The following is a 57,337-nucleotide window of genomic DNA, read 5'->3' as shown; positions in this document are numbered from 1 at the left end:
CCGGCCGGCCGTGGTCGCGGCAAGCCGCGTGGGTGATCGCATCCTGCGGTGAAAAGGCCAGCCTTCGGGCTGGCTTTTTTGTGTCTGGTCGAAAACTGAGCGTCCTCAAGCCCCTGAGTGCGAAGCATTTTTCGTCACGCTGGAAAGTTTTTGAACCACGTTGTAACGAAATTTATACGAAGTCTGCCGGAATTGCCGTTCGGTTTCCTGCTTTGCAAGTTGGTGTAAACAGATCTTGCCGCATGTCCCGCCATAGAGCCTTGCGCCGGCCATTCTTACTATTGCCCAAAGCCCCGCCTCGCGCTGATATGACGGGCATTGCCATGTGCATCAGCCCACCACTGCAGTCGGGCCTACACAACAACAGATGGAGGCGCCATGTACGCCGATCACTACGCCATTGATGGCTCTTGCCACTGGACCGCTGCGTTTTTTCCCGAGGAAACGACGCAACGCGTTGACGCCTGCGCGCTCGCAGGGGTATACAATGCGCCGCGTTTTACCTGTGACCCCCTCGCGTACCACGCATTCTCGCCGACTCCCGGCTGATCCGCCTCAGGCTCCGTGCCAGGCGCGACGCCAGGGTCCGGGAACCCAAGGTAACCACCTTGCCTCATTCCGCTGTGCCACGAGCGCGGCGGGTCCGATTCCGTCACAGATAAAAACAAGCAGGTGACTTCGTTCATGAGTGGACACAATTCGCAGTCGTCAGGCGAACTCAAGCGTGGCTTGAAGAACCGCCACATCCAGCTGATCGCCCTGGGCGGCGCCATTGGTACCGGCCTGTTCCTCGGTTCGGCCGGGGTGATGAAATCCGCCGGCCCCTCGATGATCCTTGGCTACGCCATCTGTGGCTTCATCGCCTTCATGATCATGCGCCAGCTCGGCGAGATGATCGTCGAAGAGCCTGTGGCCGGCTCCTTCAGCCATTTCGCTCACAAGTACTGGGGCGGCTTCGCGGGCTTCCTGTCGGGCTGGAACTGCTGGGTGCTGTACATCCTGGTGGGTATGTCGGAGCTCTCTGCGGTCGGCAAGTACGTCCACTACTGGTGGCCGGAGATCCCGACGTGGGTCACTGCAGCGGGCTTCTTCCTGCTGATCAACGCGATCAACCTGATGAACGTCAAGGTGTTCGGCGAGGCCGAGTTCTGGTTCGCGATCATCAAGGTGGCCGCCATCGTCGGCATGATCGCCTTGGGCGCGTATCTGCTCACCAGCGGCAGCGGCGGCCCGGACGCCTCGGTGACCAACTTGTGGAGCCATGGTGGCTTCTTCCCCAATGGCGTGAGCGGGTTGGTGATGGCGCTGGCGATCATCATGTTCTCCTTCGGTGGCCTGGAAATGCTCGGCTTCACTGCCGCCGAAGCCGACAAGCCCAAGACCGTAATTCCGAAGGCGATCAACCAGGTCATCTACCGCATCCTGATCTTCTATATCGGTGCCCTGGTGGTGCTGCTGTCGCTGACCCCGTGGGACAGCCTGGTGGCCAGCATCGATGCTTCCGGCGGCAGCTACGGCAGCAGCCCGTTCGTCCAGGTGTTCTCGCTGCTGGGCAGTGACGTGGCGGCGCATCTGCTGAACTTCGTGGTACTGACCGCGGCACTGTCGGTGTACAACAGCGGCACCTACTGCAATGCGCGCATGCTCTACGGCATGGCCGAGCAGGGCGATGCGCCGGCGGGCCTGGCGAAGATCGACCGTCGTGGCGTGCCGGTTCGGGCGATCCTGGCGTCGGCAGCGTTCACCCTGATTGCCGTGCTGCTCAACTACTTCATGCCGCAGCATGCCCTGGAGTTGCTGATGTCGCTGGTGGTCGCGGCGCTGGTGATCAACTGGGCGATGATCAGTTACTCGCACCTGAAGTTCCGCCAGCACCTTGACCGTACCGGCCAGAAACCGCTGTTCAAGGCGCTGTGGTACCCGTACGGCAACTACCTGTGCCTGGCCTTCGTGGTGCTGATCCTGGGCATCATGCTGCAGATTCCAGGGATCCAGATTTCGGTCTATGCGATCCCGGTGTGGCTGGTGGTGATGTATGTGTTCTATGTGATCAAGAGCAAGCGCATGGCGCAGGCCGGTACTGCGGCGGGTAGCGTGGCGAAGTAAGCCGGTAGCTTGATTCGGGAAACCCGGTGCCAGGGGCTGGTGCCGGGTTTTTTGTTGTCTGATCGGGCCCTGTGGGAGCGGGCTTGCCCGCGAAAGCGCCCAACCAGGCAACCGCTAAATCTGCTCCAACAACCACCCGCGAAACGCCCTGAGCGAGGGCAGCGCCTCGTTGCGCGGCGGATAGATCAGGTAGTAGCTGCGCTGGCTTGCAAACGCCTCGCCCGGGCTGAACAGCTCGCCCTTGGCCAGTTCTTCGGCCACCAGAATCCTTGGCACCAGGCCGATGCCGATCCCGGCGCGTACCGCCTGGATCAGGTGCGATGTCAGCTCGAAGCTCGGCCCCAGGCGCATGGCGCGATGCGCCAGTTCATGATGGGAAAACCATTCGCCCCAGGCATGCGGATTGTTAGCAACATTGAGTAGCAACTCTTCGCTGATGCGCGCTGGCGTCCATGTCTGCGCAGCGCCCGCCGCCTGCGGCGGCAGGATCACCACCAGTTCCTCGGCATGCAACCGGTGGCAGATCAGGCCGGGCAGGTCGTGGCTGGCCACACCGATGGCGGCATCGATCTCGCTGGTGTCGAAGTTGATCGCCTCGATGCGTGAATGAATGTGCACCAGCATCCCGGGATGCGCGCTGTAGAACGCATTCAGGCGCGGCAGCAGCCATTTCGAACCGAAGGTGGGCAGTGTCGCCAGCCGCAGGGTACCGACCCCGGACTGGTAGGCGAGTGCCTGCAGCGTGGCACTGCGAATACGCCCAAGGGCTTCGCTCAACTCGCGCTGGTACAGGCGCCCGACATCGGTCAATTGCACCTGGCGCCCTTCGCGGCGGAACAAGGTCAGGCCCAGTTGCTGCTCCAGCGCCTGGACTTGGCGGCTGACTGCGCTCTGGGTCAGCGACAACTCGACGGCCGCGCGGGTGTAGCTTTCATGCCGGGCAGCGGCCTCGAAGGCCAGCAGCAAGGACATCGATGGGGTCAGGTGGCGGTAATTCATTCATGAAACTCATCGATAGCGGCAGGATTATCCGTTTGCCCTCGGCTGGAAAGTACAGGAACATTGGCCTATCCGTCATCCGGCCCGGAGTTATTCATGCCGGATGAGCAACAGAGCGTCGCCTGCCGGTGATGCCAGACCGTGAACCTGCCTATACAAGAGGCCATCCTTCGATGATCGCCCAGTTGCCCGTCCGTGCGCCTGCCGCCGGCTACCCCGAATTCCTCGAAGCCCTGGGTGCCAGCGGCTTCCGCGGCCAGATCAGCGCCGACTACGGCACCCGTACGGTGCTGGCCACCGACAACTCGATCTATCAGCGCCTGCCCCAGGCGGCCGTCTTCCCGCTCGATGCCGACGACGTGGCGCGCGTCGCCACGCTGATGGCCGAGCCGCGTTTTCGGCAGATCAAGCTGACCCCGCGCGGCGGCGGTACGGGGACCAACGGCCAGTCGCTGACCGACGGCATCGTCGTCGACCTGTCGCGGCACATGAACACCATCCTTGAAATCAACACCCAGGAGCGTTGGGTACGGGTGCAGGCTGGTGTGGTGAAGGATCAGCTCAACGCTGCACTCAAGCCGCACGGGCTGTTCTTCGCCCCTGAGCTGTCGACCTCCAACCGCGCCACGGTCGGCGGCATGATCAACACCGATGCCAGTGGCCAGGGCAGTTGCACCTACGGCAAGACCCGTGACCACGTTCTCGAGCTGCACAGCGTGCTGCTCGGGGGCGAGCGACTGCACAGCCTGCCGATCGACGACGCTGCGCTGGAGCAGGCCTGCGCCGCACCTGGCCGGGTCGGCGAGGTCTATCGCATGGCGCGTGAGATCCAGCAGACCCAAGGCGAGCTGATCGAGACCACCTTCCCCAAGCTCAACCGTTGCCTGACCGGTTACGACCTCGCGCACCTGCGCGATGAGCAGGGCCTGTTCAACCTCAATAGCGTGCTGTGCGGCGCCGAAGGCTCGCTGGGCTATGTGGTCGAGGCCAAGCTCAACGTGCTGCCGATCCCGAAATACGCGGTGCTGGTCAACGTGCGCTACACCAGCTTCATGGACGCCCTGCGCGACGCCAATGCGCTGATGGCGCACAAGCCGCTGTCGATCGAGACCGTCGATTCCAAGGTACTGATGCTGGCGATGAAGGATATCGTCTGGCACAGCGTCGCCGAATACTTCCCTGCCGACGCCGAGCGCCCGACCTTGGGTATCAACCTGGTCGAGTTCTGCGGCGACGAGCCGGACGAGGTCAATGCACGCGTCGAGGCCTTCGTCGAACACCTGCGCAGCGATACCAGCGTCGAGCGGTTGGGCCACACCCTCGCCGAGGGCGCCGAGGCAGTGACGCGCGTCTACACCATGCGCAAGCGTTCGGTGGGGCTGCTCGGCAACGTCGAGGGCGAGGTGCGGCCGCAGCCGTTCGTGGAAGATACCGCGGTACCGCCGGAGCAGTTGGCCGACTACATCGCCGAATTCCGTGCGCTGCTCGATGGCCATGGCCTGGCCTATGGCATGTTCGGTCACGTCGATGCCGGGGTGCTGCACGTGCGTCCGGCGCTGGACATGAAAGACCCGGCCCAGGCCGCGTTGGTCAAGCCGATCTCCGATGCGGTGGCGGCGCTGACCAAGCGCTATGGCGGCTTGCTCTGGGGCGAGCATGGCAAGGGGCTGCGCTCGGAATACGTGCCGGAATACTTCGGTGAACTGTATCCGGCCCTGCAGCGGCTCAAGGGCGCATTCGACCCTTACAACCAGCTCAACCCGGGCAAGATCTGCACGCCATCCGACAGCACCGAGGGCCTGACGCCGGTCGATGGTGTCACCCTGCGTGGCGACCTGGACCGCAACATCGACGAGCGCGTGTGGCAGAGCTTCGGCAGCGCCGTGCACTGCAACGGCAACGGCGCCTGCTACAACTATGACCCCAACGACGCCATGTGCCCGTCGTGGAAGGCCACCCGCGAGCGTCGCCATTCACCCAAGGGGCGCGCCTCGCTGATCCGTGAATGGCTGCGCCTGCAGGGCGAGGCCAATATCGATGTGCTGGCCTCGGCCCAGCGCAAGGCGTCGTGGATCAAGGGCCTGCCCAAGCGCCTGGGCAACCTGCGGGCCCAGCGTCAGGGGCAGGAGGACTTTTCCCACGAGGTGTACGACGCCATGGCCGGCTGCCTGGCGTGCAAGTCGTGCGCGGGGCAGTGCCCGATCAAGGTCAACGTACCGGACTTCCGTTCACGTTTCCTCGAGCTCTACCACGGTCGCTACCAGCGCCCGCTGCGTGACTATCTGATCGGCTCGCTGGAGTTCACCATTCCGTACCTGGCCCATGCGCCAGGCTTGTATAACGCGGTGATGGGGTCGAAGTGGGTCAGCCGCCTGCTGGCCGACAAGGTCGGCATGGTCGACAGCCCATTGATCAGCCGCTTCAACTTCCAGTCCACCCTGACCCGCTGCCGCGTGGGAGTGGCCAGTGTGCCGGCGCTGCGCGAGCTGACCCCGGCCCAGCGCGAGCGCAGCATCGTGCTGGTGCAGGACGCTTTCACGCGGTACTTCGAGACGCCGCTGCTGGCTTCGTTCATCGAACTGGCCCACCGGCTGGGCTACAAGGTGTTCCTGGCGCCCTACAGCGCCAACGGCAAGCCGCTGCATGTGCAGGGCTTCCTCGGTGCCTTCGCCAAGGCAGCCATTCGCAATGGCCGGCAGCTCAAGGCCCTGGCTGATTGCGGTGTGCAGTTGGTGGGTCTGGATCCGGCGATGACCCTGGTCTATCGCCAGGAATACCAGAAGGTCGACGGCCTGGAGGGTTGTCCGGCAGTGCTGTTGCCGCAGGAGTGGCTGATGGATGCGTTGCCCGAACAGGCTGCAGGGAAGGGCGGCAGCTTCCGCCTGATGGCGCATTGCACGGAGAAGACCAACGTTCCGGCCAGCACCCGGCAGTGGGAGCAGGTGTTTGCGCGGATGGGGCTCAAGCTTGCCAGCGAGGCCACCGGTTGCTGCGGGATGTCGGGCACCTACGGGCACGAGGCGCGTAATCAGCAGGCTTCGAAGACTATCTTCGAGCAGTCGTGGGCGACCAAGCTGGACAAGGAAGGCGAGGCGTTAGCGACGGGCTATTCGTGCCGTAGCCAGGTCAAGCGCATGGCCGAGAAACAGCTTCGCCATCCGTTGGAGGTGGTGTTGCAGTACCTGGTGCACTGATCTCACGGCCTCTTCGCGGGGGTGCCCGCGAAGAGGCCAGCGCAGCCTTCAGCCGTGCAGCTCTCGCCCCAGCCGTGCCTGGCGGTACAGATACAGGCTCAGCACCAGCCCGCAAACCGCCGCACCTGCGGCGAACAGAAAGATCGACCTGAAGCCGAAGCCTGAGGCCACCGCACCGACCAGCGGCCCGGTGATCCCCAGCGACAGATCGATGAACAGCGAATACCCACCGACCGCAGCCCCGCGGTTGGCTGCCGAAACCTGGTTCACGGCTTCCACTCCCAGTGCCGGGAAGACCAGCGAGAAGCCGAATCCGCTCAGCGCGGCGCCGACCAGAGCCAGCTCGGCGTTGGGTGCCAGCCATAGCATCAGCAGCCCCAGGGTTTCCACCGACAGGCAGGCGATGGCCACGCGAAAGCCGCCGATGCGGTTGATCAGATTGCCGAACAGCAGGCGTGCACAGATGAAGCTGGCGCCGAACAGGCTCAGGGTCAGCGCAGCGTTCGGCCAGTTGCGGCTGGCGTAGTAGAGGGTGATGAAGGTCGCGATGGTGCCGAAACCGATCGACCCCAGCGCCAGCCCCGAACCATGCGGGAATACCTTGCCCAGCACCTGCAGGAAGGGCAGGCGTTTGCCTGCCACCACTGGTGCTGCCTGCTTGGGCCAGGCCAGTGCCAGGCCCAGAATGCCCAGCAGGATGACGCTCACGCCCATGCTCCACAGCCCCAGGCCCTTGACCATCAGCACCCCTAGCGGCGCGCCGACGGCCAGCGCGCCATAACTGGCGATGCCGTTCCAGGAGATGACCTTGGCGGTATGTTCGGCGCCGACCCGGCCGATGCCCCAGCCGATCGAGCCCGAGCCCACGAGGCTCTCCGCGCTGCCCAGCACCAGGCGCCCGATGAGCAGACAAGTGAGGCTCAGCCAGGGCAAGTGAGTGAGGAAGCTGCAGGCCAGCATGAACACCCCGCTCAGGCCGCAGCCGAACAGGCCCCACATCACCGCCTTCTTGCTGCCGAGGTTGTCGATGATACGGCTGGCGGTTGGGCGGCTGAGCAGGGTTGCCAGGTACTGGACGCTGATCACCAGGCCCGCGAGTACGGCACTGAAACCCAGGTCGTTGTGCACATAGCCCGGCAGCACGGCGAGGGGGATGCCGATGTTCAGGTAGCCGATGAAGGTGAAGAGAACGATGGAGACGACTTGCAGGGTAACCGCAAGAGGACGCGGTGAGTCGGGCATGGGGGCCTTCAAGGTTCTGGACTGTGTGAAAACGTGATGACGGGGATAACCCGCAGGTCAGCCGTTTTCACACGGTCGGTGGGGATGCGCGGTTATTCCTGATCGGCGCTGGATTGATCGTCACTGTCCTGCGAAGCAGGTGCCGGCTCGGCGGCGTGGGCGGTGACGGTTTGCTCTTCGGGGTTCAGGCTTGGGAAGGGAAGATTCGGGATTTCATGCATCTCGTCGTTCCTCGCAAGTGTGAGTGAAAGGGCAGCGCTTGGCGCGTTGGAAGCTTTTGAAAAGCTGGGGCAGGATACAGCAGTCTGGATGACAGTTTGAGATTTTTCCCTCTCGCTTGTCGGTTTTGCGGGCGAATAGCGGACGGTGTGCGCCTCGGTTTTGCTGTGAATGCATTCGCGGCGGTCCAGCGCCCTGATAAGCTCGCACCTGCAGGTAGGTCACTATTCCTGTAGGTGCGGGCTTGTTGGAGCGTGGAGCCGCCGCGAAGAGAACGACGCGATCCAGCTGGCGTTATTTACGCCCTTCAGCCGTCTCAGCGACCTTGTCGGTGCGTGCACACATGATGAAGTCGTTGCGGTGCAGCCCTTTGATCGAGTGGCTCCACCAGGTCACGGTGACTTTGCCCCACTCGGTAAGCAGGCCGGGGTGATGCCCTTCGGCTTCGGCGATTTCGCCGACGGCGTTGGTGAAGGCCAGGGCGTGCTTGAAGTTCTTGAACAGGAACACACGCTCCAGTTCCATGTGGCCGTCGCGCACTTCCACGCTCCAGTCCGGGATCTCGCGAATCAGTTCGGCCAGCTCTTGGTCGCTGACCTTCGGCGCGTCAGCGCGGCAGGCTTCGCAGTGGGCTTGGTTCAAGGCATTCATGGAGGTTTTCCGCTTTCGAGTTGTTGTCGGCAAGACGGCTCAGGCCGCCTTGGGTGGAAATTTCGGCGCGTGCAGGCCCAACTGCATGGCGTGCTGGACCATGCCCATGATGTCCTCGTGGGCCAGATCGAACAGGCGCTTCATGTTCGGCAGGACGAAGTACACCGGCTGCAGGATATCGATACGGTAGGGCGTACGCATGGCTTCGATCGGATCGAAGGTTTGGTGTTCGGGTTCGCTGGACAGGCTGTAGACCGTCTCCTTGGGCGAGGAGAGGATGCCGCCGCCATAGATCTTGCGGCCCTGGGCGGTTTCCATGAGGCCGAACTCGATGGTCATCCAGTACAGGCGCGCCAGGTACACCCGTTGTTCCTTGGTCGCCGCCAGGCCGAGCTTGCCATAGGTATGGGTGAATTCGGCGAACCAAGGGTTGGTCAGCAGCGGGCAGTGGCCGAAGATCTCGTGGAAGATGTCCGGTTCCTGCAGGTAGTCCAGTTCTTCCGGGGTGCGGATGAAGGTGGCGACCGGGAAGCGCTTGCTGGCCAGCAGTTCGAAGAAGGTCTGGAAGGGGATCAGCGCCGGCACGCGAGCGACCTGCCAGCCTGTGGTGGCGCCCAGCACCTTGTTGACTTCGCCCAGTTGCGGAATGCGGTCATGGGGCAGCTTGAGCTGGTCGATGCCGTCCAGGTACTCCTGGCATGCGCGGCCCTCGATCACTTTCAACTGGCGGGTGATCAGGGTGTTCCACACCGCATGCTCTTGCTGCGGGTAGTCGATAAAACCCTGCGCATCGGGCTCGCGGGCCACGTATTGCGTCTGTTTCATGGAGCTCTCCTGGTGAGGGCTTTCTTGTTATGTGGGACTTGCCCTAGGAATAGCCCTACGCAGGCGGTTTTGCACGGGTCGATCTGCGGGGTGACTAGGAAGGAATGGGGTGTTTCTGTAACGATAATTTTACAAATAGAGGGTTGCCCCGAAAAATCAAGGGTATCAGGCTGGCAGTTAAGGTATTTTTGTCAGCTTATCTTTACGAATTTTCTGCGCGCCGATGAATAAAGTCGGTTGCCTCGGGGCCTTTCATGCGTATCAAAGTCCACTGCCAGAACCGCATCGGCATCCTGCGCGACATCCTCAACCTGTTGGTGGAGTACGGTATCAACGTGTTGCGTGGCGAGGTCGGCGGCGATCACGGCAACGCCATCTATTTGCATTGCCCGAACCTGATCAACCTGCAGTTCCAGGCCTTGCGTCCAAAATTCGAAGCCATCGCCGGGGTATTCGGGGTCAAGCGCGTCGGCTTGATGCCCAGCGAGCGGCGGCACATGGAGCTGAATGCGTTGCTAGGGGCGCTGGAGTTTCCGGTGCTGTCGGTCGACATGGGAGGCAGCATCGTTGCAGCCAACCGTGCCGCGGCGCAGTTGCTCGGGGTACGGGTCGACGAGGTGCCGGGGTTGCCGCTGGCGCGCTATGTCGAGGATTTCGACCTTCCGGAACTGGTGCGGGCCAACCAGTCGCGGATCAACGGGTTGCGCATCAAGGTCAAGGGTGATGTGTTCCTGGCCGATATCGCGCCCTTGCAGTCCGAACATGACGACAGCGAAGCCCTGGCCGGCGCGGTGCTGACCCTGCATCGCGCCGATCGCATCGGCGAGCGTATCTACAACGTGCGCAAGCAGGAGCTGCGTGGTTTCGACAGCATCTTCCAGAGTTCACGGGTGATGGCCTCGGTCGTGCGCGAGGCGCGGCGCATGGCGCCGCTGGATGCGCCGTTGCTGATCGAGGGCGAAACCGGCACCGGCAAGGAATTGCTGGCCCGTGCCTGTCACCTGGCCAGCCCGCGTGGCCAGGCACCGCTGATGGCGCTCAACTGCGCGGGGTTGCCGGAGTCAATGGCCGAGACCGAGCTGTTCGGCTACGGCCCGGGTGCGTTCGAGGGCGCGCGGGCCGAGGGCAAGCTCGGGCTGCTGGAGTTGACCGCGGGCGGCACGCTGTTTCTGGATGGGGTAGGGGAGATGAGCCCGCGCCTGCAGGTCAAGCTGCTGCGCTTTCTGCAGGACGGCTGCTTTCGCCGGGTCGGCAGCGACGAGGAGGTCTATCTCGATGTGCGGGTGATCTGCGCCACCCAGGTCGACCTGTCGGAGTTGTGCGCGCGGGGCGAGTTCCGCCAGGACCTCTATCACCGGCTCAACGTGCTGTCGTTGCACATTCCGCCACTGCGTGAGTGCATGGATGGGCTGGAGGGGTTGGCGCAGCACTTCCTCGACCAGGCCAGCCGGCAGATCGGTTGTGCATTGCCACGCCTGGCGCCGGCGGCGATGGACAAGTTGAGCCAATATCACTGGCCGGGCAATGTCCGGCAACTGGAAAACGTATTGTTCCAGGCCGTGTCGTTATGTGAGGGCGGTGTGGTCAAGGGCGAACATATTCGTTTGCCGGATTATGGTGCGCGACAACCCTTGGGTGAATTTTCGCTGGACGGGGAACTTGCGCAGATCGTCGGGCGCTTTGAAAAAGCGGTGTTGGAAAGTTTGATGGCGGAGTTTCCAAGTAGTCGGGCACTGGGGAAGAGGCTGGGTGTTTCCCATACCACGATTGCCAACAAGTTGCGTGAGTACGCCTTGGGCAAGTCGGTGGATTGAAGAAGTTTCAAGTAATGAAGATTTAATTGGCGGTGTTGTGTTCGCGGGCAAGCCCGCTCCCACAAAAGCCCGCTCCCACGGAGATGTCGAGAGCGGACGAAGGGAGCGGGCCGTGGCGTTAGCCGTTGGAGCAACCGTTGCCCATCACGCGGTATTCGAGAATGTGCTTCTGGCCCTTGGAGTCTTCGTAGGTCATGCGCGCCGGCACCACTTCGCAGACATTCGGGACTTCGCTCATGGACAGCACCTTGGCGATGTCCAGGTGTTGCGAATAACTGTACTGTTCAACCGGAATCTGCTCGGCGTTCGTTGCAACATCGTCGGCCATTGCCGCGCTGCAAACACTGCCAAGTACCAATACCAGTAAAGCTTTCATTTTCAATTTACCTGTCTAAGGTCGTGAGGGGGCACGCGGCACTTGTGGCGCCGCGAGTACATCCAGAGTTTTACTGTTGAATTAGAGCGGGATTAACGTGCCTTCGTGGGGGCTGTTACAAGAAGTTAATCGCCTTGCCGTTGCTGGCGAGATGAATTCTAGGAGTGTGCTTCGAATTGAAAAAGATCTGGTTTTGATAAAGTTTTTCGGGCTTTTGACAGAATCGGTAACAATCACGGGTACGAACGTACCGAATTCTTCAGTGATGGCCTGGGGCTCCGCGGGCTAGAGCGCCTCGATGAAATTTCGCCGCGGCGCATGCTGTTCGTTACTACCAACGTCGAATGGTCATGGTCGCTCTGGTACAGTTAAAACCGTCTCATACAAAAACAACTATTACACCGAGGTAACACAGATGAGTGCGGCTCCACTGTATCCCGTTCGTCCCGAGGTTGCGGCAAACACCCTGACCGACGAGGCCACCTACAAGGCCATGTACCAGCAATCGGTGATCAACCCGGACGGTTTCTGGCGCGAGCAGGCCCAGCGCCTGGACTGGATCAAGCCCTTCACCAAGGTCAAGCAGACCTCGTTCGACGACCACCATGTCGATATCAAATGGTTCGCCGACGGCACTCTCAACGTTTCCTACAACTGCCTGGATCGTCACCTCGAAGAGCGCGGCGACCAACTGGCGATCATCTGGGAAGGCGATGACCCTTCCGAACACCGCAACATCACCTATCGCGAGCTGCACGAGCAGGTCTGCAAGTTCGCCAACGCCCTGCGTGGCCAGGACGTGCACCGTGGCGATGTGGTCACCATCTACATGCCGATGATCCCGGAAGCTGTGGTGGCGATGCTGGCCTGTGCCCGCATCGGTGCCATCCACTCCGTGGTATTCGGCGGCTTCTCTCCTGAAGCGCTGGCCGGGCGCATCATCGACTGCAAGTCCAAGGTCGTCATCACCGCCGACGAAGGCCTGCGTGGCGGCCGCCGCACGCCGCTCAAGGCCAACGTCGACCTGGCGCTGACCAACCCTGAAACCAACAGTGTGCAGAAGATCATCGTGTGCAAGCGCACCGGTGGTGACATCGCCTGGCACCAGCATCGCGACATCTGGTACGAAGACCTGATGAAGGTCGCCTCCAGCCATTGCGCCCCCAAAGAAATGGGCGCTGAAGAAGCGCTGTTCATCCTCTATACCTCCGGTTCTACCGGCAAGCCCAAGGGCGTGCTGCATACCACGGGTGGCTATCTGGTCTATGCCGCGCTCACCCACGAGCGCGTGTTCGACTACCGTCAGGGCGAGGTCTACTGGTGTACCGCCGACGTGGGCTGGGTCACCGGCCACAGCTATATCGTCTACGGCCCGCTGGCCAATGGCGCGACCACCCTGCTGTTCGAGGGTGTGCCGAACTACCCGGACATCACCCGCGTGTCCAAAATCGTCGACAAGCACAAGGTCAACATTCTCTACACCGCGCCAACCGCTATCCGCGCGATGATGGCCGAAGGTCAGGCGGCGGTCGCCGGTGCCGATGGCTCGAGCCTGCGCCTGCTCGGTTCGGTGGGTGAGCCGATCAACCCCGAGGCCTGGAACTGGTACTACAAGACCGTCGGCAAGGAGCGCTGCCCGATCGTCGACACCTGGTGGCAGACCGAGACCGGCGGCATCCTGATCAGCCCGCTGCCGGGCGCCACGGGCCTCAAGCCGGGCTCGGCAACCCGTCCGTTCTTCGGCGTGGTACCGGCACTGGTGGACAACCTGGGTAACCTGATCGAGGGCGCGGCCGAGGGCAACCTGGTGATCCTCGATTCGTGGCCGGGCCAGTCGCGCTCGCTGTATGGCGATCACGACCGCTTCGTCGACACCTACTTTAAGACCTTCCGTGGCATGTATTTCACCGGAGACGGTGCGCGCCGCGACGAAGATGGCTACTACTGGATCACCGGTCGGGTGGACGATGTGCTCAACGTTTCGGGGCACCGCATGGGGACTGCCGAGATCGAAAGCGCGATGGTCGCCCACTCCAAGGTCGCCGAGGCCGCGGTGGTAGGTGTGCCGCACGACATCAAGGGGCAGGGCATCTATGTTTACGTCACTCTCAATGCCGGCGAGGAGTCCAGTGAGCAACTGCGCCAGGAGCTGAAGAACTGGGTGCGCAAGGAGATCGGCCCGATCGCCTCGCCGGATGTCATCCAGTGGGCGCCAGGCCTGCCCAAGACTCGCTCGGGCAAGATCATGCGGCGTATCCTGCGCAAGATCGCCACGGGTGAGTACGATGCGCTGGGCGATATCTCCACGCTCGCCGACCCGGGTGTGGTGCAGCACCTGATCGACACGCACAAGGCCATGAACCTGGCGACCGCGTGATGATGCTTTGGGGGTAGGCTGTCTTGCCCCGCGCCTTGCAACCAGACCCCGCCGGTAATCGGCGGGGTTTTTGCATTCTGTTACCCGACATTCATCGGTAACCCGCTGCTGTCACCGTGATTGCACTCAAACGGGGCCAAGGGAAACATTTCTGTGCCTTCAGGGTGCGATCCTGTAGACGTTTTTTGCAGCCTTGCACCCTGCACTTGCCGGATTACAAGGCTTTGCCAATAATAGGCCCGCTTATTGCTTCGTCTAAAGGTTGTTTTCCTTTTGCGCTTGCATGTTTCGCAAGAGCTGTCAATATCGCCGCCCGCAGCTTCAAGCGCTTCTGTACGTAGTTGTCGCTTTGAAGAAATATCGACTACCGGGCTGTCGTTAAAATGCCACTCACTCGCTCGTGGTCTGCGACCTTGGTCGAACCCTGCGCGGCTCGCGTTGTACTCATTCGCATATCCGGCAATCGTGTCCCTGCCTGTTATTGCCCCGTACCGATGGAGTTACCTGATGAAGAAGCTTGCACTGCTTGGCGCCCTGGCGCTGTCTGTGTTTTCCCTGGTCTCGCAGGCCGACGAGAAGCCGTTGAAGATCGGTATCGAAGCCGCCTACCCACCCTTCGCCTTCAAGCAGCCTGATGGCAGCATCGCCGGTTTCGACTACGACATCGGCAACGCCCTGTGCGAAGAGATGAAAGCCAAGTGCACCTGGGTCGAGCAGGAGTTCGATGGCCTGATCCCGGCGCTGAAGGTGCGCAAGATCGACGCCATCCTGTCGTCGATGTCGATCACCGATGATCGCAAGAAGTCCGTCGACTTCACCAAGCGCTACTACCTGACTCCAGCCCGTCTGGTGATGAAGGAAGGCGCCACCGTCAGCGACAGCCTCGACGAGCTCAAGGGCAAGAAGATCGGTGTACAGCGCGGCTCTATCCACGACCGCTTCGCCAAGGAAGTGCTGGCACCTAAGGGCGCCACCGTCGTCCCTTACGGCACCCAGAACGAAATCTACCTGGATGTCGCCGCCGGTCGCCTCGATGGCACCGTGGCCGATGCCACTCTGCTCGAGGATGGCTTCCTGAAAACCGACGCCGGCAAGGGCTTCGCCTTCGTCGGTCCGTCGTTCACCGACGTGAAGTACTTCGGTGACGGCGTCGGCATTGCCGTGCGCAAGGGCGACAAGGCCAACGCCGATCGCATCAACGCTGCCATCGACGCCATCCGCGCCAACGGCAAGTACAAAGAGATCGAGAAGAAGTACTTCAACTTCGACATCTACGGCCCAGAGTCGAACTAAATCGTCGAGTTTCACCTGTGCAATGGTGCAAACAGCAGAATCTCTGAGGTTTGCACCATTTTTCATTCCCAAGTCCTGAGGAATCCCAATCATGTTGAAAGGCTACGGGGCAGTCATCCTCGAGGGGGCGTGGCTGACGTTGCAGCTCGCCCTGTCGTCGATGGCCCTGGCCATCGTTCTGGGCCTGATCGGCGTGGCCTTGCGGCTGTCGCCGGTGCGCTGGCTGGCCTGGCTGGGCGACCTGTACTCCACGGTGATCCGTGGCATTCCGGACCTGGTGCTCATCCTGCTGATCTTCTATGGCGGTCAGGACATCATCAATCGGGTCGCGCCACTGGTCGGCTACGATGACTACATCGACCTGAACCCGATGATCGCCGGTATCGGCACGCTGGGCTTCATCTTTGGTGCCTACCTGTCGGAAACCTTCCGCGGCGCCTTCCTCGGCATTCCCAAGGGGCAGGCCGAAGCGGGCGCGGCCTATGGCATGAGCAGCCGCCAGGTATTCTTCCGCATCATGGTGCCGCAGATGATCCGCCTGGCCATTCCCGGCTTCACCAACAACTGGCTGGTGCTGACCAAGGCCACTGCGCTGATTTCCGTGGTCGGTCTGCAGGACATGATGTTCAAGGCCAAGCAGGCGGCGGATGCCACCCGCGAACCCTTCACTTTCTTCCTGGCGGTGGCGGCGCTGTACCTGGTGCTGACCAGCGTTTCGCTGCTGGCGTTGAAGTATCTCGAGAAGCGCTACTCGGTGGGCGTAAAGGCGGCTGAACTATGATCTTCGACTACAACGTCATCTGGGAGGCCATGCCGCTGTACATCGGTGGTTTGCTGACCACCCTCAAGCTGCTGGCGCTGTCGCTGTTCTTCGGCCTGCTGGCGGCCATTCCGCTGGGGTTGATGCGGGTGTCGAAGCAGCCGCTGGTGAACCTGATCGCGTGGCTCTACACCTACGTGATCCGAGGCACGCCGATGCTGGTGCAACTGTTCCTGATCTACTACGGCCTGGCCCAGTTCGAGGCGGTGCGCGAGAGCATCTTCTGGCCGTGGCTGTCGAGTGCGACCTTCTGCGCCTGCCTGGCGTTCGCCATCAACACCAGCGCCTACACCGCCGAAATCATCGCCGGCAGCCTCAAGGCCACGCCTCATGGCGAGATCGAGGCAGCCAAGGCCATGGGCATGTCGCGCTTCAAGATGTACCGCCGCATCCTGCTGCCTTCGGCCATGCGCCGGGCGCTGCCGCAGTACAGCAACGAAGTGATCATGATGCTGCAGACCACCAGCCTGGCGTCGATCGTCACCCTGATCGACATCACCGGTGCTGCGCGCACGGTCAATGCCCAGTACTACCTGCCTTTCGAGGCCTACATCACGGCGGGCGTGTTCTACCTGTGCCTGACCTTCATCCTCGTGCGCCTGTTCAAGATGGCCGAACGTCGCTGGCTCAGCTACCTGGCGCCGCGCAAGCACTGACCGCTCTGTGAGAATCGACAGCATGTACAAACTCCAAGTCCAAGACCTGCACAAGCGCTACGGCAGCCACGAGGTGCTCAAGGGCGTCTCGCTCGAAGCCAAGGCAGGCGATGTGATCAGCATCATCGGCTCGAGCGGTTCGGGCAAATCCACCTTCTTGCGCTGCATCAACCTGCTTGAGCAGCCGCATGCCGGCAAGATCCTCCTCAACAACGAGGAGCTCAAGCTGGTCGCCGGCAAGGACGGCGCGCTCAAGGCTGCCGACCCCAAGCAGCTGCAGCGCATGCGTTCGCGCCTTTCGATGGTGTTCCAGCATTTCAACCTGTGGGCGCACATGACTGCACTCGAGAACATCATCGAGGCGCCGGTGCATGTGCTGGGCATGAACAAGAAGGAGGCGCTGGAAAAGGCCGAGCACTACCTGGCCAAGGTAGGTGTGGCGCATCGCAAGGATGCTTTCCCCGGGCACATGTCTGGCGGTGAGCAGCAGCGTGTGGCGATCGCTCGCGCCCTGGCCATGGAGCCTGAGGTGATGCTGTTCGACGAGCCGACTTCGGCGCTCGATCCTGAGCTGGTGGGCGATGTGCTGAAGGTCATGCAGTCGTTGGCCCAGGAAGGCCGCACCATGGTGGTGGTCACGCATGAAATGGGCTTTGCCCGCGAGGTGTCCAACCAGCTGGTGTTCCTGCACAAGGGGTTGGTCGAGGAGCGGGGTAATCCGCGTGAGGTGCTGGTCAATCCGCAATCCGAGCGTCTCAAGCAGTTTCTCTCGGGCAGCCTGAAGTAAAAGCTGCACTCCTGCACCAGAATAGGGCATGCTGCGCAGCGAGCGCGGCATGACCCGTGCCTCACTCGACTTCAGGTTTCGGACCTAGCCTATGACCACCCAGCGAATCGGATTTCTTATCTGGCCCGGCACCAAGCCGCTGACCCTGGCCCTGGCCGAGGAAGTGCTGCAGGTGGCGCAGCGGGTGCATCCTGATGTGGTCTACGAGCTGGCGTACCTGCAGGCCGAGCCTGCCGAAGCGGGCGCCTGGCGCCTGCCGGGCGAGCCCTGGAACGGTCGGCTGGAGGGCTTCCAGAAGCTTCTGGTGCTCGCTGACGAGCCGCCGCTGGCGGTGGGTTCGGCGCTGTCGGCGGCGCTCAAGCACCTGGCCCGCAGTGGCTGCATGATTGGTGGGTTGTCGGCGGGCGTGTACCCGTTGGCCTTGCTGGGTCTGCTCGACGGTTACCGGGCGGCGGTGCACTGGCGCTGGCAGGACGACTTTGCAGAGCGTTTCCCCAAGGTTATCGCCACCAGTCATCTGTTCGACTGGGATCGCGACCGCCTGACGGCCTGTGGTGGCATGGCGGTGACCGACCTGCTGCTGGCGGTGCTGGCCCGTGATCACGGGGCAGAGTTGGCCGGCGCGGTGTCCGAGGAGCTGGTGGTCGAGCGCATTCGTGAAGGCGGGGAGCGTCAGCGTATCCCGTTGCAGAATCGTCTGGGCTCCAGCCACCCCAAGCTGACCCAGGCCGTGCTGTTGATGGAGGCCAACATCGAGGAGCCGCTGACCACCGACGAGATCGCCCAGCATGTCTGTGTCTCGCGCCGGCAGTTGGAGCGGATCTTCAAGCAGTACCTCAATCGCGTGCCCAGCCAGTACTATCTGGAGCTGCGCCTGAACAAGGCGCGGCAGATGCTGATGCAGACCAGCAAGTCGATCATCCAGATCGGCTTGTCGTGCGGGTTCTCATCCGGACCGCATTTCTCCAGCGCCTACCGCAATTTCTTCGGCGCCACGCCGCGGGAAGACCGCAACCAGCGGCGCAGCAGCAGCCCGTTCGAGTTGAGTTCGGCGCCGGCCGAGCGCGGTTGAGGTCGGGGCGAGTCCGCTTCCATAGCTGCCCCACTGATTCTGAGTTCGCCGGGGTAGCTGTGGGCGCGGGCTTGCCCCGCGATAGGGCCGCCGCGGGCGCCTCCCTCTCCTGTGAACACCCGTTCTCCCAATTTGCCCAACCCTCTCCCCGCCACCCCGTCAGCCCGTTACACTGCGCGATTGCGACAGTGTTTGTCGCATTGCCGAAAACCCAGGTAAAACAGGGGTTGGCGCTGTAACAAGTTGTCGCCTGGCAGCAAGGACAGGCGCCGATCAGTCCTTACAATCCCCCCATCGCTCGCCACTTTCAGGCCAGCGTTCCTCTTCAGGAGACTCAGATGTCCGTTGAGCAAGCCCCGGTGCAGCGTGCCGATTTCGACCAGGTCATGGTTCCCAACTACTCCCCGGCGGCCTTCATTCCTGTTCGAGGCGAGGGTTCCCGCGTCTGGGACCAGTCGGGCCGCGAACTCATCGACTTCGCCGGCGGCATTGCGGTTAACGCCCTGGGTCATTGCCATCCAGCACTGGTCAAGGCGCTGACCGAACAGGCCAACACCCTGTGGCACGTGTCCAACGTCTTCACCAACGAGCCGGCCCTGCGCCTGGCGCACAAGCTGGTGGATGCCACCTTTGCCGACCGTGCTTTCTTCTGCAACTCCGGCGCCGAAGCCAACGAGGCCGCGTTCAAGCTGGCCCGTCGTGTCGGGCATGACCGCTTCGGCCCGGAAAAGCACGAGATCATCGCCACCGTGAACAGCTTCCACGGTCGCACCCTGTTCACCGTCAGCGTCGGTGGCCAGCCCAAGTACTCCGACGGTTTCGGACCCAAGATCACCGGCATCAGCCATGTCCCGTACAACGACCTGGAAGCGCTGAAGGCACAGATCTCCGACAAGACCTGCGCCGTAGTGATCGAGCCGATCCAGGGCGAGAGCGGGGTGGTGCCGGCCGACAAGGCCTACCTGGAAGGTGCGCGCAAACTGTGTGACGAGCACAACGCCCTGCTGATCTTCGATGAAGTGCAGACGGGCGTCGGCCGTACCGGATCGCTGTACGCCTACCAGCACTACGGCGTGACCCCGGATATCCTGACCAGCGCCAAGAGCCTGGGCGGTGGCTTCCCGATCGGTGCCATGCTGACCACCACCGAGCTGGCCAAGCACCTGGCCGTTGGCACCCACGGCACCACCTATGGCGGTAACCCGCTGGGTTGCGCCGTCGCCTGTGCGGTGCTGGACGTGGTCAACACCCCCGAGACGCTGGCCGGCATCAAGACCAAGCACGCGCGTTTCAAGACCCGTCTGGAGAAGATCGGCCAGGACACTGGCCTGTTCACCCAGGTGCGTGGCGTTGGCCTGCTGATCGGCTGTGTGCTGAGCGAGGCTTGGAAAGGCAAGGCCAAGGACATCCTCAATGCCGCCGAGAAAGAAGGCGTGATGGTGCTGCAGGCCGGTCCTGACGTCGTGCGCTTCGCGCCGAGCCTGGTGGTCGAGGACGCTGACATCGACGAGGGCCTGAGCCGCTTCGAGCGCGCTGTGGCCAAGCTGACCCAGGGCTAATCGCCCTGCGGTCCCATCGCCGGGGCGGATCGTACTGCGCCGGCGATACCTGAATTCCAGTGCGGGTGCCTGCTTGTGCAAGCAAGGGTGTGCCCGCCGTTCTTCCGTGCCGACCGGGTCGGCCCGTATTCCAAAGGAGTGACACCATGCTGGTGATGCGCCCCGCGCAAATGGCGGATCTGAATGAAGTGCAGCGCATGGCTGCCGACAGCCCCATTGGTGTCACCTCGCTGCCCGATGACGCGGGCCGCCTGGGCGACAAGATCGCCGCCTCGGAAACCTCCTTCGCTGCCGAGGTGAGCTTCAACGGAGAAGAGAGCTATTTCTTCGTGCTTGAAGACAGCACCTCCGGCAAGCTCGCCGGCTGTTCGGCCATCGTCGCCTCGGCCGGCTATTCCGAGCCGTTCTACAGCTTTCGCAACGAAACCTTCGTGCACGCTTCGCGCGAGCTGAAGATCCACAACAAGATCCACGTTCTGTCGCTGTGCCACGACCTGACCGGCAACAGCCTGCTGACCAGCTTCTACGTATTGCCCGAGCTGGTGAACAGCGGCTTCGCCGAGCTCAATTCGCGCGGTCGCCTGCTGTTCATGGCCTCGCATCCCGAGCGTTTTGCCGACTCGGTGGTGACCGAGATCGTCGGCTACAGCGACGATCAGGGCGAGTCACCGTTCTGGGACGCCATCGGGCGCAACTTCTTCGACCTCAACTACGCCGACGCCGAGCGCCTGTGCGGGCTGAAGAGCCGGACCTTCCTCGCCGAACTGATGCCGCACTACCCGATCTACGTGCCGTTGCTGCACGACGAAGCCCAGGAAGCCATGGGCCAGGTGCACCCGCGCGCGCAGATCACCTTCGACATCCTGATGCGCGAGGGTTTCGAGACCGAGCACTACATCGACATCTTCGACGGTGGCCCGACCTTGCATGCACGCACCTCGGCGATCCGCTCGATTGCCCAGAGCCGCGTGGTGCCGGTCAGGATTGACGACACGCCAGTCAAGGGCGGGCGCCCGTACCTGGTGTGCAACGGCCAGTTGCAGGACTACCGCGCCGTGCTGCTGGAGCTGGACTGGGTGCCGGGCAAGCCGGTGGCACTGAGCAATGAAGCTGCCGACGCCCTGGGCGTCGGTGAAGGTGGCAACGTCCGTCTGGTTGCCGCCTGAGCCTGGGCGAAGCTGGCAAGCGCGATTCGCGGCAGGCAAAGGCCGCCGCACAAGGAGATAGCATGATCGTTCGTCCTGTACGCAGCAGCGATTTACCTGCGCTGATCGAATTGGCCCGCAGCACCGGTACCACCGGGCTCACCACGCTTCCTGCCAACGAGGAGCGACTGGCCCGCCGTGTCGGCTGGGCCGAGAAGAGCTTCAGTGGCGAAGCCGAGCGTGGCGACACCGACTACCTGTTCGTGCTGGAGAACGACGAAGGCCTGGTGGTCGGCATCAGCGCCATCGCCGGCGCCGTCGGTCTGCGCGAGCCTTGGTACAACTATCGGGTCGGCCTGACGGTCAGCGCCTCGCAGGAACTGAACATCTACCGCGAGATCCCGACCCTGTTCCTGGCCAACGACCTGACCGGCAACTCCGAGCTGTGCTCGCTGTTCCTGCGCAGTGACTACCGCAGCGGGCGCAATGGGCACCTGTTGTCGAAGTCGCGCATGCTGTTCATCGCCGAATTCCCTGACCTGTTCGGCAAGAAGATCATCGCCGAGATGCGTGGCATGTCCGACGCTGCCGGTCGTTCGCCGTTCTGGGAAAGCCTGGGCCGCCACTTCTTCAAGATGGAATTCAGCCAGGCCGACTACCTCACCGGCGTGGGCAACAAGTCGTTCATCGCCGAGCTGATGCCCAAGTTCCCGCTGTACACCTGTTTCCTGTCGGAGGCTGCGCGCAGCGTCATCGGGCGCGTGCACACCGACACCGAGCCTGCGCTGGCGATGCTCAAGCGCGAAGGTTTCAACTATCAAGGCTACGTCGACATCTTCGATGCCGGCCCGGCAATCGAATGCGAGACCGCGAAGATCCGAGCCGTGCGCGAGAGTGAAACCCTGGTGCTGGCGGTCGGTACGCCGGGTGACGACGCCACGCCTTACATCATCCACAACCGCAAGCGCGAAGACTGCCGTATCACCGCAGCGCCCGCGCGTCTGGCGGCCGGGACATTGGTCGTCGATCCGCAGACCGCCAAGCGCCTGCGCCTGGGCGTTGGCGATAACGTTCGCGCCGTGCCGCTGACTGCACCCCGGGAGACCCAATAATGACCACGCATTACATCGCCGGAAACTGGCAGGCCGGCCAGGGTGACGCCCTGCAATCGCTCGACCCGGTCACCCAGGCCGTGGTCTGGCAAGGGCAGGGCGCGGCGCCTGCTCAGGTCGAAGCTGCGGTGCAGGCGGCGCGCAATGCCTTTCCAGCCTGGGCGCAACTGAGCCTGGAGGCGCGCATCGCCGTGCTCGAAGGCTTCGCCGACCAGCTCAAGGCCAACGCCGACGAACTGGCCCGCTGCATCGGTGAGGAAACCGGCAAGCCCTTGTGGGAGTCGGCCACCGAAGTCACCAGCATGGTCAACAAGGTAGCGATCTCGGTGCAGAGCTACCGCGAGCGTACCGGCGAGAAGAGCGGCCCGCTGGCCGACGCGACTGCCGTGTTGCGCCACAAGCCGCATGGCGTGGTGGCGGTGTTCGGCCCCTATAACTTCCCTGGTCACTTGCCTAACGGCCATATCGTGCCGGCACTGCTGGCTGGCAACTGTGTCGTGTTCAAGCCCAGCGAGCTGACCCCCAAGGTCGCCGAGCTGACGGTCAAGTGCTGGATCGCCGCCGGGTTGCCGAGCGGTGTGCTCAACCTGGTGCAGGGCGCCCGTGAAACCGGTGTCGCTCTGGCAGCCAACCCGGGCATAGATGGTCTGTTCTTCACTGGTTCCAGTCGCACCGGCAACCTGCTGCACCAGCAGTTCGCCGGTCGCCCGGACAAGATCCTGGCGCTGGAAATGGGCGGCAACAATCCGCTGGTGGTCGATGAGGTCAAGGATCTGGATGCTGCGGTCTACACCATCATCCAGTCGGCGTTCATTTCGGCCGGGCAGCGTTGCACCTGTGCCCGCCGTCTTCTGGTGCCGCACGGCGCCTGGGGTGACACGCTGCTTGCGCGCCTGGTCGAGGTCAGTCGCAGCATCAGCGTCGGTGCCTTCGATCAGCAACCGGCGCCATTCATGGGCTCGGTGATTTCACTGCAGGCTGCCGGTGCCTTGCTGGCGGCGCAGTCCGAACTGTTGGCCAAGGGTGCGCAGGCGCTGCTGGAAATGACCCAGCCAAAGGCCGGCGCTGCCTTGTTGACGCCAGGCATCCTCGATGTTTCGGCAGTTGCCGACCGGCCCGACGAAGAGTTCTTCGGCCCACTGCTGCAGGTGATTCGCTACAGCGACTTCGATGCTGCCATCGATGAGGCCAACAACACCCAGTACGGCCTGGCGGCCGGGTTGCTGTCCGACTCGCGTGCTCGCTACCAGTACTTCTGGCTGCGCAGTCGCGCCGGCATCGTCAACTGGAACAAGCAACTCACCGGCGCCGCCAGCAGCGCACCGTTCGGTGGCGTGGGGGCCAGTGGCAATCACCGGGCCAGTGCCTATTACGCGGCGGACTACTGCGCCTACCCCGTGGCCTCGCTGGAGACCGCCAGCCTTGCCCTGCCGGCGACCCTGACGCCGGGCGTCACCCTATAACAACAGGTCTCGGAGCTAGCCGATGAAATCCTATGAAGTGAATTTTGATGGCCTGGTGGGGCCAACCCACAACTACGGCGGCCTCTCGTACGGCAACGTGGCCTCGCAGAGCAACAGCCAGCAGTGCTCCAACCCGCGAGAAGCGGCACGCCAGGGCCTGGCAAAAATGAAAGCCCTGATGGAAATGGGCTTCAAGCAAGGTGTGCTGGCCCCACAGGAGCGACCGGATGTGGCTGCCCTGCGCCGCCTGGGCTTCACCGGCAGCGACGCCGAGGTGATCCGCCGCGCCGCCAAGGAGGCCATGCCGCTGCTCGTCGCCAGTTGCTCGGCCTCGAGCATGTGGGTGGCCAACGCCGCCACCGTCAGCCCCAGCGCCGACACGGCGGATGGGCGGGTGCATTTCACTGCAGCCAACCTCAACTGCAAATACCACCGCAGCATCGAACACCCGACCACCAGTCGCGTGCTGGCGGCGATGTTCGCTGACGAGCAGCATTTCGCCCATCACGCGGCATTGCCGGCAGTGGCCCAGTTCGGCGACGAGGGTGCGGCCAATCACACGCGCTTCTGCCGTGCGTACGGCGAGTCGGGCGTGGAGTTCTTCGTCTATGGTCGCAGCGCCTTCGACGCGCGCTACCCGGCGCCACAGAAGTATCCGGCGCGCCAGACCCTCGAAGCCTCGCAGGCCGTAGCCCGTCTGCATGGCCTGAGCGAGGAGGGTGTGGTCTACGCTCAACAGAACCCGGCGGTGATCGACCAGGGGGTGTTCCATAACGACGTGATTTCGGTGGGTAACGGCGAGGTGCTGTTCTACCACGAGGACGCCTTCCTCGAGACCGACACGGTGCTTGGCCAACTGCAGGCTAAACTGGCTGCAAAGGGCGGCAACTTCCAGGCCATCCGCGTGCCGCGTTCGGCAGTGACGGTGGAGGACGCGGTGCGGTCCTACCTGTTCAACAGCCAGTTGCTGTCGCGCGACGACGGTTCCATGCTGCTGGTGGTACCTGAAGAGTGCCGCAACAACGAGCGCGTGTGGAGTTACCTGAGCCAGCTGACCGGCCAGCAGGGTGTGGTGAAGGAGGTCAAGGTGTTCGACCTCAAGCAGAGCATGCAGAACGGCGGAGGCCCCGCCTGCCTGCGCTTGCGCGTGGCCCTGAAGGAAACGGAACTGGCGGCGGTCAACCAAGGCGTTATCATGACCGCCCCGCTGTACGACACCCTGGTGCAGTGGGTCGACAAGCACTACCGCGACCGTCTGGGCGAAGCTGATCTTGCCGACCCGCAATTGCTGGACGAATGCCGTACGGCACTGGATGAATTGACCCAGATCCTGAAGTTGGGTTCGGTCTATCCGTTCCAACGCCAACCTTGATAGAGAGAATTTGCAATGTCCGACGCCCTGCGCCTGATCCTGGAAGATGAAGACGGCACCCAGCTGGAAACCTCCTGCACCCGCTTTGCGGTGGTCTGGCAAGGCAAGGAGGTGTGGATCCAGCAGGATGGCCGCGGTCAACTGCTGATCGGTGTCGATGTCGAGGAAGACGATACCGAGTACGCCAACCTGCTGCTGCGCCCGATGGCCACCAACCTGGTCAGCCTGCAGCTGGAGATGGAGCCTGCCGAGGTCGGTGAAGACGACGATCACGTGCACGGTCCGGATTGCGGTCACCACCACTAAGGAAATGCCCTATGCTCGCCCTCGGCAAACTGCTTGAGCTGACCCTGACCGATCACGAACCGGCCGAGAAGACCCAAGTGACCCCCAAGGGCGTGCGTTTGCGCTGGTTGGGGGAGGGCGCGCTGGAGGTGCGTCCGGCCGAGAGCGAAGATTGTGGGCTCGACCTGTTGTTGTCGGCCGGCATCCACGGCAACGAGACCGCGCCGATCGAGTTGCTGGAGCGGCTGCTGCATGGTGTGGCCAACGGCCAGATCAAGCCGCGTGCCAGGGTGTTGTTCCTGTTCGGCAACCCTGCGGCGATTCGCAAGGGCGAGCGCTTCATCGAGCAGGACATCAATCGCCTGTTCAACGGTCGTCACGAGCTTTCCAGTGGTTTCGAGGCGCTGCGCGCCGCGGAGCTCGAGCAGTTTGCCCGGGTGTTCTTCAACAAGCCCGAGCGTACTCGCCTGCATTACGACCTGCACACGGCCATTCGCGGTTCGAAGATCGAGCAGTTCGCGCTGTACCCGTTCAAGGAAGGCCGCAAGCATTCACGCCGCGAACTGGCGCGCCTGGCGGCCGCCGGCATGGAGGCGGTGCTGCTGCAGAGCAAGTCGTCAATCACCTTCAGTGCTTTCACCTACGAACAACTCGACGCCGAAGCCTTCACCCTGGAGCTGGGCAAGGCCCGTCCTTTCGGGCAGAACGAGCAGGTCAATCTCGACAAGCTCGAGGAGCGGCTTGTTCAGATCATCGAGCATACCGAGCCTGAGACCGATGCCTCGCTCGATGGCCTGAAGCTGTTCAGCGTCGCCCGGGAAATCATCAAGCACAGCGACAGTTTCCACTTGCACTTGCCGGCGGATATCGAGAATTTTTCCGAGCTGAGCAAGGGCTATCTGCTGGCCGAGGACCTGGCCGAAACACGCTGGGTCGTGGAAGAGGAAGGGGCACGTATCATTTTCCCCAACCCCAAGGTCAGGAATGGCTTGCGGGCAGGGATTCTGATCGTGCCGGATTCCGGGCAGCGCCTGGAGTAGGGGTTCAAGGGTAAGTCAGCCTGGGTGGTAGGCCCAGTTCGTGTCGCAAGGCATTTTCGTTGAACGGCGCAGGATTGGTGTCGGTATCGGGCGTGCTTGGATCGTCGTCGAAATCGAACAGGGAGCCTGGGTTTTCGAGCCCGACAGCCAAGCGCTCGGAGTTGTCGTTCACGCTTCCGGTCGCGAAGTTCCAGACGTGACAGAGCTCGTGGTAGAGCATCACCAGTGATGGTGCGTCACGCCTGTGGGCCAGCGGGTTATAGCCGATTTTGCAGTTCAGGATGCGATCGCCTCGCATGCCGTTTCGGATTGTCGGATCGCCTTGGGCGGGATCAAATCCAGCATAAGCATTGTCCAGTTCCGGGATCGACTTGATGGCGACCTTCACCTTGTGCGCCACCAACTGCTCCAGAAGCCCCGAGGCACTCGGGCTGGCCCGCAGCATCACCAACTGGCGCCTGACTTTGTCGGTGTACGCGGGATCACCCTGGATATCGAAGGTGTCGAGGTATTGCGCTGGTAGCTCCGCATCGTGTGCCTCGTAGAGCAGTGGTGCGCTGAAACCGTCCTCGACGAGAATGCTGCTGGCGTTGCCGTAGAGTCGATCGTCCAGTGGCCCTGTGGACAGGCGATTGTGGCCGGCAAAGGCCTCGATGTTCGCATTGCCCGCATTGACCCTGACGACGTCGTCGCCAGCGCCGGCATACAACGTGCTGTGGGCAGCGGCGCTGTGCAGGGCGTCGTTGCCCTTGCCGCCATCGATTTCTGCTTGCCGAACCCCTTCTACCACGACGTGGTCATCGCCGGCCCCGGCGTCAATGATCACCGAGCCGGCATTCAGGGGCTGGCCATCAGGAGGCAATTGGCCCTCGATCCGGATTCTGTCGTTGCCCTCGCCGGTCTCGATCACGATGCGGCTGTCGAGGGTGGACTCGACGAATACGTTGTCGTCGCCGGCGCCAGTACGAATATGCAGCATCTCTGTTTTTGCCAGGGCCAGCGTGTAGCGGGTAGCTTCGATGCGCAGCACGATGCCTTCGGGGCTTGGATGAACCGACAGTTCGGTGTCTGGGGCCAGTGCTTCGATCAGCAGCGTGTGATCATGGCGATTGATCGCCAGTGGGCCGCTTCTGTAGGGTAGTTGTTGTCTCAGCACAAGGCCGGAAGCGGTGTGGATCATGAGGTCTTCGGGCGCCATGGGCGTCTCCTTTCGTAGGGGAGGCTGCATTCTGGCGTTCGCTCGGTGGTTCCAGTGGTACTCCTGTACCGCCTGAATCGTCAGCATGAGGCGGATGACAGGGATTTAATTTGCCGCCTATTCCCTTTTCCTTTCCCCTGGGCGGTAATTGGCTTGTCAGTGACGAAAGCTCCGATTTAGCATCCGCTCATGTCGTTTTTGCCTGTTTGCAGCGGAAAAACTGTCCGTTTGCCGGTTTCCATCGCATAAACACACTGCACCTCGATTGCAGGACCGATATAATGCGGCCCTTTGCCGTCGTTTCGTCGATCCGACGCGTTAGCCAAAACGGCCGCCGTTTCCGTGGAAGAACCTATGAAAAGCGCAGAAATCCGTGAAGCCTTCCTTCGCTTCTTCGAAGAGCAGGGACATACCCGAGTCGCCTCCAGTTCGCTGATCCCGAACAACGACCCAACCCTGCTGTTCACCAACGCAGGCATGAACCAGTTCAAGGACTGCTTCCTGGGCGCCGAGAAGCGCGCCTACACGCGCGCTGTCAGCAGCCAGAAGTGCGTGCGCGCCGGTGGCAAGCACAACGACCTGGAAAACGTCGGCTACACCGCGCGTCACCACACTTTCTTCGAGATGCTGGGTAACTTCAGCTTCGGTGACTATTTCAAGCGCGACGCGATCACCTTCGCCTGGACCTTCCTGACCTCCGACAAGTGGCTGAACCTGCCCAAGGAGAAACTCTGGGTCACTGTCTACGCCAGCGACGACGAAGCCTACGACATCTGGACCAAGGAAGTCGGCGTGCCGGCCGAGCGCATGGTGCGCATCGGTGACAACAAAGGCGCCCCGTACGCTTCCGACAACTTCTGGACCATGGGTGATACCGGCCCTTGCGGTCCGTGCACCGAGATCTTCTACGACCACGGCGCCGACATCTGGGGTGGCCCACCCGGCTCGCCGGAAGAAGACGGCGACCGCTACATCGAGATCTGGAACAACGTCTTCATGCAGTTCAACCGCACTGCCGACGGTGTCCTGCACCCGTTGCCCGCCCCGTCGGTGGACACCGGCATGGGCCTTGAGCGCATCAGTGCGGTGATGCAGCACGTGCACTCGAACTACGAGATCGACCTGTTCCAGAGTCTGCTCGATGCCGCAGCCCAGGCCATCGGTTGCCGTAACGAAGCGCAGTCGTCGCTGAAAGTGGTCGCCGACCACATCCGTTCCTGCGGCTTCCTGATCGCCGACGGCGTGCTGCCTTCCAACGAGGGCCGTGGCTATGTGCTGCGCCGCATCATTCGTCGCGCCTGCCGCCATGGCAACAAACTTGGCGCCAAGGGCAGCTTCTTCCACAAGGTCGTGGCCGCACTGGTCAGCGAGATGGGTGAAGCCTTCCCCGAGCTCAAGAGCCAGCAGGCGCACATCGAGCGCGTGCTCAAGACCGAAGAAGAGCAGTTCGCCAAGACTCTCGAGCAGGGCCTGCGCATCCTCGAACAGGACCTGGCGCAGTTGCAGGGCACGGTCGTGCCGGGCGACGTGGTGTTCAAGCTGTACGACACCTATGGCTTCCCCATGGACCTGACCGCCGACATCGCCCGCGAGCGTGAGCTGACCATCGACGAAGCCGGCTTCGAGCGCGAGATGGACGCCCAGCGCGAGCGCGCCCGCTCGGCCAGCGCCTTCGGCATGGACTACAACAGCCTGGTCAAGGTCGATACCGCCACCGATTTCCTCGGATACAGCAGCACCGAAGGTCAGGGCAAGATCATCGCCCTGTACAAGGATGGCCAGTCGGTCGACCAGTTGGGCGAAGGCGAGGAGGGCGTGGTCGTCCTGGATCGTACGCCGTTCTACGCCGAATCCGGCGGCCAGGTCGGTGACAGTGGCTACCTGCAGGCTGGGGCTGCGCGCTTCGATGTGCGCGACACCACCAAGACCGGTGGTGCCTTCCTGCACCACGGCGTGGTGGCCAGCGGCGCGCTGCTGATTGGCGCCCCGGTCGAGGCCCGCGTGGATGCCGATGTGCAGCACGCCACCTCGCTGAACCACTCCGCGACCCACCTGCTGCACGCTGCTCTGCGTGAAGTGCTGGGCGAGCACGTCCAGCAGAAGGGCTCGCTGGTCGACAGCCAGCGCCTGCGCTTCGACTTCAGCCACTTCGAGGCGGTGACGCCTGCGCAGATCAAGGCACTCGAAGACATCGTAAACCGCGAAGTGCGCAAGAACTCCGCGGTCGAAACCATCGAGACCGATATCGAGACCGCCAAGCGCAAAGGCGCCATGGCGCTGTTCGGTGAGAAATACGGCGACACCGTGCGCGTACTGAGCATGGGCGGTGATTTCTCGGTAGAGCTGTGCGGCGGCATCCACGCCAAGCGCACCGGCGATATCAGCCTGTTCAAGATCATCAGTGAAGGTGGCGTAGCCTCCGGTGTGCGTCGTATCGAGGCGATCACCGGTGCTGCGGCGCTGGCCTACCTGAACGCTGCCGAAGAGCAGGTCAAGGAAGCGGCGCAACTGGTCAAGGGTAACCGCGACAACCTGATCGACAAGCTGTCGGCTGTGCTCGAGCGCAACCGTCAGCTGGAGAAGCAGCTCGAGCAGCTGCAGGCCAAGGCCGCCAGCGCCGCAGGGGACGATCTCTCCAGTGCGGCCGTTGAGGTCAAGGGTGCCAAGGTGCTTGCCGCTCGCCTGGATGGGCAGGATGGCAAGGCGCTGCTGGCGCTCGTCGATCAGCTGAAGAACAAGCTCGGCCATGCAGTGATCCTGCTGGGCAGCGAGCATGAGGGCAAGGTCGTGCTGGTGGCCGGCGTGACCAAAGACCTCTCCAGCCAACTCAAGGCTGGCGACCTGATGAAGCAGGCCGCTGCGGCGGTGGGCGGAAAGGGCGGTGGTCGTCCGGACATGGCCCAGGGTGGTGGCGTCGACGTCGCTGCGCTGGATCAGGCCCTGGCACTGGCCGTGCCGTTCGCCGAGCAGGGGCTTTGAGATGACGCGCCCCGCAGTCTGGTTGCGGGGCGCGTCAGGAAGGATTGTTTACTGGGTGCCCTTCGTGGGCTGAGGCACTTTGAAATGGCGTTGATCGTACAGAAATTTGGCGGCACCTCCGTTGGCTCTATCGAGCGGATCGAGCAGGTGGCCGACAAGGTCAAGAAACACCGCGAGGCAGGCGATGACCTGGTGGTTGTGCTGTCGGCCATGAGCGGGGAAACCAACCGCTTGATCGACCTGGCCAAGCAGGTGTCCGATCAGCTGGTTCCGCGTGAACTGGATGTGATCGTCTCGACCGGCGAGCAGGTGACCATTGCGCTGCTGGCCATGGCGCTGATCAAGCGTGGCGTGCCGGCGGTGTCCTACACCGGCAACCAGGTGCGTATCCTGACCGACAGCGCGCACAACAAGGCGCGCATCCTGCAGATCGATGACCAGAAGATCCGCGCCGACCTCAAGGCTGGCACCGTGGTCGTGGTCGCAGGTTTCCAGGGCGTCGACGAGCACGGCAACATCACCACCCTCGGGCGTGGTGGCTCCGACACGACCGGTGTTGCCCTGGCGGCAGCGCTGGGGGCCGACGAATGTCAGATCTACACCGATGTCGATGGCGTCTATACCACCGATCCACGTGTGGTACCGCAGGCCCGTCGCCTGGAGAAGATCACCTTTGAAGAGATGCTGGAAATGGCCAGCCTCGGTTCCAAGGTGCTGCAGATCCGTTCGGTGGAGTTCGCCGGCAAATACAACGTTCCGCTGCGCGTGCTGCACAGCTTCAAGGAGGGTCCGGGTACCCTCATTACCATCGATGAAGAGGAATCCATGGAACAGCCGATCATTTCCGGTATCGCCTTCAACCGTGATGAGGCCAAGCTGACCATTCGTGGCGTGCCGGATACCCCGGGCGTTGCTTTCAAGATCCTCGGCCCGATCAGCGCCGCGAACATCGAAGTCGACATGATCGTGCAGAACGTCTCGCACGATAACACCACCGACTTCACCTTCACCGTGCACCGCAACGAGTACGAAAAGGCTCTGAGCGTGCTGGAGAACACCGCCCGTGAAATCGGTGCCCGCGAAGTGATCGGCGATACCAAGATCGCCAAGGTGTCGATCGTTGGCGTCGGCATGCGCTCTCACGCGGGCGTGGCCAGCCGTATGTTCGAGGCCCTGGCCAAGGAGAGCATCAACATCCAGATGATCTCCACTTCCGAGATCAAGGTGTCGGTGGTGATCGAAGAGAAGTACCTGGAGCTGGCCGTACGCGCGCTGCACACCGCGTTCGAGCTCGATGCGCCTGCCCGACAGAGCGAGTGACGCATTGCCCCGGGGGGCGCGGCTTTGGCCGCGCCCTTCGCGTTTCTGGCTGTCATGCGGGTTACTGTCCTTTCCTGCCTGACAGCCGATAAGGAGGGCTGGGCCTTCGTCCCGACCAGCCCTCTGTTTCCAACAGACTGTTGTCCCTGAATGAACTGCGTGAGGAGAAAGCTATGTTGATTCTGACTCGTCGGTGCGCCGAGAGCCTGATCATTGGTGACGGTGAAATCACCGTGACGGTCCTGGGTGTCAAAGGCAACCAGGTACGAATCGGTGTGAGTGCCCCTAAGGAAGTGGCTGTTCACCGCGAGGAAATCTACCTGCGGATCAAGAAAGAGAAGGACGAAGAACCAACCCTTTAATTTTTTTGAAGTTTTTTTCAAAAAAGGGTTTGCAAACGGGGAGGGGTCTGGTTAATATACGCCCCGTGTTGCGGTGAGGTGGCCGAGTGGCCGAAGGCGCTCCCCTGCTAAGGGAGTATACCTCATAAGGGTATCGGGGGTTCGAATCCCCCCTTCACCGCCATTCTTCGTGTAGGGCGCTGTAACTGGTCAAAATGCTTAAGTCGTTGAAATTAAACGAAAAAGTACTTGGCAAAACGGTTTAGCGAACTATAATGCGCGGCAAGACACGGACTCATAGCTCAGCTGGATAGAGTACTCGGCTACGAACCGAGCGGTCGGAGGTTCGAATCCTCCTGAGTCCGCCATACAATGAGGCGGTTTTCTTTGGAAGACGCATCATTTCACCAGTGGTAATCTGGTCTAAAAGTACCATCGACGGACTCATAGCTCAGCTGGATAGAGTACTCGGCTACGAACCGAGCGGTCGGAGGTTCGAATCCTCCTGAGTCCGCCACTTTCTGAAGTGGCTTTGCTTGTCGAGAAATCTTCAAGAAGAGAAGCTTCAAAAACCAGTGGTAATCTGGTCTAAAACTACCACCACGGACTCATAGCTCAGCTGGATAGAGTACTCGGCTACGAACCGAGCGGTCGGAGGTTCGAATCCTCCTGAGTCCGCCACACCAAAAAGCCCGCTCCTGTAGCGGGCTTTTTCTTTTCTGCCGTTCACGAATCTGTCAGTGCAACGCGACTAGACTCCGTATAAACCCCTGCTGCACGTCGATGTGCTTTTTCGCTGTTGTCCGCCGTCGCACTGTTGGCTTCGAGCGTTGTCACAGCTTTATCGCGCAAACGATTGTTCCAGCCAAAAATTTAAGCGATCAGACAGCTTGAGCAGTGTATGATTGCGCCCGTCAGCCCCGCCGGGGCTTGTGGAATACCACCATGGACTTACCCAGTAGTTACCCCTTAATCCGCTTTATCAAGCCAGATCTGACCGATTGATTCTCCCGGCGTGCTCCGCTGCTGGGAGTGGAGTTCGCCTATGACCGAAGTCGAAGTAAAGAAAGTCCAAGAGAGCCTGCAGGATCGCCTCGCCCAGGTGATCGAGCTACTGCAGCGCCAGCGCGTCGTTGAGGACCTGACTCATCGTCAGGAGGGTCAGCACAACGACCTGGTGGAAAACCTCGTCCACCGCCAGAACCTGGTCGAGCTGCAACGCAAGCTCGATGATCTGCACCCCGCCGACATCGCCTATATCCTCGAAGCCTTGCCCCTGGAAGATCGTCTGACGGTCTGGCAGCTGGTGCGCTCGGATCGTGACGGCGACATCCTTCTCGAAGTTTCCGACGCCGTACGTCAGACGTTGATCGCCGACATGGACGATCACGAGCTGCTGGCTGCGGCCAAGGAAATGGACGCAGACGAACTGGCTGACCTGGCGCCTGAGCTGCCGCGTGACGTTGTCCATGAGCTGATGGAAAGCCTCGATGCCCAGCAGCGTGAGCGCGTGCGTTCGGCCCTGAGCTACGACGAGGAGCAGGTCGGTGCGCTGATGGACTTCGAGATGGTCACCATCCGCGAAGATGTCAGCCTGGAAGTGGTACTGCGTTACCTGCGTCGGCTCAAGGAGCTGCCGGGGCACACCGACAAGCTGTTCGTGGTCGATTACGACGGCATTCTGAAGGGTGTGCTGCCGATCAAGCGTCTGCTGGTCAACGACCCGGACAAGAAGGTGGCGGAGGTCATGGCGACTGACCCTGTCAGCTTCACGCCCGAGGAAGATGCCTACGATGCTGCGCAAGCATTCGAACGTTATGACCTGGTTTCTGCACCGGTGGTCGACAAGAGCAATCGCCTCATCGGCCGTCTGACCATCGACGAGATGGTTGACCTGATTCGTGAAGAGAGCGAAAGCGAAGTGCTCAACATGGCCGGCCTGCGCGAGGAAGAAGATATCTTCGCCTCGGTCTGGCGTTCGCTGCGCAACCGTTGGGCGTGGCTGGCGATCAACCTGATCACCGCCTTCGTCGCCTCGCGGGTGATCGGACTGTTCGAAGGGTCGATCGAAAAGCTGGTAGCGCTTGCGGCGCTGATGCCTATCGTCGCCGGTATCGGTGGTAACTCGGGTAACCAGACCATCACCATGATCGTGCGCGCCATGGCGCTGGACCAGGTATCGCCGGGCAACACCCGTCGTCTGATGCGCAAGGAGCTGGCGGTATCGCTGATCAACGGCCTGATCTGGGGCGGGGTGATCGGGGTAGTGGCGTTCCTGCTCTATGGCAGTTGGTCGCTGGGTGTGGTGATGACCGCGGCAATGACCCTGAACCTGCTGCTGGCGGCGTTGATGGGCGTGTTGATCCCCATGACACTAGTGCGCCTGGGGCGCGACCCGGCGATGGGTTCGAGCGTGATGATCACTGCCGTAACCGACAGCGGCGGCTTCTTCATCTTCCTTGGCCTGGCGACACTGTTCCTGCTCTGACGGATTCAGCTCAAACGAAAAAAGCCAGCTTGCGCTGGCTTTTTTCGTGGGCGTTGGAAGCCTCAGGAAGCGTCGGCAGCCATTTCCACATCGTGAGCGATGAGGGCGACCAGCGCATTCTGCTGGCGATGGGTCAGTTGACGGAAGCGTTGCAGCAATTCGCGTTCGTGCAGGGACAGCTCAGGGCTGTCCAGGCGCATGCTCAGCTCGTCGCCCAGTGCACCTTCCTGGATGAGACTTTGCTCCAGGCGGGCGATGATCTCGGAGTTCATGCTGCGGTGATGGTTGCGCGCTACCTCGGCAATGCGCTCACGCATCCCGTCAGGCAGGCGGACGACGAACTTGTCAGCGGTGCGGCTGGAGTAGATAGCCTGTTTCATTGGGCGCATATAAATTGACCGGTTGTTCTGGTTCAGGGGAAGCGGTTCTCAAATTGGCCGCACGGTAGTGGGTTCGACCGTCGCGACGACAAAATGTTCAACCGTGATGTGATTTTGGATGCTCATCTTGCCTCATGGTCGCCGTTTCCTTGGCGTCAATTCTGTGACAAATAGTGATCCGGGTAAAGGCTTTATGCCAGTACCAATTATCAGAAATGAGTACTGGTTTGAAAAGTTTTACTCTTTCCCGTCTCGCCCTGTTGTCAGGCCTTTGCTGTCAAAATCTCGTAAAGTTCGACAAGACCTGGGGAAAATCATCAAACCCGCAAGATTTCCCTATCCTTGAGCATAGTGGCTATGCAACATGACGCAAGCGTTCCCCATCAGGCCGAAGCGCCCGACGTTGACGTTTTGACCGCGCCCGCGCAAAAAATTCCCTGGCGATGCCATTGATATGCAATTGAATCGCCGCGCAGCTTGGAGAGAAATCGCGGAAAGGGACTACATGGAAATGCCAGCCTTGGGCATGACAAACGGTCGAGCGCTGGTTACCATGCTCGCCGCCGACAGCCTGCGCCGCGTCGGGTGGCTTCTCCAACCCACTGAATTTGCGTAGAATGCGCGCCGTGATGTCCCCTTAGTTCAACGGATAGAACAAGCCCCTCCTAAGGGCTAGATGCTGGTTCGATTCCAGCAGGGGACACATCCTTCCTTTCTCGCCTTTCCCTCCCACTCGCTTGCCACTGCTATCCGGTGATTCGGCTACAGGCGTTTTTGCCTGCGCAGCAGCCTGCCGTGATGGCCAGCGTTGCACCGGCCATCGCGGTCATGCCACTCAGACGGACTGCGTCTTTTCCTTGTCTTCCTGCTGCTTGCTGGTCTCACTCCCCTGGGCCATGTCGGCCGTGTTGGCTGCTGCGCGTTCAGCCTGTTGTTGCAGCTTGGCCTGGGTCTTGAGTTCGACGTCTTCCTTCATGCGTTGGGCGATCTGCTCGTCGATCTTCTGTTTCTTCTCGGGAGGCAAGGCGTTGTAGTCCTCCTCGGTCATGCCGAGCTCCTGCAGGATCTTCTCCTTGATCTTTTCCGCTGGCGACTTGGACATGTAGTCGCGGAACTCCTGCAGCGCATTGCTGGCTGCAGGTTTCGACGAACTGGCCTGCTGGCGTGCGCCAATGTCAGGGTTCTGCAGGGCCACCTTGAGCTTGGCGAAAGCTTCCTGACGAGCGTCTTCGGCATTCTGCTGCGAGGTACTGCCTTGATTGTTCTGCTGCGCTGCTGTGTTGCTGGTGGTCATTGCCTGACGCTGCGGCATGAAATCGGCCTGCACAGCGTCATGGTTGACCCGGCTTGGCTGCTGCAATGCAGTCTGCCAGCCCAGCCCGTTGAGGCTGATCATCATGTGTTTCCTCCTTGGATGGTAATCGCGTTGTGCAAGGGGCAAAACCTGTGCCATTTGGCTCAAGCCAAGCCTGGCGGGGGTTGTAGCCGAGCAACAGGTATCACCTGGGCAGCGGATTGCCCATCGGAGGAAGCGCATTGCCGGTATCGGCAACAGCCGCTGTTGCAAAAAAAGACCCGCAGCACCCCAAGGCGCTGCGGGTCAAAACGGCCAACGCCGCTTCAGTGCTGATCAGATATGCAAGGCATGCCCCAAAGCTCGCAATGCCGCTTCCTGCACGGCCTCGCCCAAGGTCGGGTGGGCATGGATGGTGCCGGCCACGTCTTCCAGCCGCGCGCCCATTTCCAACGATTGGGCGAAGGCTGTGGACAGTTCGGAAACCGCCACCCCGACGGCTTGCCAACCGAGGATCAGATGGTTGTCGCGACGTGCAACCACGCGCACGAACCCGCTTTTCGACTCAAGGCTCATGGCTCGCCCGTTGGCCGCGAAGGGGAACTGCGCAACGATGCAGTCCAGGCCTTCGGCGCTGGCCTGCTCAGGCGTCTTGCCAGCCACCACCACTTCCGGGTCGGTGAAGCACACCGCAGCAATCGCGGTGGGCTCGAAGCGGCGTGTCTTGCCGGCGATAAGTTCGGCGACCATCTCGCCCTGGGCCATCGCTCGGTGTGCGAGCATCGGTTCGCCGGCCACGTCGCCGATCGCCCAGACGTTGCGCATGCTGGTCTGGCAGCGCTCGTCGATGGCGATCGCCGTACCGTTCATCTTCAGCGCCAGGCTCTCCAGGCCGAAGCCCTGAGTGCGTGGTCGACGGCCAACGGCGACCAGTACCTGATCGGCTTCCAGGCGCAGCTGTTGGCCTGCACCGTCGCGTGCCGACAGACAGCCATGTTCATAGCCTTCGACGCTGTGTCCTAAGTGCAGTGCGATGCCAAGTTTTTTCAGCGACTCAGCCACCGGTGCGGTCAGCTCGGCGTCGTAGGTGGGCAGGATGCGATCACGCGCTTCTACCACGCTCACACGAGCACCGAGCTTGCGGTAGGCGATGCCCAGCTCCAGGCCGATATAGCCGCCGCCGACCACCACCAGGTGCTGCGGCAGGCTTTTCGGTGCCAGGGCCTCGGTAGAGGAAATCACCGGCCCGCCCAGCGGCAGCATCGGCAGCTCGACACTGCTCGAGCCGGTCGCCAGCAACAGGTGTTCGCACTGGATGCGCTGGCCGTCGACCTCGACGTTCTTGCCGTCGAGGATCTTCGCCCAGCCATGGAGCACCTTCACCCCATGTTTCTTCAGCAAGGCCGCCACACCGCTGGTGAGGCGGTCGACGATGCCGTCCTTCCATTCGACGCTGCGCGCAATGTCCAGCTGCGGTGCCGAGACGCTGATGCCCAGTGCCGAGCTGTCAGCATACCGGCTGGTCTGGTGGAACTGCTCGGCCACGTGGATCAGCGCCTTGGACGGAATGCAGCCGATGTTCAGGCAAGTGCCGCCCAGTGCCTGCCCTTCGACCAGCACGGTGGGGATGCCCAGTTGCCCGGCGCGGATGGCGGCCACGTAGCCGCCGGGGCCCCCGCCGATAATCAGCAGGGTGGTATCGAGGATCTGTTGCATGCTCACTCCACGAACAGGCAGGCGGGCTGTTCCAGCAGGCCGCGCACGGCCTGGATGAACAGGGCGGCGTCCATCCCGTCGACCACGCGATGGTCGAACGAGCTGGACAGGTTCATCATCTTGCGCACCACGATCTGGCCATCGATCACCACGGGGCGCTCGACCATGCGGTTGACGCCGACGATCGCCACTTCGGGAGTGTTGACCACCGGCGTGCTGACGATACCGCCCAGGGCACCGAGGCTGGTCAGGGTGATGGTCGAGCCGGACAGCTCTTCCCGACTGGCCTTGTTGTTGCGCGCGGCATTGGCCACGCGGGCGATCTCGCTGGCGTTGCTCCACAGGCTGCCGGCTTCGGCGTGACGCAGTACTGGCACCATGAGGCCGTTGTCACCTTGGGTGGCGATACCCACGTGTACGGCGCCGTGGCGGGTGATGATCTGGGCCTCGTCGTCGTAGGTGGCGTTGATCTGCGGGAAATCGCGCAGGGCGACGACCATGGCGCGCACCAGGAAGGGCAGCAGCGTGAGCTTGCCACGGCTTTCGCCATGCTTGGCGTTGAGCTGCTGGCGCAGGGCTTCGAGCTGGGTGACGTCGATTTCCTCGACATAGCTGAAGTGCGCGACGCGGCGCTTGGCATCCTGCATGCGCTGGGCGATCTTGCGGCGCAGGCCGATCACCGGCACCTGCTCGCTGTCGGTGCGCTTGCCGTAGCCAGCTGGCGCCTGGCCGAGGGCGGTCTGCGGCTTGCTGATGAAGGCGTCGAGGTCTTCGTGCAGGATGCGCCCGGCCGGGCCGCTGCCGTGCACGTAACGCAGCTCGATGCCGGCATCCAGGGCGCGCTTGCGCACGGCAGGTGAAGCCAACGGTTTCTCATGCGCCTCGCGCGGAACGATCGGCGCGGCGGTGTGGCTCGTCGCTGGTTGCGGACGGTTTTCGGGCTGCGGCTCGATCTTCGTCTGGGCTGGCGCTGGCGCTGGCGCGGCGTGCGCCTCGGCCGGCTTGGCCTGCGGTGCGTCGATGTGGTTGCCGCTGCCTTCGACTTCGATACGGATCAGCTCGCTGCCGACCGCCATGACCTCACCGGGCTGGCCACCCAGGGCCAAGACCTTGCCGCTGACCGGCGAAGGAATTTCTACCGTGGCCTTGTCGGTCATGACATCGGCCACCACCTGGTCTTCTGCGATCACATCGCCGACCTTGACGAACCATTCCACCAGCTCGACCTGCGCGATGCCTTCACCGATATCCGGCATCTTGATGACGTGCGTGCCCATTCAGACCTCCATGACCCGTTTCAATGCCGCACCTACCCGCGAAGGACCAGGGAAGTAGGCCCATTCCTGTGCGTGGGGGTAGGGGGTGTCCCAGCCGGTGACGCGCTCGATCGGCGCTTCGAGGTGATGGAAGCAATGCTCCTGGACCAGCGAAACCAGCTCGGCGCCAAAGCCGCAGGTACGGGTGGCCTCGTGGACCACCACGCAACGCCCGGTCTTCTTCACCGAGGCGACGATGGTTTCCAGGTCCAGCGGCCAGAGGCTGCGCAGGTCGATGACTTCGGCGTCGACGCCACTCTCCTCGGCGGCCACTTGGGCCACGTAGACCGTGGTGCCGTAGGTCAGCACGGTGACATCGTTGCCGGGGCGGGTGATCGCCGCCTTGTCCAGCGGCACCTTGTAGTAGCCGTCCGGCACGGCACTGTGCGGGTGCTTCGACCAGGGGGTTACCGGGCGGTCGTGGTGCCCGTCGAACGGGCCGTTGTACAAGCGCTTGGGCTCGAGGAAGATCACCGGGTCGTCGCACTCGATCGAGGCGATCAGCAGGCCCTTGGCGTCATAGGGGTTGGATGGCATCACCGTACGCAGGCCGCAGACCTGGGTGAACATCGCTTCGGGGCTCTGGCTGTGGGTCTGACCGCCGTAGATGCCGCCGCCGCAGGGCATGCGCAGGGTCAGCGGCGAGATGAATTCGCCGGCCGAACGATAGCGCAGGCGAGCCATCTCCGAGACGATCTGGTCGGAGGCGGGGTAGAAGTAGTCGGCGAACTGGATTTCCACCACCGGGCGCAGGCCATAGGCGCCCATGCCCACGGCGGTGCCGACGATGCCGCTCTCGGAGATCGGTGCATCGAATACCCGCGACTTGCCGTACTTGGTCTGCAGGCCTTCGGTGCAGCGGAACACGCCGCCGAAATAGCCGACGTCCTGGCCGTAGACCACCACGTCGTCGTCGCGCTCGAGCATGACATCCATGGCTGAGCGCAGGGCCTGGATCATGGTCATGGTAGTGGTGGCCATGGCGGTTTCCGGGTTGATGCTGTTGTTGTGATCGTTCATTTCAAACCCCCAGTTCCTGGCGTTGCCGGCGCAGGTGATCGGGCATTTCCTTGTACACGTCCTCGAACATCGAGGCGGCGCTGGGGATATGGCCATTGGCGAGGGTGCCGAACTGTTCGGCGTCCTTCTGTGCCTTGATCACCTCGGCTTCGAGCTCGGCACTGACGGCCTGGTGCTCTTCTTCGGACCAGTGGCCGGCCTTGATCAGGTGCTGCTTGAGGCGCAGGATCGGATCGCCCAGCGGGAAGTGGCTCCAGTCGTCGGCAGGGCGGTATTTGGATGGATCATCCGAGGTGGAGTGCGGGCCGGCGCGGTAGGTGACCCATTCGATCAGCGTCGGGCCCAGGCCACGGCGGGCACGTTCGGCGGCCCAGCGCGAGGCGGCGTACACGGCGATGAAGTCGTTGCCGTCGACCCGCAGCGAGGCGATGCCGCAGCCCACGCCGCGGCCGGCGAAGGTGGTCGACTCGCCACCGGCGATGGCCTGGAAGGTGGAGATCGCCCACTGGTTGTTGACCACGTTGAGGATCACCGGGGCGCGGTAGACGTGGGCGAAGGTCAGGGCGGTGTGGAAGTCGGATTCGGCTGTGGCGCCGTCACCGATCCAGGCCGAGGCGATCTTGGTGTCACCCTTGATCGCCGACGCCATGGCCCAGCCGACCGCCTGCACGAACTGGGTCGCCAGGTTGCCACTGATGGTGAAGAAGCCCGCCTCGCGCACCGAGTACATGATCGGCAATTGGCGGCCCTTGAGCGGGTCGCGGGTGTTGGACAGCAGCTGGCAGATCATTTCCACCAGCGACACGTCGCGGGCCATCAGGATGCTCTGCTGGCGATAGGTGGGGAAGCACATGTCGGTGCGGTTCAGGGCCAATGCCTGACCGCTGCCAATGGCTTCCTCGCCCAGGCTCTGCATGTAGAAGGACATCTTCTTCTGGCGCTGGGCGACCACCATGCGGCTGTCGAAGATGCGCGTCTTGAGCATGGCGCGCATGCCCTGGCGCAGCACCTGCGGGTCGATGCCTTCGGCCCAGGGGCCGACAGCATTGCCGTGCTCGTCGAGCACACGCACAAGGCTGTAGGAGAGGTCCGCAGTGTCGGCGGGCTCTACGTCGATAGGTGGTTTACGGACTTGACCGGCATCGTTCAGACGCAGGTAGGAGAAATCGGTCTGGCAGCCTGGCCGGCCTGTGGGCTCGGGCACATGCAAACGCAGGGGGGCGTACTCGTTCATGCTTTTTACGCTCGCTCGAATGTTGTTTTTGTGAGCTCTGAAGCGGCCGCCGCTGCCTACTGGCTTGTGACTGGTAGGTCAGCGTCATTTACATCTTAGAGGCTGGGCCGAAGAATTTTTCTCTCAAGTTCATTGCCTTTATCGCGTGGCGCAGATAAACATTCTGAATAAACACAAGAATCAGGTGAATTTTCCTCATGCGTAAACTCGATCGCACAGATATCGGCATTCTCAACAGCCTCCAGGAGAACGCCCGAATCACCAACGCAGAGCTTGCGCGCTCGGTGAACCTCTCGCCGACTCCCTGTTTCAACCGGGTCAAGGCGATGGAGGAGCTGGGGGTCATCCGCCAGCAAGTGACCTTGCTGTCGCCCGAAGTGCTGGGCCTGGATGTCAACGTGTTCATTCATGTCAGCCTGGAGAAGCAGGTGGAGCAGTCATTGCATCGTTTCGAGGAGGAGATCGCCGAGCGCCCCGAGGTGATGGAGTGCTACCTGATGACAGGCGATCCGGATTACCTGCTGCGCGTGCTGTTGCCGAGCATCCAGGCGCTGGAGCGCTTTCTCGATTACCTGACGCGGCTGCCGGGGGTGGCCAATATCCGCTCCAGCTTTGCGCTCAAGCAGGTGCGCTACAAGACGGCGTTGCCGTTGCCGGCCAATGGCATGACCTTGCGCGAGTAGTTGTCAGTGCAGGCCCTGTCGCGGGGCAAGTCGCAGCGATAGGCGTCGCCACCGCTCTACAGGGTGCTTGATATTTTAAACACCCCCGGCCTATGTTGTGGCTGTCGCCGTTCGCGGCATGCCTAAAACAACAAGGACCAGCGTCATGACGACCGAGCGCCTGACCGGCATCGACGAAATCGAATGCATCACCCCCGACCTCAATGGCGTCCCGCGCGGCAAGGTGATGACCGCCGAGGGCTTTCTCGAAGGCCGGCGCCTGCAGATGGCGCGTGGCGTGCTGCTGCAATGCATCATGGGCGGCTACCCGCCGGCGAAGTTCTACGGCAGCGATGATGGCGACCTGGCGCTGGTCGCCGACCCTGGGCAAACCCATGTCCTGCCTTGGAGCGACAGCCCTCGGGCACTGGCCATCTGCGATGCGGTCGAGCTCGATGGTACGCCCTCGGGGCTTTCGACCCGTGGCCTGCTCAAGGCGGTGATCGCCCGTTATGCGGCGCTGGGGCTTGCGCCGGTGGTGGCCACCGAACTGGAGTTCTTCGTCTTCGCCCCGAACAGTGATCCGGGCCAGCCGTTCCAGCCACCGCTGGGCAGGGACGGGCGTCGCGAGCTGGGCCATTCGGCCTTCAGCGTCAGCTCCAACAATGGCCTGCGCCCGTTCTTCAGTGAGGTCTACCGGTGCATGGCAGCACTGGGCCTGCCACGCGACACCTTCATGCACGAGATGGGCGTCAGTCAGTTCGAGATCAACCTGTTGCACGGTGATCCGTTGCTGCTGGCCGACCAGACCTTCCTGTTCAAGCACCTGCTCAAGGAGGTTGCGCTCAAGCATGGTTTGACCGTGGTCTGCATGGCCAAGCCGCTGGCACATACCCCTGGCAGTTCGATGCACATCCACCAGAGCCTGGTGGAGATCGGCACCGGCCGTAACGTGTTCAGTGACGAACAGGGCAGGGCAACCGACACCTTCCATCACTTCATCGGCGGCTTGCAGGCGTGCATGGCCGACTTCACCGCCCTGTTCGCGCCCAACGTCAACTCCTACCAGCGTCTGTGCCACCCGTACGCATCGCCGAACAATGCTTGCTGGTCAGAGGATAATCGCGCTGCCGGCCTGCGCATCCCGGCCAGTTCGCCGGTGGCGCGACGTGTGGAAAACCGCCTGCCTGGCGCCGACACCAACCCTTACCTGGCGATCGCCGCAAGTCTGGCGGCCGGGCTGCAGGGTATCGAGCGCAAGCTGCAGCTCACGCCGGCGATCCAGGGCGAGTTCGTGGTGCCCGAGCACCTGAGCCTGCCGTGCACGCTGCACGCGGGGATCGAGCGCCTGCGTCGCAGCACGTTGGCGCGGGAACTGTTTGGCGAGGAGTTCATCGAAGGCTACGTCGCCACCAAGACCCTGGAATTGACGGATTTCTTCGATGAGATCACGCCGTGGGAGCGTAGGGTGCTGGCCGCGCAGGCCTGATCGCGACAGAAGCTTTGCCCGGCGCGCCGCTCCTGGCTTTTTTTCATTGCCAGGGGCCCGCGTCCGGGAAATTGCCCTTATGCTTGCCAGCAGCACCACACCTGCCCAAGGAGCCCGCGGGGACGCATGCGCCAGATCTGGAAGTCATTTCGCTCGTTGTACTTCGCCGCCCTGATGATGCTGATCGGCTCAGGCCTGTTGAGTACCTACCTGGCGTTGCGCCTGGCTGCCGACCATGTCGACAGTCTGTGGGTCGGTGCGCTGATGGCGGCCAACTATTTCGGCCTGGCAGTGGGCGGCAAGGTCGGTCACCGATTGATCGCCCGGGTCGGGCATATTCGTGCGTATGCCACCTGTGCCGGCATCGTCGGCGCGGCGGTGCTCGGGCATGGGATGACCAACTTCGTGCCCGCCTGGATCGGCCTGCGGATGATCGTGGGCCTGGGCATGATGTGCCAGTACATGGTCATCGAGAGCTGGCTCAACGAACAGGCCGACGCCAAGCAGCGCGGTGCAGTATTCAGCGGCTACATGATCGCGTCCTACCTCGGGTTGGTACTGGGTCAGTTGATCCTGGTGGTGCATCCGGCACTGGGGCCTGAGCTGCTGATGCTGGTCGCCATGTGCTTCGCCCTGTGCCTGGTGCCGGTGGCGATGACCCGGCGCATTCACCCGGCGCCGCTGCGGCCGGCGCCGATGGAGCCGAAGTTCTTCATCAAGCGGGTACCGCAGTCGTTGAGTACTGTGCTTGGCGCGGGCCTGATCGTCGGTTCCTTCTATGGTCTGGCCCCTCTGTATGCGGCGCGCCAGGGGCTGAGCACCGAGCAGGTCGGTCTGTTCATGGGTTGCTGTATTTTTGCCGGGCTTCTCGTGCAATGGCCTCTGGGCTGGCTGTCGGATCGTTACGATCGGGCAGTGCTGATCCGCAGTGTATCGATCGGCCTGGCGGTGGTTTCGCTGCCGCTGGCGCTGTTGCCCAGTGTGCCGCTGGAGTTGCTGTTCGCGGCAGGCTTCATCGTTTCGTTGCTGCAATTCTGCCTCTACCCATTGGCCGTGGCGTTCTCCAATGACCACGTGGAAAGCGAGCGACGGGTATCGCTGACGGCGATGCTGCTGGTCACCTATGGCGTGGGTGCGAGCATCGGTCCGCTGGTGGCGGGCGTTCTGATGAAGGCGTTGGGCGCACAGATGCTCTATGCCTTCTTCACCTTCTTTGCCCTGGTGCTGGTGTGGCGTATTCGGCCGAAGGCGGTCACCGGGCTGCACCAGGTGCAGGATGCACCGCTGGGCCACGTGGCTATGCCGGCGGCAGGTTCGCCTCTGTCGGCTGCGCTCGACCCGCGGGTCGACGAGCAGACCGTGCAGGACGTGATGCAGGCGCCGGTGGCGGCGGAGGATACCGAGGCCGAGGAAGAGAAGGACACAGCTGCCAAGGCGCCGCAGGCCGAGGCAGACAAGTCGGTTTGACGCAGGCTGTGCCGGCCCTGTCGCGGGGCCCCACGGACCAGAACGAAAACGCCACCGATCGGTGGCGTTTTTCATTTGAGCTAGACGATCAGTAGTCGTCCTTGTCGAACCGCCGTGCTTCGCGCTGCAACTGATACACGAAGCTCTCGATCTTGCGCTGGCTTTGCCCATTCAAGTTGTGGAAGCGCACGCCGGCGAAGGTGGTGTTGATCCGCTCTTCGAAGTGCAGGTGGCGCAATTCCACCATGACGTCGGTCAGGCCCAAGGGGTTGGCTGCCTTGAAGCGCTCGTACACCTGGCCGAGTTGCAGGCGGTCTTCGACATTGCCGTCGAAGCGCAGCTTGCAGCCGGTGGCGGACACGTCGAGCAGCTTGCCGCGCAGCGCGCCGTTACCCTTGAGGTGGGTGCCGTCGAGGATGATGTCGACCAGTTGCGACAGTTTCAGCGCTGCGCGGAAGGCATTGCGGCGCTGGTGGTAGGTCATTTCGGTGGGGAGCGGGCCGCGGTAGCAGCGGTGGCCATCGACTTCGCCGATGGTCAGCGGAGTGTTGCACTCCCAGGCAATGCGTACGCCATCGTGGAAACCTTCGACACGGAAGGGTTCGCCGTTCTCGATGAATTTCTCGCCATCACGCGGGATCATTTCGTCCAGTGCCAGAACGTTGGCGTCCCGGTCCACCTGTACCACGTAACTCTGGAAGCGCTGGCTGCGCTCATGGAAGCTGATGATCAGCGGATCATGGCTGTCCATCAGCTGGCGCAGGTTCGCCGAAATCTCCAGAGGAGTGGTCAGCACTTTTGGTGGCTGAGGAGCATCGGACTCATTGAACACGGGTAATCAATCTCCAGGCAAAAACGACACACGCAAGTAACGGCATTTTGCCAGTATGTTCCGTGCCTTGAATAGGAATAATCACACCTGGCTGATCGCCCGGGGCTTGTCCATGGGGGAGGTGGTGCCACGGCTATCGTACAGCGACGGAGAGTCGCCGCCGTTGAGGATTCTGATCTGGTTGGCCGTGGCGTGCTGTTGCACCTGGATGACCCGGCCGTTGGTCTCGTTGACCTTCTGGCAGGTGTCCATCAACTGGGTCAGCACATCGAGTTGCTGCAGGATGATCTCGCCGTTGGGCGATTGTGCAGCGACGGCCTGCACACCTGCCCGGTCGGCGCTGAGGCCGAGCCCGTTGAGCAGGTGATTGCGCCGCATGCCCTGCTGCTCGAGCAAGACGATCAGCGATTGCTTGCGGGCGAGGATGGTCTCCAGCACCTGCATGTCCCGACCGTGCAGGGCGACCGTTTCCTTCTGGAGCAGGTCGAGCAGTTCCTGGGTCGGCGCGATGTCGTCTTCGATCAGTTGCAGCAGTGTGGTGTCGTGCATGGCTGGCTCTTGGCTCTGGCGTCCTGGAAGTCAGCGCACCGTAAGGTTAGCGCTGCGCTTCGAAATCAAGCAGTTTGCTGGCGACCCGGCCGGCATCGACCTGGTAGCTGCCGTCTGCGATCGCCTGCTTCAACTGGGCCACACGGGCGCTGTCGACTGCGGGTTGATCGCGCAGCTTGTCGCTGATCTTCTGCAACTGCTGGGCCTCTTGACTGAGGTGTACCGCTTCTCCGCTGACGCTGGCAGGCTTGCCTGCATCGCTGGCAGCACCGGTTTTTTCGGTGTTGCCCGATGCGGCATTGCCGCGAACGCCGCCCGTTATGGACGGAGAGTTATTCAAACGACTGAAGTCGATGACCATGATCAGAAACCTCTGGGTAAATAGGACGCTTGCCTTTGTTTCGGCTAACTCGAAACAAACTTTAGGCACAAATGTTTTGCCGTCCGTCAGCAAACCCGCGTATCCCGATTTCTGACACAGTTTAGGAAAAGCGGTTCATCGCCGCCAGTCCCGGGGCCCTGCAATATTTCGTCGGCGAGGATCCGCCGGCGGCTTCTTTCTACATCGCCACTTCGACCTGGCCCGGCCCGACCACCGTGGCCTTGACCACGCGCTGGGAGTTGAGATTACGCACGCGGATCTGTTCGGTCAGGCCGCCTTTGCTCAGGGCTTCGCCTGGCATGCGTACGCTCAGGCCGCCACTGCGGGCGGTGATCACCACGTGGTCGCCCTTGCGAATCACATCTGCCTGTTCCAGTTGCTGCAGCGTCAGGACCTGGTCAAGGACGGTCGGGCGCAGCAGTTTCATGCCCACGGCCTGGTCGAGTTCGCTCAGAAAGCCCTGGCCCAGGGTGCTGACGTCACGCTCGCGCAGGGCCACGTCACCTTCACCGATCACGCTTTCGCGCTTGAGCGGGCGGGTCATGACCACCACGTCGCGAAACAGCTTGACCTGTGCTGGCACGAACACGGTCCAGGGCGAAGTACCGTCGCAACGTACCCGTACCGTCACTCGCCCAAGCGGCTGGGCCGGGCTTTCCAGCGAGGCGTCCAGTTGCTGGCTGCACACCGGCATGCGCAGGCGTGGGTCAAGATTGTTGACCTGGATGTCATAACGCCCCACGGTCTGGGTGCGCGTCATGTAGTCTTCGACGGTGAATTCAAGAAACCCTTGGGTGACACCGATAAGCTGTTCAGGCAAGGTAAACGAATCCGCCAGCGTGCGGGCGCCGGATGCGAGCAGGCATGCAATGGCCAGGGGGATGGCCAGCAGGCGCGTCAGTCGTCGGAAAAATGTCGTTTTCGTATACATACGCTCAAAAAAGCAAAGCCCGTGCCGACTTGTTGGCAAGCGAGCAGAAAAATAGAAGGAGTCTGGCATGGCTGGCGTTATGGATTCGGTCAACCAGCGCACGCAACTGGTTGGACAGAATCGCCTCGAGCTGCTGTTGTTCCGTCTCAATGGCGATCAACTCTACGGCATCAACGTGTTCAAGGTCCGGGAAGTGCTGCAGTGCCCGGAGCTGACACTGTTGCCCAAGTCCCATCCGGTGGTGCGCGGTGTGGCGAACATTCGTGGGGCGACCATCCCCATCCTCGACCTGTCGATGGCGACGGGGCTGCCGGGCCTGAAAGAAGAGACCCGTAACAGTTTCGTGATCATTACCGAGTACAACACCAAGACCCAGGGTTTCCTGGTGCACTCGGTCGAGCGCATCGTCAACATGAACTGGGAAGAGATCCACCCACCACCCAAGGGTACCGGGCGTGATCACTACCTGACGGCGGTCACCCGGGTAGACAACCGCATGGTCGAGATCGTCGATGTCGAGAAGGTGCTTGCGGAAGTGGCGCCGTCCTCGGAGTCGGTCTCCGCCGGCGTGGTCGATGCCGAGGTGCAGGACAAGGCCGTGTTGCTGCGGGTACTGACCGTCGACGATTCGTCGGTGGCGCGCAAGCAGGTCAGCCGTTGCCTGCAGACCGTGGGCGTGGAGGTAGTGGCGCTCAACGACGGCCGCCAGGCGCTGGACTACCTGCGCAAGCTGGTGGATGAGGGCAAGCGGCCGGAGGAAGAGTTCCTGATGATGATCTCCGACATTGAAATGCCGGAAATGGACGGCTATACCCTCACCGCCGAGATTCGTAACGATCCGCGCATGCAAAAATTGCACATCGTCCTGCATACTTCGCTATCGGGCGTGTTCAACCAGGCGATGGTCAAGAAGGTTGGCGCTGACGACTTTCTGGCCAAGTTCAAGCCGGACGACCTGGCCCAGCGCGTAGTCGATCGGATCAAGGCAACGCATTGAAACGGCCGGGGCAAGCCCCGGCGCAAGTGATTGAAAAGAGGCGGCAGCATTGTCTACGGGTAATTTGGATTTCGAACAGTTCCGGGTATTCCTGGAGAAAGCCTGTGGCATCCTGCTGGGCGAAAATAAGCAGTATCTGGTGTCCAGCCGTCTCAACAAGCTGATGGAGCAACAGGGCATCAAGAGCTTGGGTGAGCTGGTGCAGCGCATCCAGACCCAGCCCCGCAGTGGCCTGCGCGAGCAGGTGGTCGATGCCATGACCACCAACGAGACCCTGTGGTTTCGCGACACCTATCCGTTCGAAGTACTGAAGAACAAGGTGATTCCCGAGTTCATCCGCAGCAACCCCGGTCAGCGCCTGCGCATGTGGTCGGCGGCCTGCTCGTCGGGGCAGGAGCCGTATTCGATCTCGATGGCCATCGATGAGTTCGAGCGCAGCAACCTGGGCCAGTTGAAGATGGGGGCGCAGATCGTCGCCACTGATCTTTCCGGCGCCATGCTCAATAACTGCAAGACCGGTGAGTACGATAGCCTGGCGATTGCCCGTGGCTTGTCGCAGGAGCGCCTGCAGCGCTACTTCGACCCGAAAGGGCCGGGGCGCTGGGCGGTGAAGCCGGCGATTCGCAGTCGGGTGGAGTTCCGCTCCTTCAACCTGCTCGACAGCTATGCGGCGCTGGGCAAGTTCGACATCGTGTTCTGCCGCAATGTGTTGATCTACTTCTCCGCGCAGGTGAAGAAAGACATCCTCATGCGTATCCACGCGACGCTCAAGCCAGGGGGGTATCTGTTCCTGGGGGCTTCGGAGGCGCTCAATGGCTTGCCGGATCATTACCAGATGGTTCAGTGCAGTCCGGGGATCATCTATCAGGCCAAGTGAATGAAAAGGCCGGTATCGAGAGATACCGGCCTTTTCGTTTTCGGGACTGCGAACACAAGACCTTGCCTCTGCTTTTGTCTTCAGGCGGCAAGGTCAGGATCGTTGGAGGTTGCGATCAGAAGTCGTACCGCACCTTCGCCGAGAACACGTCGGCATTGAAGCCCGACTTGCCCACGTAGTCGTAATTGACCCCAAGGGTCACCGCACCCAGCTTGTAGTCTGCTCCAATGCCCGCCTCGTAGCTGTTGCGCACGGCACTCGCGCCGCGGGTCACGAATGGCGTGTTGCCAAGCAGGAAGGTCGAGGTGCTGTTGGTCTGGTCGGCGGCGAAGTCGTGGTAGCCCATCAGCTTCAACTGCGGCTCCAGGGTCCCGACGCCAATGGCATAGCTGCCCGCTACCCGTACACCTGCGCCGAGTTCGAGCGCTTCGTAGCGTTCATCTTCGACCTTGAGCGCGGCGGACGAGCCTTTCTCGCGGTAGCCATCGATATCGACACGGCTGTAGCGCGCGGCCACGCGTGGCTCGACCAGCAGTTGCGGGTTGATGTGCCAGGTGTAACCACCGACCAGGTTCACGGCCAGCTGGTTGCTGTCGTAATCGGCCTTGGCTCGGGTATCAGCGATCTCGCGCTTGCCTTCGTTGTCGCCCAGGCCGTAGGTCAGGCTGGCGTCGACGAAGTAGTTGCCCAGGGTGTAGGCGCTGTACAGGGTGAAGGCATGGCTCTCTACCGAAGTCTTGTTGCCACTGCTGCCGTTGACGTCGGTGTCCAGGAAGCTGTAAGCCAGGCCCAGGGTGAGCTGGTCGTTGAACTTGCCATCGGCGCCGACGGCAATACCGCGACTGTAGGCGTTGTAACCGGCCACGCCGTCACGGTTGTTCTGGGTGGCGTCGCTGTACAGCGATTGAATCCACACGCCGGCCTGGCTGAAGCCTTCGCCCGAAGAGGCGCCACGCAGGCTGCTGGCACGGCTGCTGATGGCGTTGCCGATCATGCGCTGGCTTCCGGTGGCCGCCTGGCGGGCGCCGCCGTTGACTTCCGGGGTCAGCTGGCGGGCCAGTCTCGCGACCTGGGCCTGGTCGGCGGTGGCGGCGTAGGCCAGCAGCGGGTCGCCTTTGGGCAGTTGAGCCAGGAGGCCATTGTTGATGGCGTTACCGATAGCGCCCTGGGCATTGCCGTTGCCGCCGCCTTCCTTGACGATTTCGGTGATCTCGTCGACCGGCTTGGTCGTGACTTGCGCGTAGATCTTGTTGTCTTCCACCGCGCTGCTCTGCACGCGCAGCAGTGCCGAGGTGCTGGTGACCTGGATGCCGTTGGGGTCAAGGTCGTGGCCGGCGGTGTCCACCAGCTGTACCTGGCCGGCCTCGACCAGCAGGTAGCGCGATCCGGACGGCTGGAAGTCCTCTTCGTCGGCGTGCAGGGCGATGCGCGAGCCTTGTTCGAACTTGCTGGTGCCGCTGACCTTGAGTACCGCCACGCTCGGGTCGGTTTCGCTGGACAGCTCCAGGCCCAGCGCGGAGTTGCCGGCGATCGACAGGTTGCCGTCGATCACGGTGCGGGCCGCGGTCAGTGACAAGGTTGCACGGGTGTCGTCGCTCAGGTTGCCGACTTCGATCCAGCCATCGGGCTTGAGGCGGATGTCCGGGGTGCTGTGGGGCAGGTAGTGGGCCTGGAACTCGCTGTCACCTTCGACCTCGATGTTGCTCAGCCCGTCCAGCATGCCGGTGATCTGGCTGCCCTCGCGCAGGATGAGTTCGACCGGCCGATTGCTGTGGCTGGCGTCGATGGCCACCTGGGCCATGATGATGCCGCTGTTGAAGATGTTCAGGTCGCCGTGGTCACGGTACCAGGGTTGCTGGCCGGGGGCGTCGAACGCGACATCGCCGATGCGAATGCCGGTGCCGCTCAGGGCGTAGATCGAGCCACGGTTGTCGATGTGTCGCCCGAGGCTGGTGGTCAGGGTTGCACCGTCGAGCGCGATGGCCTGGCTATTGGTGTCGCTGGCGACGATATTGCCGTGGTTTTCGATGCTGTCCAGGCGGGTTGGCATGCCGGTGGCGCCGCCGCGCGAAGTGGCGTTGACGCTGATGGCATTGGGGCCGCTGCTTTCGATGGCGCCGCGGTTGATGATCTTGCCCTGCACGGTGGCACCGGCGAGGTTGAGAGTGATCGCGTTGTAGCCATAGGCGCGGATCTTGGCATTCCGGGCATTGACCACGTCGCCCTTGATCAGCGTCGATTGACCGGTGGCGCTGGCCAGGTTGATGCCGTAGGCCTCTCGTCGGTTGATGATGCCGATGCCGGTGCCGGCCTGGAGCGTGCCCTGGTTGATCAGGTTGCCATCGAGCGTGGTATTGCTGATTTTCAGCGCATTGCCATCGAGGCTGGTGCTCCTGACGAAGGCCTGGTTCACCAGGTCGCCGGTCACCTGGCTGTTGCGCAGGGTGAGGGCATCGCTGCGATTGACCATGTCCACGGTGGTGCGGTCGTTGTCGTTGACCGGGCTGTTGAAGGTCAAGCCGCCCTGTACGGTGGCGTCGTCAAGCACGATCGCACTGCGGGAAATATTGGTGAAGCTGCCGCCGAACTCGAGCCCGTTCGCGTAGCTCTGGTGGCTTGAGGTGAAGCCGGCATCGGTAAGCTGGACGGTCTGGCCGTGGGCAGGCAGGGCGCAGGCGGCAATTGCCAGGGCCAGCAGGGTCTTGCGATAGGTCAGCGGGGACACGGTTTCTTCCTTGGAAGGCAATGGGGACAGTGCGCATCCATGCTGTGCCTGAAACCGTAACTAGTGGCCTCATGCCACATTTCTGCGCGGTCGCGAATGCTACGCGCAGTGATGGCAAAATAACACTGGTCTGTTGACGTCAATTTTTTGGATTGCCGCTTTTGCCGCTCTGCAATTGCCGCTCACCCGCCACCAAGCGGAAGCACTTTGCCGCTTTTCTGGCATTGCCGCTGCTCACTGATACAGCCGATGCCCGATATTACTGGGGTTGTGCCTGTTGGCACAGGCCTTGCTATAGCTTGGCCAACGCAACGCTGGTCAACCTTCGAAGGTTCCCCGACATGAGCATCAGCTTCGACAAGGCCCTGGGCATCCATGAAAAGGCACTGGGCTTCCGCGCCCAGCGCGCCGAGGTGCTGGCCAACAACATCGCCAACGCCGACACGCCCAACTACAAGTCGCGTGACATGGACTTCTCCTCGGTGCTTGCCGCCGAAGCAGACAAACAAAGCAACGGGCGTATCTCGCTGACCCGCACCAACGGCCATCACATCGAGGCCGAAGGCCTGGCCATGGCCGACGACAGCCTCAAGTACCGCACGCCGATGCAGCCGTCGATCGATCAGAACACCGTCGATGCCCAGATCGAACAGTCGAACTATGCGCAGAACGCGATCGACTTCCAGGCCAGCTTCACCTTGCTCAACAGTAAATTCAAAGGGCTGGTATCGGCCCTGCGTGGAGAGTGACCATGTCCCTTGCCAGTGTCTTCAACATCGCCGGTAGCGGCATGAGCGCGCAGAACACGCGCCTTAACACCGTCGCCTCGAACATCGCCAACGCCGAGACCGTCTCCTCGAGCATCGATCAGACCTACCGCGCGCGCCACCCTGTGTTCGCCACCACCTTCGAGCAGGCCCAGAACGGTGCCGGCCAGTCGCTGTTCGACGACCAGGGCCAGGCCGGCCAGGGTGTGCAGGTCAAGGGGATCATCGAGGACCAGAGCAATCTGGAAGCCCGCTACGAGCCCAATCACCCGGCGGCGAACAAGGACGGCTACGTCTACTACCCGAACGTCAACGTGGTCGAGGAAATGGCTGACATGATCTCCGCCAGCCGTGCGTTCCAGACCAACGCCGAGTTGATGAACACCGCCAAGACCATGATGCAGAAGGTACTGACCCTGGGTCAGTGATTGAGGAGCGCAACGCATGGCAGTCAATATCAATGATGTGCTCGCCAATTCTGGTGTTAGCAACGGCACCAAGAAGCCAACCAGCGAGCCGACCGACAAGAACGCGCTCGGCAAGGATGCCTTCCTGCAGTTGCTGGTCACCCAGATGCAGCACCAGAACCCGCTCGACCCGCAGGACAACGGTGAGTTCGTTGCCCAGCTGGCGCAGTTCAGCAGCCTGGAGGGTATCCAGACCCTCAACGAGTCGGTCAATGCCATTACCGGTTCGCTGGGTTCGTCCCAGGCGCTGCAGGCGTCGTCGCTGGTCGGTCGCTCGGTGATCGTGCAGAACGACAAGGCGTTGGTCGATCCGACCAAGAGCTTCAATGGTCAGGTCGTGGTGCCGCAGAACATCGAGAGCGGCAAGGTCACGATCAAGGACAAGGATGGCAATGTCGTCAAGACCATCCAGTTGGGCGAACAGAAGAAAGGCACTGCCGACTTCATCTGGGATGGCACCAACGACAAGGGCGAGAAGGTCGCGGCGGGCAACTACACCTTTACCGCGACGACCACCGTCGATGGCAAGGCTCAGGAGATGTACACGCTGCTGCCAGCCACCGTCACCAGTGTCACCGTGGGCGGCACTGGCGGCGAGATGATGCTCAACCTGGCAGGTATCGGCAAGGTCGGCATCTCCAAAGTACAAACCATCGGAATCTAAGGCCGGCCTGTTCGGCAGAAGGAGCAAAGCATGTCTTTCAATATCGGCCTTAGCGGTCTCTACGCAGCCAACAAGCAGCTCGACGTTACCGGCAACAACATCGCCAACGTCAACACCACAGGTTTCAAGTCGTCCCGTGCCGAGTTCGCCGACGTCTACGCCGGTGCCAACCGCCTGGGCGTGGGCCAGAACCAGGTCGGTAACGGTGTGCGCCTGGCAGCGGTGTCGCAGCAGTTCACCCAGGGTGACGTGAACAACACCGGCAACGTGCTGGACATGGGTATCCAGGGGCAGGGCTACTTCGTTCTCTCCGACAACGGCTCGCTGACCTACACCCGTGCCGGTGCCTTCCGCACCGACAAGGACAACAACGTGGTCACCTCCGATGGCTTGAACCTGCAAGGTTATGCCGCCGACAGCACCGGCAAGATCCAGAAGGGCATCCTCACCAACCTGAAGATCGATACCTCGGCGCTGGCCCCCAAGGCCACCACCTTGATCGACCAGGGCATCAACCTGAACTCCTCCGCCGACACCATCCCGCTGGAAGTGTCCAACGGCGCGACCCCGCCGGTGATGGTGCCGAACAAGCCGTTCGACCCGGCCGACCAGTCGACCTACACCAAGTCCTTCCCGACCAAGGTGTACGACAGCCAGGGTAACGAGCACACCATGGAGCAGTTCTACCGCAAGACCGGCACCAACGAGTGGACCATGTACACCCTGGTCGATGGTCGCAACCCGCTCAACCCGGGCAGCACCACGCCGCTGACCGGCACCATGACCTTCAACTCCGACGGCAGCATCAAGGCCATGACCACCGACAACACCACGGTGCCGGCGGCCAACTGGAGCGTGACCAACAACACCTTCAGTCTCAAGGGCTGGATCCCGGCCGCGAAGGATGCCGCAGGCAACTGGGCGGCCAACGGTTCGGATGGCAATGCCGACGGCATGCGCCTGGCCATGAACAGCACCACCTCGTACAACACCGAGACCGCGCGCATGTCGCAGAATCAGGACGGCTATGCCACTGGCATCCTGTCGAGCCTGTCGATCGACTCCACCGGGGTGATGTTCGCAAGCTTCAGCAACCAGCAGTCCCGCGCCATCGGCCAGGTTGCGATTGCCAGCTTCGCCAACGACCAGGGCCTGCAGCAGATTGGCGGTACTCGTTGGAAGGAAACCTTCTCCTCGGGTATTCCGGGCATCGATGCGCCGAAGACCGGCACCCTCGGTTCGGTCGAGTCCAACTCCCTGGAGGCGTCCAACGTCAACCTGACCCAGGAGCTGGTCGAGCTGATCAAGGCGCAGAGCAACTACCAGGCCAACGCCAAGACCATCTCCACCGAAAGCACCATCATGCAGACCATCATCCAGATGACCTGATGGTCGCTGGCTGAGCGTGTCTGGACGAACCCCTTTCCCGTGAAGGGGTTCGTTGTTTTTGCAGGAGGGATCATGAAAAAGCTGGCTGTCGCGCTGCTTGCGGCGCTGTGTCTGCTCCAGGCTCAGGCCGGAACCGCGCCGTGGTGGCGTTGGGAAAGTCAGGTGGATGGGCGACTGGTGTGTTCGCAGTGGTCGCCGGGGGAGGGCTGGAAGCGCTTTGCCGGGCCATACAACAATGGTGGGTGTCGCGACTAGCAACACTGCTATTGCTGAACTTTGGCACCCCCTTGCCGCCAGCGGCAAAGCAGCGCCGGATAACCGACGTTGCACCCTCGACGAAAACCGCTAAAGGCCCGTATTCACGGGCTTTTTCTTGCCTTGAAGAAAGTTGGTTCGGAACTTGCTTTACAGCCTGCACAGCAACGGTGAGCGGCAATCGATCGCCAGTGCAGCGGAGGATGACTGTGGACAAGATGCTTTACGTGGCCATGACCGGTGCCGCCCAGAATGCGGTGGCACAGAAGGCCCACGCCAACAACCTGGCGAACGTTTCCACCACCGGTTTTCAGCGTGACCTGGAGCAGGCGCGCTCGATGCCGGTGTTCGGCGACAGCTTTCCGGCGCGTGCCTTCGCCATGAGCGAGCGGCCTGCCACCGACTTTACCGCAGGCCCGATGATCGAGACTGGTCGCGAGCTGGACGTGGCGGTCAGTGGCAATGGCTTCATCGCCGTGCAGGCCCCGGATGGCAGCGAAGCCTACGTGCGCACCGGCAGCCTGAACATTGACGCCCTCGGCGTGTTGCGCGCCGGCAATGGCATGCCGGTGATCGGCAACGGTGGCCCGATCGCCATTCCGCCCGAGCAGAAGGTCGAGGTCGGTGACGATGGCACCATCAGCATCCGCGCCATGGGCGAAGACCCGCGCGTCATGGCCGAGGTCGATCGGATCAAGCTGGTCAACCCCGACATCAAGAGCATCAGCAAAGGCCTCGACGGCCTGATCCACACCAACAGCGGCCAGCCGGCCGATGCGGACGTCAATGTCCGCGTGGTGTCGGGCTTCCTCGAAGGCAGCAACGTCAATGCCGTCGAAGAGATGACTTCGGTGCTGGCCCTTTCTCGCCAGTTCGAACTGCACGTCAAGATGATGAAAACAGCCGAGCAGGGCGACGAAGCCATGGCTCGGGTTTTGCAAATCAGCTAATCACTTTTGAACGAGTGCCGTAAAACAGGCGCACGAGGAGAACACTAAATGCTTCCGGCTCTCTGGGTCGCTAAAACCGGCCTGTCCGCACAGGACACCAACCTGACGGTCATCTCCAACAACCTGGCCAACGTCTCGACCACTGGTTTCAAGCGTGACCGTGCCGAGTTCCAGGACCTGTTGTACCAGACCAAGCGCCAGCCTGGTGCCCAGTCGACTCAGGACAGTGAGCTGCCTTCGG

General features: G+C 62.1%; 51 protein-coding genes and 5 tRNA genes (2 of these 56 cut by a window edge). 38 read left to right on the top strand and 18 right to left on the bottom strand.

The annotated features are described in order from the left end of the window. Both rluB and AB688_RS20630 read left to right on the top strand, forming a co-directional pair. Positions 1–36, top strand: partial view of a 23S rRNA pseudouridine(2605) synthase RluB gene (rluB, locus tag AB688_RS20635; RefSeq protein ID WP_063545719.1) — the final stretch only. The gene continues 1,047 nt to the left of window position 1, outside the view; 36 of the gene's 1,083 nt are visible here — the last part of the coding sequence; its start codon lies beyond the left edge, outside the window; its stop codon occupies positions 34–36. A gap of 648 nt (positions 37–684) precedes the next feature. Further along, positions 685–2,106, top strand: a complete 1,422-nt coding sequence (locus AB688_RS20630; protein WP_054891944.1) for an amino acid permease — start codon at positions 685–687, stop codon at positions 2,104–2,106. A gap of 114 nt (positions 2,107–2,220) precedes the next feature. On the opposite strand, the gene AB688_RS20625 is transcribed toward AB688_RS20630, so the two are convergent. After that, positions 2,221–3,105 (bottom strand): LysR substrate-binding domain-containing protein, encoded by an 885-nt coding sequence (locus AB688_RS20625; protein ID WP_054891943.1) that lies wholly within the window; start codon positions 3,103–3,105, stop codon positions 2,221–2,223. A 173-nt stretch (positions 3,106–3,278) separates the two neighbouring features. Between AB688_RS20625 and AB688_RS20620 the strand changes: the two genes are divergently transcribed. Then, positions 3,279–6,299: an FAD-binding and (Fe-S)-binding domain-containing protein gene (locus AB688_RS20620; RefSeq protein ID WP_063545718.1), complete on the top strand. Its 3,021-nt coding sequence runs from the start codon at positions 3,279–3,281 to the stop codon at positions 6,297–6,299. 48 nt (positions 6,300–6,347) lie between these two features. Here AB688_RS20620 and AB688_RS20615 read toward each other — a convergent pair whose 3' ends face one another. From AB688_RS20615 to phhA, 4 genes are all read right to left on the bottom strand, one after another. After that, positions 6,348–7,541: an MFS transporter gene (locus tag AB688_RS20615; protein WP_063545717.1), complete on the bottom strand. Its 1,194-nt coding sequence runs from the start codon at positions 7,539–7,541 to the stop codon at positions 6,348–6,350. Positions 7,542–7,633: 92 nt separating this feature from the next. Further along, the gene (locus AB688_RS27360; RefSeq protein WP_256216352.1) at positions 7,634–7,762 is read right to left on the bottom strand and encodes a hypothetical protein; all 129 of its coding nucleotides are present in this window, start codon (positions 7,760–7,762) and stop codon (positions 7,634–7,636) included. Between the two features lie 292 nt (positions 7,763–8,054). Beyond that, positions 8,055–8,411 carry a 4a-hydroxytetrahydrobiopterin dehydratase gene (locus tag AB688_RS20610; RefSeq protein WP_054891940.1) on the bottom strand — a complete coding sequence of 119 codons (357 nt, stop codon included), beginning with the start codon at positions 8,409–8,411 and terminating at the stop codon, positions 8,055–8,057. Positions 8,412–8,450: 39 nt separating this feature from the next. Beyond that, the gene (gene phhA / locus AB688_RS20605; RefSeq protein ID WP_054891939.1) at positions 8,451–9,236 is read right to left on the bottom strand and encodes a phenylalanine 4-monooxygenase; all 786 of its coding nucleotides are present in this window, start codon (positions 9,234–9,236) and stop codon (positions 8,451–8,453) included. A gap of 254 nt (positions 9,237–9,490) precedes the next feature. Between phhA and AB688_RS20600 the strand changes: the two genes are divergently transcribed. After that, complete coding sequence (locus AB688_RS20600) at positions 9,491–11,050, top strand: sigma-54-dependent transcriptional regulator (RefSeq protein ID WP_063545716.1); 1,560 nt, start codon at positions 9,491–9,493, stop codon at positions 11,048–11,050. Positions 11,051–11,168: 118 nt separating this feature from the next. Here the strand turns inward: AB688_RS20600 and AB688_RS20595 are convergent, their stop codons facing one another. Next, positions 11,169–11,426: a DUF2790 domain-containing protein gene (locus tag AB688_RS20595; RefSeq protein ID WP_054891937.1), complete on the bottom strand. Its 258-nt coding sequence runs from the start codon at positions 11,424–11,426 to the stop codon at positions 11,169–11,171. 415 nt (positions 11,427–11,841) lie between these two features. On the opposite strand from AB688_RS20595, the gene acs reads away from it, so the two are divergent. The 13 genes from acs (at position 11,842) to astE (ending at position 26,407) form a co-directional block, all read left to right on the top strand. After that, the gene (acs, locus tag AB688_RS20590) at positions 11,842–13,803 is read left to right on the top strand and encodes an acetate--CoA ligase (protein ID WP_054891936.1); all 1,962 of its coding nucleotides are present in this window, start codon (positions 11,842–11,844) and stop codon (positions 13,801–13,803) included. Between the two features lie 507 nt (positions 13,804–14,310). Continuing rightward, on the top strand, positions 14,311–15,096 hold the full coding sequence (locus tag AB688_RS20585; protein ID WP_063545715.1) for an ABC transporter substrate-binding protein: 786 nt from the start codon (positions 14,311–14,313) through the stop codon (positions 15,094–15,096). Positions 15,097–15,187: 91 nt separating this feature from the next. Continuing rightward, positions 15,188–15,877, top strand: a complete 690-nt coding sequence (locus AB688_RS20580; RefSeq protein WP_054891934.1) for an ABC transporter permease — start codon at positions 15,188–15,190, stop codon at positions 15,875–15,877. Further along, a complete protein-coding gene (locus tag AB688_RS20575; RefSeq protein ID WP_054891933.1) occupies positions 15,874–16,572 on the top strand; it encodes an ABC transporter permease in 699 nt (232 codons plus the stop codon). The genes AB688_RS20580 and AB688_RS20575 overlap by 4 nt, the downstream gene beginning before the upstream one ends. A 22-nt stretch (positions 16,573–16,594) precedes the next feature. Beyond that, complete coding sequence (locus AB688_RS20570; RefSeq protein ID WP_054891932.1) at positions 16,595–17,359, top strand: ABC transporter ATP-binding protein; 765 nt, start codon at positions 16,595–16,597, stop codon at positions 17,357–17,359. A gap of 91 nt (positions 17,360–17,450) precedes the next feature. Continuing rightward, positions 17,451–18,431: a transcriptional regulator ArgR gene (gene argR / locus AB688_RS20565; protein WP_054891931.1), complete on the top strand. Its 981-nt coding sequence runs from the start codon at positions 17,451–17,453 to the stop codon at positions 18,429–18,431. A gap of 338 nt (positions 18,432–18,769) precedes the next feature. Next, the gene (locus AB688_RS20560) at positions 18,770–19,990 is read left to right on the top strand and encodes an acetylornithine transaminase (RefSeq protein ID WP_063545714.1); all 1,221 of its coding nucleotides are present in this window, start codon (positions 18,770–18,772) and stop codon (positions 19,988–19,990) included. Between the two features lie 146 nt (positions 19,991–20,136). Next, a complete protein-coding gene (gene aruF / locus AB688_RS20555) occupies positions 20,137–21,156 on the top strand; it encodes an arginine/ornithine succinyltransferase subunit alpha (RefSeq protein WP_063545713.1) in 1,020 nt (339 codons plus the stop codon). A gap of 62 nt (positions 21,157–21,218) precedes the next feature. After that, on the top strand, positions 21,219–22,247 hold the full coding sequence (gene astA / locus AB688_RS20550) for an arginine N-succinyltransferase (protein ID WP_054891928.1): 1,029 nt from the start codon (positions 21,219–21,221) through the stop codon (positions 22,245–22,247). Beyond that, positions 22,244–23,710, top strand: coding sequence for a succinylglutamate-semialdehyde dehydrogenase (gene astD / locus AB688_RS20545; protein WP_196759910.1), 1,467 nt, complete (start codon positions 22,244–22,246; stop codon positions 23,708–23,710). The genes astA and astD overlap by 4 nt, the downstream gene beginning before the upstream one ends. Before the next feature lie 22 nt (positions 23,711–23,732). Beyond that, the gene (gene astB / locus AB688_RS20540) at positions 23,733–25,082 is read left to right on the top strand and encodes an N-succinylarginine dihydrolase (protein WP_063545711.1); all 1,350 of its coding nucleotides are present in this window, start codon (positions 23,733–23,735) and stop codon (positions 25,080–25,082) included. A 15-nt stretch (positions 25,083–25,097) separates the two neighbouring features. Next, entirely contained in the window at positions 25,098–25,388 is a 291-nt protein-coding gene (locus tag AB688_RS20535) for a hypothetical protein (RefSeq protein WP_054891925.1), read from the top strand. A gap of 11 nt (positions 25,389–25,399) precedes the next feature. After that, the gene (astE, locus tag AB688_RS20530) at positions 25,400–26,407 is read left to right on the top strand and encodes a succinylglutamate desuccinylase (RefSeq protein ID WP_063545710.1); all 1,008 of its coding nucleotides are present in this window, start codon (positions 25,400–25,402) and stop codon (positions 26,405–26,407) included. Between the two features lie 4 nt (positions 26,408–26,411). Here astE and AB688_RS20525 read toward each other — a convergent pair whose 3' ends face one another. Further along, positions 26,412–27,605 (bottom strand): M91 family zinc metallopeptidase, encoded by a 1,194-nt coding sequence (locus AB688_RS20525; protein WP_063545709.1) that lies wholly within the window; start codon positions 27,603–27,605, stop codon positions 26,412–26,414. A 354-nt stretch (positions 27,606–27,959) separates the two neighbouring features. Here AB688_RS20525 and alaS point away from each other — a divergent pair, with 354 nt between their 5' ends. The 8 genes from alaS (at position 27,960) to mgtE (ending at position 34,733) form a co-directional block, all read left to right on the top strand. Beyond that, complete coding sequence (alaS, locus tag AB688_RS20520) at positions 27,960–30,584, top strand: alanine--tRNA ligase (protein WP_063545708.1); 2,625 nt, start codon at positions 27,960–27,962, stop codon at positions 30,582–30,584. An 84-nt stretch (positions 30,585–30,668) separates the two neighbouring features. Continuing rightward, on the top strand, positions 30,669–31,904 hold the full coding sequence (locus AB688_RS20515) for an aspartate kinase (RefSeq protein WP_054891921.1): 1,236 nt from the start codon (positions 30,669–30,671) through the stop codon (positions 31,902–31,904). A 173-nt stretch (positions 31,905–32,077) separates the two neighbouring features. Further along, a complete protein-coding gene (csrA, locus tag AB688_RS20510; protein WP_043209419.1) occupies positions 32,078–32,266 on the top strand; it encodes a carbon storage regulator CsrA in 189 nt (62 codons plus the stop codon). A gap of 72 nt (positions 32,267–32,338) precedes the next feature. Further along, positions 32,339–32,429 (top strand) — tRNA-Ser (locus AB688_RS20505). 107 nt (positions 32,430–32,536) lie between these two features. Then, a tRNA-Arg gene (locus AB688_RS20500) sits at positions 32,537–32,613 on the top strand. Positions 32,614–32,685: 72 nt separating this feature from the next. Further along, a tRNA-Arg gene (locus AB688_RS20495) sits at positions 32,686–32,762 on the top strand. Between the two features lie 87 nt (positions 32,763–32,849). Continuing rightward, positions 32,850–32,926 (top strand) — tRNA-Arg (locus AB688_RS20490). A gap of 364 nt (positions 32,927–33,290) precedes the next feature. Beyond that, positions 33,291–34,733, top strand: a complete 1,443-nt coding sequence (gene mgtE / locus AB688_RS20485) for a magnesium transporter (RefSeq protein WP_054891920.1) — start codon at positions 33,291–33,293, stop codon at positions 34,731–34,733. A 62-nt stretch (positions 34,734–34,795) separates the two neighbouring features. Here the strand turns inward: mgtE and AB688_RS20480 are convergent, their stop codons facing one another. Then, a complete protein-coding gene (locus AB688_RS20480; RefSeq protein WP_029613963.1) occupies positions 34,796–35,122 on the bottom strand; it encodes an Arc family DNA-binding protein in 327 nt (108 codons plus the stop codon). 622 nt (positions 35,123–35,744) lie between these two features. On the opposite strand from AB688_RS20480, the gene AB688_RS20475 reads away from it, so the two are divergent. Continuing rightward, positions 35,745–35,816, top strand: a tRNA-Arg gene (locus AB688_RS20475). A 132-nt stretch (positions 35,817–35,948) separates the two neighbouring features. Here AB688_RS20475 and AB688_RS20470 read toward each other — a convergent pair. The 5 genes from AB688_RS20470 to AB688_RS20450 all read right to left on the bottom strand — a co-directional run bounded on the left by AB688_RS20470 (position 35,949) and on the right by AB688_RS20450 (position 41,693). Next, positions 35,949–36,512, bottom strand: a complete 564-nt coding sequence (locus AB688_RS20470; RefSeq protein WP_063545707.1) for a hypothetical protein — start codon at positions 36,510–36,512, stop codon at positions 35,949–35,951. 231 nt (positions 36,513–36,743) lie between these two features. Beyond that, positions 36,744–38,123, bottom strand: a complete 1,380-nt coding sequence (gene lpdA / locus AB688_RS20465; protein WP_063545706.1) for a dihydrolipoyl dehydrogenase — start codon at positions 38,121–38,123, stop codon at positions 36,744–36,746. A gap of 2 nt (positions 38,124–38,125) precedes the next feature. After that, entirely contained in the window at positions 38,126–39,400 is a 1,275-nt protein-coding gene (locus AB688_RS20460; protein ID WP_063545705.1) for a dihydrolipoamide acetyltransferase family protein, read from the bottom strand. Continuing rightward, positions 39,401–40,459 carry an alpha-ketoacid dehydrogenase subunit beta gene (locus AB688_RS20455; protein WP_054891917.1) on the bottom strand — a complete coding sequence of 353 codons (1,059 nt, stop codon included), beginning with the start codon at positions 40,457–40,459 and terminating at the stop codon, positions 39,401–39,403. 1 nt (position 40,460) lies between these two features. Continuing rightward, positions 40,461–41,693, bottom strand: a complete 1,233-nt coding sequence (locus AB688_RS20450) for a 3-methyl-2-oxobutanoate dehydrogenase (2-methylpropanoyl-transferring) subunit alpha (protein ID WP_063545704.1) — start codon at positions 41,691–41,693, stop codon at positions 40,461–40,463. Between the two features lie 197 nt (positions 41,694–41,890). Between AB688_RS20450 and bkdR the strand changes: the two genes are divergently transcribed. From bkdR to AB688_RS20435, 3 genes are all read left to right on the top strand, one after another. Beyond that, positions 41,891–42,376 (top strand): Bkd operon transcriptional regulator BkdR, encoded by a 486-nt coding sequence (gene bkdR, locus AB688_RS20445; RefSeq protein ID WP_054891915.1) that lies wholly within the window; start codon positions 41,891–41,893, stop codon positions 42,374–42,376. 226 nt (positions 42,377–42,602) lie between these two features. Next, positions 42,603–43,844, top strand: coding sequence for a glutamine synthetase family protein (locus AB688_RS20440; protein ID WP_196759909.1), 1,242 nt, complete (start codon positions 42,603–42,605; stop codon positions 43,842–43,844). A 126-nt stretch (positions 43,845–43,970) separates the two neighbouring features. Next, the gene (locus AB688_RS20435; protein ID WP_063545702.1) at positions 43,971–45,311 is read left to right on the top strand and encodes an MFS transporter; all 1,341 of its coding nucleotides are present in this window, start codon (positions 43,971–43,973) and stop codon (positions 45,309–45,311) included. An 88-nt stretch (positions 45,312–45,399) separates the two neighbouring features. On the opposite strand, the gene AB688_RS20430 is transcribed toward AB688_RS20435, so the two are convergent. The 4 genes from AB688_RS20430 to flgA all read right to left on the bottom strand — a co-directional run bounded on the left by AB688_RS20430 (position 45,400) and on the right by flgA (position 48,005). Beyond that, complete coding sequence (locus AB688_RS20430) at positions 45,400–46,143, bottom strand: flagellar brake protein (RefSeq protein ID WP_063545701.1); 744 nt, start codon at positions 46,141–46,143, stop codon at positions 45,400–45,402. Positions 46,144–46,224: 81 nt separating this feature from the next. Further along, the gene (locus AB688_RS20425) at positions 46,225–46,692 is read right to left on the bottom strand and encodes a flagella synthesis protein FlgN (protein WP_054891911.1); all 468 of its coding nucleotides are present in this window, start codon (positions 46,690–46,692) and stop codon (positions 46,225–46,227) included. A 46-nt stretch (positions 46,693–46,738) separates the two neighbouring features. Continuing rightward, on the bottom strand, positions 46,739–47,053 hold the full coding sequence (gene flgM, locus AB688_RS20420; protein ID WP_054891910.1) for a flagellar biosynthesis anti-sigma factor FlgM: 315 nt from the start codon (positions 47,051–47,053) through the stop codon (positions 46,739–46,741). 199 nt (positions 47,054–47,252) lie between these two features. Further along, complete coding sequence (gene flgA / locus AB688_RS20415; protein ID WP_063545700.1) at positions 47,253–48,005, bottom strand: flagellar basal body P-ring formation chaperone FlgA; 753 nt, start codon at positions 48,003–48,005, stop codon at positions 47,253–47,255. A 67-nt stretch (positions 48,006–48,072) separates the two neighbouring features. On the opposite strand from flgA, the gene AB688_RS20410 reads away from it, so the two are divergent. Together AB688_RS20410 and cheR are read left to right on the top strand one after the other, a co-directional pair. Further along, positions 48,073–49,002: a chemotaxis protein CheV gene (locus AB688_RS20410; RefSeq protein WP_063545699.1), complete on the top strand. Its 930-nt coding sequence runs from the start codon at positions 48,073–48,075 to the stop codon at positions 49,000–49,002. 49 nt (positions 49,003–49,051) lie between these two features. Beyond that, positions 49,052–49,879 carry a protein-glutamate O-methyltransferase CheR gene (cheR, locus tag AB688_RS20405; protein ID WP_054891907.1) on the top strand — a complete coding sequence of 276 codons (828 nt, stop codon included), beginning with the start codon at positions 49,052–49,054 and terminating at the stop codon, positions 49,877–49,879. Between the two features lie 115 nt (positions 49,880–49,994). Here cheR and AB688_RS20400 read toward each other — a convergent pair whose 3' ends face one another. Beyond that, the gene (locus tag AB688_RS20400; RefSeq protein WP_063545698.1) at positions 49,995–52,604 is read right to left on the bottom strand and encodes an autotransporter outer membrane beta-barrel domain-containing protein; all 2,610 of its coding nucleotides are present in this window, start codon (positions 52,602–52,604) and stop codon (positions 49,995–49,997) included. Positions 52,605–52,945: 341 nt separating this feature from the next. On the opposite strand from AB688_RS20400, the gene flgB reads away from it, so the two are divergent. From flgB to flgG, 7 genes are all read left to right on the top strand, one after another. Continuing rightward, positions 52,946–53,353: a flagellar basal body rod protein FlgB gene (gene flgB / locus AB688_RS20395; RefSeq protein WP_054891906.1), complete on the top strand. Its 408-nt coding sequence runs from the start codon at positions 52,946–52,948 to the stop codon at positions 53,351–53,353. A gap of 2 nt (positions 53,354–53,355) precedes the next feature. After that, entirely contained in the window at positions 53,356–53,799 is a 444-nt protein-coding gene (gene flgC, locus AB688_RS20390) for a flagellar basal body rod protein FlgC (RefSeq protein ID WP_054891905.1), read from the top strand. Positions 53,800–53,815: 16 nt separating this feature from the next. Next, positions 53,816–54,502 (top strand): flagellar hook assembly protein FlgD, encoded by a 687-nt coding sequence (flgD, locus tag AB688_RS20385; protein ID WP_063545697.1) that lies wholly within the window; start codon positions 53,816–53,818, stop codon positions 54,500–54,502. A 30-nt stretch (positions 54,503–54,532) separates the two neighbouring features. After that, positions 54,533–55,891: a flagellar hook protein FlgE gene (gene flgE / locus AB688_RS20380; RefSeq protein ID WP_063545696.1), complete on the top strand. Its 1,359-nt coding sequence runs from the start codon at positions 54,533–54,535 to the stop codon at positions 55,889–55,891. Positions 55,892–55,963: 72 nt separating this feature from the next. After that, complete coding sequence (locus AB688_RS20375; RefSeq protein ID WP_054891902.1) at positions 55,964–56,146, top strand: hypothetical protein; 183 nt, start codon at positions 55,964–55,966, stop codon at positions 56,144–56,146. Positions 56,147–56,355: 209 nt separating this feature from the next. After that, positions 56,356–57,096, top strand: a complete 741-nt coding sequence (locus AB688_RS20370) for a flagellar basal body rod protein FlgF (protein ID WP_054891901.1) — start codon at positions 56,356–56,358, stop codon at positions 57,094–57,096. Between the two features lie 48 nt (positions 57,097–57,144). Then, positions 57,145–57,337, top strand: partial view of a flagellar basal-body rod protein FlgG gene (gene flgG / locus AB688_RS20365; RefSeq protein WP_063545695.1) — the beginning only. Its footprint extends 593 nt past the window's final position; 193 of the gene's 786 nt are visible here — the first part of the coding sequence; the start codon lies at positions 57,145–57,147; its stop codon lies beyond the right edge, outside the window.

It is taken from the genome of Pseudomonas putida (assembly GCF_001636055.1).
In the GTDB taxonomy this organism is placed as follows: Bacteria; Pseudomonadota; Gammaproteobacteria; order Pseudomonadales; family Pseudomonadaceae; genus Aquipseudomonas; species Aquipseudomonas machongensis.
The sequence above is the reverse complement of the archived record's forward strand: the minus strand, read 5'-3'. Positions and strand labels throughout refer to the sequence as shown.

Coding starts and splice junctions, on each gene's coding strand:
- mgtE (WP_054891920.1), top strand. CDS start 33,291: ATGACCGAAGTCGAAGTAAAGAAAGTCCAAGAGAGCCTGCAGGATCGC.
- AB688_RS20580 (WP_054891934.1), top strand. CDS start 15,188: ATGTTGAAAGGCTACGGGGCAGTCATCCTCGAGGGGGCGTGGCTGACG.
- AB688_RS20470 (WP_063545707.1), bottom strand. CDS start 36,512: ATGATGATCAGCCTCAACGGGCTGGGCTGGCAGACTGCATTGCAGCAG.
- bkdR (WP_054891915.1), top strand. CDS start 41,891: ATGCGTAAACTCGATCGCACAGATATCGGCATTCTCAACAGCCTCCAG.
- AB688_RS27360 (WP_256216352.1), bottom strand. CDS start 7,762: ATGCATGAAATCCCGAATCTTCCCTTCCCAAGCCTGAACCCCGAAGAG.
- AB688_RS20610 (WP_054891940.1), bottom strand. CDS start 8,411: ATGAATGCCTTGAACCAAGCCCACTGCGAAGCCTGCCGCGCTGACGCG.
- AB688_RS20375 (WP_054891902.1), top strand. CDS start 55,964: ATGAAAAAGCTGGCTGTCGCGCTGCTTGCGGCGCTGTGTCTGCTCCAG.
- csrA (WP_043209419.1), top strand. CDS start 32,078: ATGTTGATTCTGACTCGTCGGTGCGCCGAGAGCCTGATCATTGGTGAC.
- flgD (WP_063545697.1), top strand. CDS start 53,816: ATGGCAGTCAATATCAATGATGTGCTCGCCAATTCTGGTGTTAGCAAC.
- AB688_RS20600 (WP_063545716.1), top strand. CDS start 9,491: ATGCGTATCAAAGTCCACTGCCAGAACCGCATCGGCATCCTGCGCGAC.
- AB688_RS20450 (WP_063545704.1), bottom strand. CDS start 41,693: ATGAACGAGTACGCCCCCCTGCGTTTGCATGTGCCCGAGCCCACAGGC.
- astB (WP_063545711.1), top strand. CDS start 23,733: ATGAAATCCTATGAAGTGAATTTTGATGGCCTGGTGGGGCCAACCCAC.
- AB688_RS20525 (WP_063545709.1), bottom strand. CDS start 27,605: ATGGCGCCCGAAGACCTCATGATCCACACCGCTTCCGGCCTTGTGCTG.
- AB688_RS20575 (WP_054891933.1), top strand. CDS start 15,874: ATGATCTTCGACTACAACGTCATCTGGGAGGCCATGCCGCTGTACATC.
- AB688_RS20625 (WP_054891943.1), bottom strand. CDS start 3,105: ATGAATTACCGCCACCTGACCCCATCGATGTCCTTGCTGCTGGCCTTC.
- AB688_RS20570 (WP_054891932.1), top strand. CDS start 16,595: ATGTACAAACTCCAAGTCCAAGACCTGCACAAGCGCTACGGCAGCCAC.
- AB688_RS20620 (WP_063545718.1), top strand. CDS start 3,279: ATGATCGCCCAGTTGCCCGTCCGTGCGCCTGCCGCCGGCTACCCCGAA.
- AB688_RS20595 (WP_054891937.1), bottom strand. CDS start 11,426: ATGAAAGCTTTACTGGTATTGGTACTTGGCAGTGTTTGCAGCGCGGCA.
- flgM (WP_054891910.1), bottom strand. CDS start 47,053: ATGGTCATCGACTTCAGTCGTTTGAATAACTCTCCGTCCATAACGGGC.
- AB688_RS20455 (WP_054891917.1), bottom strand. CDS start 40,459: ATGAACGATCACAACAACAGCATCAACCCGGAAACCGCCATGGCCACC.
- AB688_RS20535 (WP_054891925.1), top strand. CDS start 25,098: ATGTCCGACGCCCTGCGCCTGATCCTGGAAGATGAAGACGGCACCCAG.
- AB688_RS20585 (WP_063545715.1), top strand. CDS start 14,311: ATGAAGAAGCTTGCACTGCTTGGCGCCCTGGCGCTGTCTGTGTTTTCC.
- astE (WP_063545710.1), top strand. CDS start 25,400: ATGCTCGCCCTCGGCAAACTGCTTGAGCTGACCCTGACCGATCACGAA.
- argR (WP_054891931.1), top strand. CDS start 17,451: ATGACCACCCAGCGAATCGGATTTCTTATCTGGCCCGGCACCAAGCCG.
- acs (WP_054891936.1), top strand. CDS start 11,842: ATGAGTGCGGCTCCACTGTATCCCGTTCGTCCCGAGGTTGCGGCAAAC.
- AB688_RS20410 (WP_063545699.1), top strand. CDS start 48,073: ATGGCTGGCGTTATGGATTCGGTCAACCAGCGCACGCAACTGGTTGGA.
- AB688_RS20460 (WP_063545705.1), bottom strand. CDS start 39,400: ATGGGCACGCACGTCATCAAGATGCCGGATATCGGTGAAGGCATCGCG.
- AB688_RS20560 (WP_063545714.1), top strand. CDS start 18,770: ATGTCCGTTGAGCAAGCCCCGGTGCAGCGTGCCGATTTCGACCAGGTC.
- AB688_RS20425 (WP_054891911.1), bottom strand. CDS start 46,692: ATGCACGACACCACACTGCTGCAACTGATCGAAGACGACATCGCGCCG.
- flgC (WP_054891905.1), top strand. CDS start 53,356: ATGTCCCTTGCCAGTGTCTTCAACATCGCCGGTAGCGGCATGAGCGCG.
- aruF (WP_063545713.1), top strand. CDS start 20,137: ATGCTGGTGATGCGCCCCGCGCAAATGGCGGATCTGAATGAAGTGCAG.
- astA (WP_054891928.1), top strand. CDS start 21,219: ATGATCGTTCGTCCTGTACGCAGCAGCGATTTACCTGCGCTGATCGAA.
- alaS (WP_063545708.1), top strand. CDS start 27,960: ATGAAAAGCGCAGAAATCCGTGAAGCCTTCCTTCGCTTCTTCGAAGAG.
- AB688_RS20630 (WP_054891944.1), top strand. CDS start 685: ATGAGTGGACACAATTCGCAGTCGTCAGGCGAACTCAAGCGTGGCTTG.
- AB688_RS20435 (WP_063545702.1), top strand. CDS start 43,971: ATGCGCCAGATCTGGAAGTCATTTCGCTCGTTGTACTTCGCCGCCCTG.
- phhA (WP_054891939.1), bottom strand. CDS start 9,236: ATGAAACAGACGCAATACGTGGCCCGCGAGCCCGATGCGCAGGGTTTT.
- AB688_RS20615 (WP_063545717.1), bottom strand. CDS start 7,541: ATGCCCGACTCACCGCGTCCTCTTGCGGTTACCCTGCAAGTCGTCTCC.
- AB688_RS20440 (WP_196759909.1), top strand. CDS start 42,603: ATGACCGCCGAGGGCTTTCTCGAAGGCCGGCGCCTGCAGATGGCGCGT.
- flgA (WP_063545700.1), bottom strand. CDS start 48,005: ATGTATACGAAAACGACATTTTTCCGACGACTGACGCGCCTGCTGGCC.
- flgE (WP_063545696.1), top strand. CDS start 54,533: ATGTCTTTCAATATCGGCCTTAGCGGTCTCTACGCAGCCAACAAGCAG.
- AB688_RS20480 (WP_029613963.1), bottom strand. CDS start 35,122: ATGCGCCCAATGAAACAGGCTATCTACTCCAGCCGCACCGCTGACAAG.
- flgB (WP_054891906.1), top strand. CDS start 52,946: ATGAGCATCAGCTTCGACAAGGCCCTGGGCATCCATGAAAAGGCACTG.
- lpdA (WP_063545706.1), bottom strand. CDS start 38,123: ATGCAACAGATCCTCGATACCACCCTGCTGATTATCGGCGGGGGCCCC.
- AB688_RS20515 (WP_054891921.1), top strand. CDS start 30,669: ATGGCGTTGATCGTACAGAAATTTGGCGGCACCTCCGTTGGCTCTATC.